We start from the raw sequence: 57671 nt of genomic DNA, 5'->3' as shown, positions 1-57671 counted from the left end.
CCACCTACCCCTATACCCGGGCCCTCTACGCCGCCCTTTTCCGCAATTACGATAACCATTCCCAGTTTCCCGCGTCCCACAGCAAGAGCCACGAGTCCTACCAGCGGCTTATCAGCGGGGAGGTGGACGTGCTCTTCGCCGCCACCGAGCCCTCTGAGGAGCTGAAGGCCCAGGCTAGGGCCGCCGGGGTGGAGCTGGAGCTCATCCCCATCGCCTACGACGCAATGGTCTTCTTTACCAACGAGGAGAACTCCGCCGCCGGCCTGACCCAAAAGCAGATTCAGGATATCTATGTGAACAACGCCTACGCCAACTGGAACCGGGTGGGTGGCCCGGACGCCGCTCTGCTGCCCTACTGCCGCAATACCGACAGCGGCTCTCACGCCCTGATGGAGCGGTACTTCCTGAACGGCGGCAAGCTGTCCCTGAACCCCGCCATCCTCCAGGGCAACGTCTCCCAGGCCATGAGCTCCGCCCTTACCGACGTGGCCGCCGCTCTGGAGACCAACCCGACTGCCTACGCCATCGGGTACAGCGTCTATTACTACTACCTCAACGCCCAGACTATGATGGGGGACGTGACGGACAACCAGCTCAAGCTCCTGGCCGTGGACGGCGTCGCCCCCTCGGACAAGACCATCGCCGACGGCACCTACCCTCTGGCGGGCTATAACTACGTCGTCCTCCGCTCCGACGAGCCCAAGGGCTCTCCCGCCCGGAAGCTGGCGGAGTTCATGCTCTCCGAGCGGGGCCAGGAGTGCGTCCAAAGCGCCGGCTTCGGCCAGTTGAAGCAGTAGAATACGCTCAAAAAAGCCTCGCCGCAGGAACCACTTCCTGCGGCGAGGCTTTTTAATACTTGACAGCACGGAGATTATATAATATATTACATATAAAACGTAAGATATTATATATCGGGAGGGAAGACCATGCAGATGCCCGACATGGAGCCCAGTTATCTCCTTTTTGGCACCGTTTTCGCCCTGGAAAACCGTTTACAGGTGCTTGGGGACCGTTTGCTCGAGGAAATTACCGCAAAACAGTGGTTTGTGCTCGTAGTTTTGGGCCTTTTTGGCGAAAAAGCACCCACTTTGGGCGAATTGGCGGAGGAGGTGGGCAGCTCGTACCAAAATGTGAAGCAAATCGCCCTTAAATTGGAGAAAAAAGGTTATGTGACCCTGGAGAGCGATAAGAGCGACCGCCGGAAATGCCTGGTCCGGCCCACCCGGCAGTGGTTCGAGCTGGGCGAAAAATACAACGCGCCCTCGACGCGGTTCATGGAGCAACTTTTTGCAGGTATTCCCCAGGAGGAGATCCGGCGCGCCGTTTGGGTGCTGCAAGGGCTGCAGCGCAACAGCAAGACCATGGGAAAGGATTGAGAAGCAATGAAAACGTTGGTGGTCTATGCGTCTAAATACGGCGCGACGGAGCGGTACGCCCGCTGGCTGGGCGAGGAGACCGGCGGAAAAGTGCTGGAGCTGAGAGAGGCGCTCCGCGCGGATTTGACCGGGTACGACACCGTGGCGGTGGGCGGAGGGCTCTACGCCGGCGGCTTCGCGGCCGCCGACTTTTTGAAAAAGCGGGCGGCGGAGCTGAAGCAAGTCCGTACGGCGCTTTTTACGGTGGGGCTTTCGGACCCGGAGGACCCGGCGAATGTGTCCCATATCCGCTCGGAGCTTGAGCGCGCATTTCCGGCGGGAGTGCTGTCCGGCATAAGGCAGTTCCATCTGCGGGGCGGTATGGATTACGGAAAGCTGGGCCCCCTCCATCGCGTCATGATGGCCATGTTCAAAAAAATGATGGAGAAAAAGGAGCGGGACGAGGGACCCACCGCCGAGGGCCGGGGCGTTTTGGAAAGCTACGGCAAATGTGTGGACTTTACGGATAGAAGCGCGCTGAAGCCTCTGGCCGCCTATTGCCGCGGAGAATAGGAAAAGGCCCGGAACTCCCCACGGAGAGTTCCGGGCCTTTTCGGCTCAGCAGCGGTCCAGTCCGGCCCGGACCGCCTCGTTGACCGCCTTGGGGTCGGCCCTGCCGTGCAGCTCCCGCATGACCTGTCCCACCAGGAAGCCGAAAGCCTTCTCCTTGCCGGCTTTGTAGTCCAGGATGGATTTGGGATTGGCGCCAAAGGCCTTTTCCACCGCCGTCGCCACGGCGCCCGGGTCGCTGATCTGCTCCAGGCCGTGCTCTTTTACATAGGCGTCCACGTCGCCGTTTTGGTCAAACACCGCGTCGAAGACCTTCACCGCCGTGTTCCGGTTGAGCCTGCCGCCCTGCACCAGGGCGATGAGCCGGGACAGGGTGCCGGGGGTGAGGGCCATGTCCCCGGGCTCCATGCCCCGCTCGGAGAGGGCGCGCAGCACCTCGCCCATGATCCAGTTGGCGCACTGCTTGGGGTCGGTACCCAGCGCCACCGCCGCCTCGAAGAAGTCCGCCAGGGCCTTCTGAGCGGTAATCATCTCGGTGTCGTAGGCGCTCAGGGCGTAGTCCCTCTGATAGCGCTCCGCCTTCTCCCAGGCCATCTCGGGCTGCTCCGCCCTGAGTCGCTCCAGGTACGACTGCGGGAGCTCCAGCGGAGGGATGTCCGGATCGGGGAAATAGCGGTAATCCTGGGCGTTCTCCTTGGAGCGCATGGCGTAGGTTGCGTCCTTGTTCTCGTCCCAGCGACGGGTCTCCTGGACCACCCGCCCGCCCTCCTCAATCAGTTCTATCTGCCGCCTGGCCTCGTACACAATGGCCCGGGAGATGGCCTTGAAGGAGCTGAGGTTTTTCATCTCGGTCCGGGTGCCCAGCCCCACGCTCCCGGCGGGCCGGACGGAGAGGTTTACGTCACAGCGCAGGGAGCCCTCCTGCATTTTGCAGTCGGACACGCCCAGGTATTGAAGGGTGGACCTGAGCTTTTCCAGATATGCAATGACCTCGTTCCCGGTGCGGAAGTCCGGCTCGGTGACGATCTCAATGAGAGGCACGCCGCAGCGGTTATAGTCCGCCCGGGTCTGGTCGCGCCAGGGATCGTGCACCAGCTTGCCCGCGTCCTCCTCCATGTGCAGCTCGTGGATGCGGATGGTCCTGCCGCCCGGAATGGGCACCGCTCCGTTTCGGGCGATGGGCAGATAGAGCTGGGACACCTGGTAGGCCTTGGGGAGGTCCGGGTAGAAGTAGTTCTTCCGGTCAAACCTGCAGTACCGGGTGATCTCGCAGCCCAGGGCAAGCCCTGCCCTGGCGGCGAACTCCACCACCTTCCCGTTGAGGACGGGGAGGGTCCCCGGCATCCCGGTGCACACTGGGCAGCAGTGGGTGTTGGGGTCGCCGCCGAACGCGGTGGTGCAGGCGCAGAAGATCTTGGTTTTGGTGGCCAGCTCCACGTGGGTCTCCAGGCCGATTACGGTCTCCCAAATCATAACGTCACCTCCGGCATGCGCCTGTGGTAATCGGTGTCCAATTGAAAGGCATGGGCCCCGTCCAGCACGGCCTGCTCACCCAGCGCCGGGCCGATGAGCTGCGCCCCGATGGGCAGCCCCTGCGCATCGAACCCGCAGGGCATAGACGCCGCGGGCAGCCCTGCCAGGTTGACGGACACGGTGTAGACGTCGCCAAGGTACATCTTCAGCGGGTCGCTCAGGCTCTCCCCCAGCCGGGGCGCGGTGGCGGGCGTCACGGGGGTGAGGAGCAGGTCGTACTTCTCGAAGGCCTCGTCGAAAGCCCGCTTGATGACCGCCTTTACCTGGAGGGCCTTTTTGTAGTAGGCGTCGTAGTATCCGGCGGAGAGGACGAAGGTCCCCAAAAGGATACGCCGCTTCACCTCGCGCCCGAAGCCGCCGGTCCGGGTAGCGCAGTAGAGGTCGTTCAGGTCCCCATATCCCTCGGCCCGCCAGCCGTACTTTACCCCGTCGAACCGGGAGAGGTTGGAGCTGGCCTCGGCGCAGGCGATGATGTAGTACGCGGGGACCGCGTACCGTACCGCGGGGAGGGCAAAAGTCTCCACCTGGGCGCCCCGCCCTTTCAGCACTTCCGCCGCAGCCAGCACGGCCCTGGAGACCTCCCCGTCCAGCCCGTCCCCGAAGCAGTCCGCCGGGATGCCCACCCGCCTGCCCCGCAGATCCCCGGAGAGGGAGGCGAGGAGCTTTCCGGCGGGGATGTCCAGGCTGGTGCCGTCCCGGGGGTCTCCGCCCATCATCACGTCCAGCACCGCCGCGCAGTCGGCGGCGGACCGGGCGATGGGGCCCAGCTGATCCAGGGAGGAGGCGTAGGCGATAAGGCCGTACCGGCTCACCGCGCCGTAGGTGGGCTTCATACCGGTAACGCCGCAGTGGGCGGCGGGCTGGCGGATACTCCCTCCGGTGTCGGAGGCGATGGCGTACCACACCTGCCCGGCGGCCACCGCCGCCGCCGCTCCGCCGGAGGACCCGCCGGCCGCCCGGCCCGTGTCCCAGGGGTTGCGCACGCTGCCGTACCAGGAGGTCTCGGAGGTGGAGCCCATGGCAAACTCGTCCATGTTCAGCTTGCCCATGCTCACCGCTCCGGCGGCGGAGAGCCGCTCCACGGCGGTTGCATCATAGGGGGGCTGAAAGTCCCCCAGAATTTTGGACGCGCAGGTGGTCTTCACGCCCCTGGTGGAGATATTGTCCTTGTAGGCCATGGGCACGCCCGCAAGGGGAGAGGCGGACAGGTCTGCGGCTGGGAACGCCGGTCCATCCGGCGTGATAAAGGTGTTCAGCGTCCCCTGGGTGGCCGCAATGCGCGCCGAGGCGGCCTCCACGGCCTCCCGCTGCGTCACCTCTCCGGCACACAGCTTCCCGGCAAGCTCCAGGGCGGTCAGCCTGCATAAGCTCATCATCGTCATCTCAATCCACCGCCTTGGGGACCAGGAACGCCTCGCCGTCGGGGACGGGGGCGCCTGAGAGCAGGACCGCCCGGTCCATTGACGGCGCCGCCACGTCCGCGCGCAGGACGTTCCTGACGGGGAAGATGTGGCTCATCGGCGCGATATCGTGGGTATCCAGGCCGCCGAGCATCTCCATATACTCCAAAATGTGCTCCAGCTCCGCCGCCATAGCGGAGCGCTCTTCGTCGGCCAGCTTCAGTCGGGCCAGGGCGGACACATAGTCCACCATTTCCTCGGTAATTTTCATGTTGACAGTTCCTTTCTGTCCCCCCGCAGAGCGGAGGGGGTATCGAGCCGGTGTCCGGCCCGTCGTCTTACGGGTCGAGCCTGTTCAAGTCCCTGGGGAACAGGCAGGCGTATCTCACGTTCTCCAGGGCGCAGAGCTTCATGGTCAGCCGCTCCAGGCCCAGCCCCAGGCCTCCGTGGGGCGGCAGGCCGTATTTGTGGGCCATCAGGCAGCTCTCAAACTCCTCCGGGCGCATCCCCAGCCGCTCCATCTTCTCCACCTGGGCGGCGTAGTCGTGGATGCGCGCCCCGCCGGTGGTGACCTCGAGCCCCTTGTAGAGCAGGTCGAAGGAGAGGGTGTATCTGGGGTCCTCAGGGTCGTCCATGGCGTAAAAGGGGCGCTTTTTGCCGGGGTAGTGGGTGACGAATACAAAGTCGCTGTCCCACGCCTCTTTGGCGTACAGCCCGATGTGGTGCTCCTCCTCCGGCTCCAAATCGTAGGGGTCCCGAATCTGATAGCCGTACCGCTCCGCCGCGCGCCGTTTGGCCTCGTCGAAGCGGACGCAGGGGATTTCCTCCAGCTCCGGCAGTGCAACCCCCAGACGCCCCAGGTCGGCGGCGTATTCGGTGCGGAGCAGGCGGAAGCAGTGCTTCAGAAAGCCGGTCTCCATATCCATAATATCATAAAACGAGTCGATATACCCCATCTCCAAGTCCAGGGACGTGTACTCATTCAGATGGCGGGCGGTGCTGTGCTTCTCCGCGCGGAAGACGGGGGCCGCCTCGAAGACCCGCTCGTAGACCCCCACCATCATCTGCTTGTAGAACTGGGGGGACTGGGCCAAAAAGGCCTTGCGGCCGAAGTAGTCCAGCCGGAAGATGTTGCTGCCCCCCTCGGCCCCCGCGCGGACGATTTTCGGGGTGTGGATTTCGGTAAACCCCTGGCCGTGGAGATAGTCCCGGAAGGCCCGGATAATCCCCTCCTGAACGCGGAAAACCGACCGCGCCCGGAGATTCCGCAGCGTCAAGGGCCGGAGGGCAAGCTCGGTGTCCAGGTTCAGGCCGAGCTTCCACCTGGAGACCGGCACCGGCAGGGGGGCGGCGGGCCGGGAGAGGACCTGCGCCGCCGCCGCGGCGATTTCAAATCCGCCGGGGGCGCGCTCCTCTGCCCGGACCACGCCGGAAACGACCGCCGTACACTCCTCGCTGACGCCCTTCAAGTCCACCTCGGGGGGACAGACGCACTGGACCACGCCGTCGCGCCCACGGAGGGTCAGGAAGGTAATTCCACCCATGTCCCGCAGGGAGTGGACCGCTCCGTGGATGGAGACGGCCTGATTTACACAGGCACCCCCGATAATGTCGCTGATTTCAAGCCTCTTTTTTGCCGCGCCGGTGATTGTTGTCATGACCGTTCACATCCTTTCAGAAAATAAAAAACGCCCCGAAACTGTAATAACAGTCTCGGGGCGTAAGTAACGAATACTCCGCGGTACCACCCGAGTTGCCATGCTCCGCACATGACCTCTCGACCCCTTAACGCGGGGGAGACGGGCGGCCCTACCCCTCCTGCGGAGGCTCGGAACGCCGGCTCAAAAGTGTTGCGCAACCTCTTCTCTCCGGGGCGGGCTCTCAGTCGGTGACCCGCGTTCTCTGTCGGATGCCCAAGGGGCGGTCTTTCTCATTGCCTTTTTGATATTGGACGCATTATACGCCCCTGAGGGCAGTCCTGTCAACCGTCAATTTCAACATGATTCATCTTTTGCAATTTTCGCGGTTTTATGTTATGATATGAAAACCAATCGAGAGGTGAAAGCATGAAAAATTGGGACGAGCTCTATCAGGAATGCATGAACTGCCAAAAATGCGCCCTGGCCGACACCCGGACCCATGTGGTCTTCGGGGACGGGAACCCCAATGCCGAGGTGATGTTCATCGGGGAGGGCCCCGGTGAGAACGAGGACCTGCAGGGCCTGCCCTTTGTGGGCCGGGGCGGCAAGCTGCTGGATGATATGCTGGAGATCATCGACCTGGACCGCACCAAGGTCTACATAGCCAATATGGTCAAGTGCCGCCCGCCCCAGAACCGGGACCCGCAGAACATCGAGCAGGAGGCCTGCATCGGCTATCTGCGCAATCAGGTGGCCCTGATCCGGCCGAAAATCATCGTCTGTCTGGGCCGTATCTCCGCCATGAAGCTGATCCGCGAGGATTTTAAAATTACCAAGGAACACGGGCAGTGGGTGGAGAAGGCGGGCACCCAGATGACCGCCATGTACCACCCTGCGGCCCTCCTGCGCAACCCCGGCTGGCGGCCCGCGGCGTTTGAGGACTTGAAGTCCCTCCAGGCGAAAATCCGGGAAATCTGCACCAGGACCTACCAGACCTGAACCGGCCTTGTCAGCGCCGCGCGCTTTCCCGCACCGGGCAGCCAATAGGAAGAAGGGCTCTGCAAAACATCCGTTTTGCAGAGCCTTTTTATGCAGTTTGTTACCCGGCCTGGACCTTCTTCTTGTTTTGAAACTGCTTGATGACCTTGAGGCGGACAAACTCCTCCCGCTCCTTCTCCTCCAGCGCCTCGGTGATGAAGCGGATGGTGGAGTCGAAGCTGGGGATGACGATGTTCTGGAGGGCGTTGGCCCGCTTCTGGGTCTTCTTGATGGCGGTGGCCAGACGGTAGATGGAGGTCTCCACCTCGGCCAGCTGCCGGGTCAGGTCTTTCACCTTGTGAAACTTGAGATAGCACTCGTCCAGCTCGGAGCTGGTGTAGGCAAAGCCGTATTCCGGCTTCACGTCGCTGGCGCGGTCTGGGATATGGGGCAGCTCCACGCCCATGACGGAGCGGTACTGCAGCTCCACCGAGTCATCCAGCTCCACCGCCTCGGAGATGCGGTCCACCAGGCCCAGCTTGATGTTGGCCACCTGGAGGGAGGCGTAGGCCTCGGTAAAGACGGTGTCGATCTGATCCTGAACGGATTTGGCAGTGTCCATCAGGGACATCATTTCCCGGATCAGAATGTTCCGCTTCCGGTCCATGAGCTCATAGCCCGTCCGGGCCAGGGACCGGGAACGCTTGGTAGCCATCAGATTGCCCTTGGTTGGCAGGACAGCGGCCATGCGGCCACCTCCTTTCAAAAGAATAGAGAAGAGGGAAAACGGAGAGGCAGCCCTCACAGGGCTTTTTTCATTCTTCTCTTTTGCTTTTTTAGCTCAGCTTCCCGTCCCCGCTGACCTCGCCGCTGAGGATGGTCTTATAGGCCCCCTCCACATAGTGGGCGTCGATCATGGCGCTGCTGATGCGGTCCAGCTCGCCCTTGGGCAGGATGGAGAGGAGCTTCCAGCCCAGGTCCAGGGTCTGGTCGATGGTTCGGTTTTGCATCATGTCCTGGTTGACGAAGAGGGCCTCGAAGGCCTTGCCGAACTCCAGGTACTGTTTGTCCACGTCGCTGAGTTCATCCTCGCCGATGACGCTGGCCAGGCTCCGGGCGTCCTGTACCTTGGAGTAGGAGGCGAAGAGCTGATTGGAGAGGTCGGGGTGGTCGTCCCTGGTGAAGCCCTTTCCGATGCCGTCCTTCATCAGACGGGACAGGGAGGGCAGGATGGCGATGGGGGGATAGATACCCTTTTGATCCATGTCCCGGTCCAGCACAATCTGTCCCTCGGTGATATAGCCGGTGAGGTCGGGAATGGGGTGGGTGATGTCGTCGTTGGGCATGGTGAGGACGGGCACCTGGGTCACCGACCCGGCCTTGCCGTGGATCATGCCGGCGCGCTCGTAGAGGGACGCCAGATCGGAGTAGAGGTAGGAGGGGAAGCCCTTCCGGGAGGGAATCTCGCCCTTGGAGGAGGAGAACTCACGCACGGCCTCGCAGTAGGAGGTCATGTCGGTCATGATGACCAGAACATGGTACCCCAGGTCAAAGGCCAGATACTCCGCGGCGGTGAGGGCGCAGCGGGGGGTGAGGATGCGCTCAATGATGGGGTCGGAGGCCAGATTGACGAACATGGTCACCCGCTGGAGGGCGCCCGCCTCCTCGAAGTTGCGGCGGAAGAACTCGGCGGTGTCGTTCTTGACGCCCATGGCGGCAAAGACGATGGCGAACTCGCCGTCCTGGTCGGCCACACGGGCCTGCCGGACGATCTGGGCCGCCAGCTCGTTGTGCTTCATGCCCGAGCCGGAGAAGATGGGCAGCTTCTGCCCCCGGATTAGGGTGGAGGTGCCGTCGATGGCGGAGATGCCCGTGTAGATACAGGAGCGGGGGTACTGCCGGGAGACGGGGTTGATGGCGGAGCCGTTGATGTTCCGCCGCTCCTCGGGGTAGATTTCACCCAGCCCGTCGATGGGGCGGCCCGCGCCGTCGAAGACCCGGCCCAGCATCTCACGGGAGAGGGCGATATCCATGGGCTTGCCGGTGAAGTGGGTGCGGGCGTTCTCAAGGGAGATGCCCTTGGTGCCCTCGAAGACCTGAAGCACCACGCGGTCGCCGTCGATGAGGATGACGCGGCCATAGCGCCGCTCGCCGCTGTCGAGGGTAATCTCAGCCACCTCGTCGAAGGCCACGTCCTCCACGCCCTGGAGGGCGATGAGGGAGCCGGACAGCTCGCTCAGACCGATATATTCCATTCGCATATAAAAAATCACTCCTTGCAGGGCCTCCCCTTGTAAGGGAGGTGCCCAGGTGCGCGCACTGGGGCGGAGGGTTTGATCCCCCGGTCAGCTCCGCAGGCGGCGGAGCCGCCGCCTTGCGGGTACGGCGTACCCCATTCACAAGAGGCACGAACCTCGCGCTTACCGGTTGGCCAGCTCCACCTTGTCCAGGGCCTCGTCCACCACACGCTCGTAGTCGCTGAACTTCTCCAGCTGGTCGTTGGCAATCTCGTACTTCATTTTGGTGAGGGTGTCGAAGATGCCGGTGGCCTTGAGCTGGGAGAGGGGGATGGCCCGGCCGATGAGGTGCTTCGCCCCGTCGTAGAGCCGGAGAATGAGCTGCATCATTTTCAGCTGCTTGCCCATGGGCACGTAGGTGTCGATCTCATGGTAGGCGTTCTGCTGGAGGAAGCCCACGCGGATCAGCTTGGCGGTCTCGATGACCAGCTTCTGGTCCTCGGGCAGGATGTCCGCGCCGATAAGCTTGACGATCTCCATCAGGGAGGCCTCCTCCTGGAGGAGATTGGAGATGCGGATGCGGCAGGGCACAAAGTCCAGACCCACGTTGGCGTCGTACCAGGGCTTCAGATCGGCGGCGTACTCCGAGTAGGAGGTGAGCCAGTTGATGGAGGGGAAGTGCCGTGCGTAGGCCAGGGCGCGGTCCAGGCCCCAGAAGGTGCGCACGTACCGCTTGGTGTTCTGGGTGACCGGTTCGGAGAAGTCGCCGCCCTGGGGGGAGACCGCGCCGATGACGGTGACGCTGCCCTCTTTCCCCTCCAGCGTGCGCACATAGCCCGCGCGCTCGTAGAACTCCGCCAGGCGGGAGGCCAGGTACGCGGGGAAGCCCTCCTCGGCGGGCATCTCCTCCAGTCGGCCGGAGATCTCCCGCAGAGCCTCGGCCCAGCGGGAGGTGGAGTCGGCCATCAGGGCCACATGGTAGCCCATATCCCGGTAGTACTCTGCGATGGTCATGCCGGTGTAGACAGACGCCTCACGGGCGGCCACGGGCATATTGGAGGTGTTGGCGATGAGAATGGTGCGGTTCATCAGCGGCTGGTGGCTCTTGGGGTCGAGAAGCTCGGAGAACTCCTCCAGGGCCTGAGTCATCTCGTTGCCGCGCTCGCCGCAGCCTAAGTAGACGATGATGTCCGCGTCCGACCACTTGGCCAGCTGGTGCTGGGTCATGGTCTTGCCAGCGCCGAAGGGGCCGGGGATGGCCGCCGCGCCGCCCTTGCCGATGGGGAAGAGGGTGTCGATGATGCGCTGGCCGGTGATAAGGGGCCGGTCGATGGGCAGGCGCTCGGCCATGGGCCGGGGGGTGCGGATGCGGCATTCCTGGGAGAGCTTCAGCCCGCTCATGCGGCCGTACTCGTCGGTGACCTCCACCAGGACCTTGTTGACGTTATACGCGCCGTCGGGCATCACCCGGGTGACCTTGCCGGTCACGCCGATGGGAGCCAGACAGCGGTGGGTGATGAGGGTGGTCTCCCGGCAGGTGGCATAGAGGGTGCCGGGCTTCACCTCGTCGCCCACCTTGAGAGCAATCTCGGTGTCCCAGAGCTTCTCCTCGTCCAGCGCGGAGATGTTGATGCCCCGGGTAATAAAGGGTCCGGCCTTCTCCTCAATGACCCGCAGGGGCCGGGCGATGCCGTCGAAGATATTGCTCAGAAGCCCAGGCCCCAGCTTGACGGACATGGGCGCTCCGGTGCTCTCCACCCTCTGGCCGGGGGCCAGGCCGGCGGTGTCCTCGTAGACCTGGACGGTGGTCACGCCGCCGTTGACGCCCACAACCTCGCCGATAAGCCCCTCCTCGCCCACGTGGACCATGTCCATCATGGCGAGGCCGTGGCCGCCCACGACAGTGACGACAGGGCCGTTGACGCCCTTGATAACATATTGACTCATAACTCGTCGCCCTCCTGCCCTTCCTTCTGCACGTTGGCCAGCGAGAGGCCGAAAAGCTCGGCGAAGTGGCCGTTCAGCTCCGCAAGGGCGCTGTCGAAGGTGGAATCCACCCGGCGGCCCAGAGAGGGGGACTCGGCGACCAGCCCGCCCAGGAGGAACGTGCCCTCCCGGAATGTAAAGGTCATGCCGGGCAGCGCGGCGGCCAGGGCGTCCGCCTGGGCCATGTCGGCCCTGCGCAGATACACCCGGATGTCGTCGCCCTCCTTGAGACTCTCGACAGCCGCCAGAAAGAGATCCTTGAGTCGCAGCGGATAGGCGCCGCCGCCGGTGTAGGCGACGATCTTCTGCCGGACCAGCTCGAAGACCTCGTCGGCAATCTGGCCCCGGCGGAGGAAGAGCTCCCGCTTGGCGTCCAGCATCCGGCGGGAGACCTGTCGGCCGGCCTCGCTCTTGACGCGGGCCACCTCGGTGCGGATATAGTGATAGGTCTCGGCCAGAATCTGATCCTCGGCGGCGGAGAAGGCTTCGCTGCGCTTCTCCTTGAGGTCCGCCAGGGTGCGCTCGGTCTCGGCGGTGGCCTCGGCCAGGATGGTGGCCGTGAAGTGGTCTAATTTTTGATTCAGTTCGGACATGAGTGGACCCCCTTGACAAGGTAATAGGGAATAGGTGATAGGGAATAAGCGATGGGGTAACGGAGATGGAGCGGACTTGATGCCGGCCTGTTCCCTATTCCTTGCTGCCTATTCACTAGGGTGTAACTGAAAAGTCTGTGCATCGCGCCTTTCGGCGGGAAAAGTGCGCTGCTGCGCCGTCTTCCCTTGCAATCCATCCAGGATTCCCGCGAAAAAACGGCTTGCATGGCGCCTTTCCCGCTCGAAATCCGCACCACCCCGACTTACTCAGATACACCCTAAATCTTGACGCCGATGGCCTCGCGGATATACCGTGTGATGGAGTCGGGCGCGCGGCCCTTGCTGTGCCGGTCGGGGATCTCCACAACCAGGGGTGTGTGCCCGGTCATCTTGATGGGCTCCAGCAGGTCGGCGCACATAATAGCCAGGTTCTCCGTGACCAGAAGAACGGCGATCTCACGGTCAGCCACCGCCTTGCGGATGGCCTCCCGGACCTCCGGCTCCTCCCGGACCACGACGCCCTCAATGCCCGCCAGCCGCAGGCCCACCTGAGTGTCGGTGCTGTCGGTGATGACAAAGTATTTCATAATCAGAGATAACTCCTTTACCCCCCACGGAATGCGGAGGGGGTATCGCACTGGCATATCCGCCAGTGCGTATCCCGGGGGAACGGGGGTTCCCCCGGAAGGCGCGGCCGTAGTGCCACAATTTCCGCAGAAAATGTCCGCGCCCAGATTAGGTGAACAGCAGCAGCAGGGCGACGATCAGGCCGTACAGGGCGACGCCCTCGGCCAGGCCGACGAAGATCAGGGCCTTACCGAAGGCCTTGTCGTTCTCGCTGATGGCGCCCAGTGCCGCGGAGGCGGAGGAGGCCACGGCGATGCCGCCGCCAATGCCGGAGAGACCCACGGCCAGGGCGGCGCCGATGTACTTCAGGCCGGCGGAGAGGCCGGCTGCGGAGGCGGTGGCGGCCTCAACGGACACGTCGGCCGCCATGGCGCTGCCGCCGAAGCCCAGCACGGTGGCGATGACGAAGAGGGCGCAGAAGGAGGCGATGTTGGTCACCAGGGCGCGCTTGGCCTTTTTGCCGGTGTACTTGCGGAAACCGGCCAGGAACAGGGGAGAGAAGACCACGAGGGTGGCCAGAAACAGAACGAGAAATTTCATACGATTGACCTCCATAAAATCACTTCAGAACTTCATCGTTGGCTCCTTCTGAGGGGAGCTGCACCTACAAGGGTACGCTGTCCGCGTCGGCGGACTGAGAGACGCCGTTCGGGGAAGATGCCTTTTCGCCGGCCGGACACGGGTTCCGGAACCCTGCACGGCCCGGCAATCTATATCAGCCTGCAGTGCGGGCAGAATAGTCGATGACCTTGGGGACAAAGGCGATGCCGCCGTCGTCGTAAAACCGGCCGAACAGCTCGTAAAACTCCAGACGGAGCACCTGAATGCCCACCAGCAGGCCCTCGAAGCCCATCACGAAGATGTTGCCCAGCACCATGACGATGACGCCGCCCACGGTAACGTCTGGGTGGATACCGCCGGCCATATTGGCCAGCATCTCCACCACCAGCATCAATCCAACGTGGGTGATGGCGTAGGCGCCGATACGCATGAAGGAGAGGGTGTTGGTGAGGAAGGAGAGGCAGGTCTCGAAGAGCTCGAAGAAGCCGGTGACCAGCAGGCCGCCGATCTTAATCTCCTTCCACTCCGGGTTCCCCTCCAGCATGAGGGAGAGGGGCTCCTTGAGGAGGATGAGCGCCAGGGGCACGATCAGGACGGGGATGATATAGGCGGGGACGAAGAGGTTCACCCCCAGCAGCAGGGTGCACACGGCGGCGATGATGAGGCCGAGGTAGAACACCATGCCCGCCAGACCGTTGGGGCCGAAGAAAATTTTCTCGTAATTGTGCTGCCGCACGCCGTTGACGACGTTCATCACCATGACGAAGGCCAGCATGAGCACGCCCAGGGCAACCGACATGACCAGCAGCAGCATGACGTTGCTCACGCCGGGCACCAGGGATTCCTCTATGGGCGCCAGGGCCTTGAAGCCGAAGCCCTCCAGCTCAATGCCGAAGACGCTGCCGTAGACGCACCCGAAGACCGCGCCGCTGAGGCCGCAGCAGGTGATAATGTTGCCAAGCCACATCTTCTTCCACTTTGCCAGCACGAAGCCCGCCAGGGCGAGGCAGAGGCCCTGTCCCAGGTCCCCGAACATGATGCCGAAGAAGAGGCAGTAGGTGATGGACATAAAGATGGAGGGGTCGATCTCATTGTAGGCGGGCAGGCCGTACATCTCCAGGAAGGGCTGGAAGGCCCGGCCCAGGAAGGAGTTTTTGAGCTTGGTGGGGGGCTTCACATCGGGCATATCCCCCGCGCTGTCCACCACGCAGGAGAGGTTGGGGAAGCGGTCCAGCTTCTCATGGATGCCCTCCACCGCGTCCCGGGGCACCCAGCCCATGAGGTAAAAGGTCTCCCGGGAGTGGGCGGCAAAGCGCCGCAGGTCGTGGGAGTCGTTCATATACCGCAGGTAGGAGTAGTCGGCCATGAGCTTGTCGTGCTCACTGACCTTGATGGCCTCCAGCTGCCCCGTCACGGCCTGGGCCTCCGCCTCGGCGGCTGCGGCCTGGGCGGTCAGGTCGGACATGGCCTCGTCCGCCGAGCCGTGGGCCTGGGCGTCGATGTGGATGCGCACGAAGTGGAGGGAGTTGAAGAGGGAGTCCACCTTCTCGTGGGAGGATTTGGTGGTGAAGTAGACGCCGTAGACAATCTTCTGCTCAATGCTGGTGGGGAAGAACAGGATGTCATCCTCCTCGTTGAGGGTCTGGAGGAAGCTGTCGTAGGTGTCCCGGGGGAGGTAGCCGTAGCGGAAGCGGGTGTAATCCAGGGCCCACAGCTCCTCCAGATTGGACGTGACGCCCTTCAGATGCTCCAGCTGGGTGACGATGTTCCGGTCGTCGGAGGCGCTCTGCAGCAGCGCCTCCCGCCTGTCCGTCAGTTCGTTCACCCGGCGCTCCAGATCGTCGAAGTAGGCCGTGAGGACCGCCGGGTCCCCGCAGCCGTCGTCGAAGGAGGAGTACTCCAGGGGGATGCCCACCTCGTCCGCCACCTGCTCCGCCCGGCGGAGCAGGGCGGTATAGGGGTTGGTGAGGTCGAAGGGCCGCAGACCGCGCACGCCCTTCATGAATTGCAGGGTGTTTTCGGGGTGGAACTCCTGATTGATAACGCATTCACGCACCACGGAGTCGAACTGCCCTATCGGCCCCGCAATGGTCAGAAGTTTCATTGGGATGACTGCCAACCAGATCATCTCCTCTTTGGTCTTATTTGTATTTTGCCAAAGGCAAATCAGTGATATAACAATTGTCCGGAAAAACACCCCGACCCGCGCCGCAGGCGCGAAACCGGGGGGCCTACTCGCCAATCAGCCGTGCAAAGCTCTCGTCGTAGGGCGCGCCGTACTTCACCGACTCGATGACGTTGACCAGCATCTTGAACTCCATCTCCTTGAGGGTGAGATAGCTCATTGCGGTGTAGAGGGAGGGCTCGCCGGTGACCAGCTGCCGCTTGTTGAAGAGATAGAACTCCCTGCGGTACCAGTCCTCCACGCCGGACGCGCCCTGGGCCTGCGCGGCCGCCGCATAGGGGGTGTCCTGGAGGAGCGCCAGCACGGCGGCGCTGTCGCCGGCGTCGCACAGGGCCTTGACTTTCTCCGGCCGCAGGCGGTAGTTGAAGGGGAAGAGGGCCGAATAGTACTGGCCGTCGCCGGGGAAGTAGGTCTTCAGGCGCAGGATATGGATGACGTTGAGCAGGTCCACCTGCTCGCCGAAGGCGCGCAGCAGCACCTTTTTCGTCTCACCGGCGCAGCTCTTGTGGATCAGCCGGTACATATGGGAAAAATAAGTGGAGCGGAGCAGGGCCTCGGTGGTGGTGTAGTCGGGCAGCTCCCCGGCGGTATTGGACCGGACGTGGAGGAGCGCCTCGTGGTAGATGCTCCCAACCGTGGCGGCCAGGAGGCCGTCGTAGTCGGCGCAGGCGGCGAGGGCCTTGCGGTCCACCTTGCTCTCCAGCTGTTCATACCGGGAGGCGGGGAGGGGCTTGGCGTGGCCGGCGGCCTTGAGCCGCCGCAGGGCGGTCATGATGTCCTCCAGCTCGGCCAGCCGGACGGGGAACGCCACCAGGAGCTTGTCGCCCTTGGGGACGAAGTGGCTGAGTCCTCGGTACTCCTTCCAGAGCTGCTGGCGCAGCGCCTCCTCCAGCTCCACCCGGCCCACGTAGCCGGTGGTGTCCAAGGCGCTGACCGCCGCCGTCCAGCCGGGCTGACCCCGCAGGTACTCCAGCACGCTCTGCTCGCTGGGCATGGCCGCCATGTGCTCGAAATCGGAAAAGCGCAGGCGCTTGCCGTACATGGCGCGCACTTTGGCGCTCAGCGCGCCGTAGCGCATATAGCTGCTCATCACGGCAGCGACCACCTCTTTCATCTAGAATTAAAGGAAGGGAAAAGGCGGCATAGGCGCGGCGGCCCTGGAGACCAGTCCGCCGCTCAGCAGCCCCGGCGTTATTATTTATACTTCCGCCCTCTCCGTCTCCCCGACAATCCGGGAGAAGAGGAGCTCCACCCACTGGTCCTTGTGCTCTGCATAGGCGCGCTCCACCTCGGCCAGAGCCTGATCCCGCTTTTTGTCCCAGCGGGCCATGTCCTCCTCGGCGGCTGCGGCCTCGGTCTTCTCCACCTCGTCGATGCGGTGTTTGGCCCGGGCGAAGTAGTCCTCCCGCAGCTTGCCGACCTCCAGCTTCAGGTCGGCGTCCAGAGAATCCTGTTTCTCCTTGACCTCCCGGGCAATCTCCTGGGCGCTGTGCTCGGCAGCCACAATTTTGTTGACCAGGTCCACGTACTCCATATGGTCTCGCCTCCGCATCAATTAGCTATACATCTATTTTGGGCGTATCCCATCATAGCACTTTAGTATTCGGATTTCCACTGAAAAGTGCACAAAATTTCACAACCGGAAGAATTGTCTCTTTTCCGAATCTATGCAAAATGACCCCCGCCCTCTTTCGTATTGCATTTTTCGGTAGAAACGTCTGGGCGGTCAGGAAAAATTGGAGAAAACAAGTTGCCATTTGGGGCGGAAGTCATTATAATATTGTCCAACGCGCAGCCGTTTTGACACAGCCGCCGCCGTCTCCCATGTTATCATGGTGAATATTATGAAAGTTTAAAGGAGGAGATTTGCATGACCAAGCTGCTCCAATTATTGGAGGAGGACTGCACCCGCACGAGCGAGCAATTGGCCGCCATGGCCAATATGCCGGTGGAGGAGGTGAAGGCCGCCGTCAAGCAATATGAGGCCGAAAAGGTCATCCTGGGCTATCAGGCCATCGTGGACTGGAACACCACCGACCGGGACGCGGTCACCGCCCTCATTGAGGTCAAGGTGACTCCCCAGCGGGAGGAGGGCTTCGACCGCATCGCCGAGCGCATCTACCAGTACGACGAGGTTGAGGCCCTGTATCTCATGTCCGGCGCCTTCGATTTCACCGTCATTATCTCCGGCCGCACCCTGCGGGAAGTGGCCGGCTTCGTCAGCGACCGCCTGGCCCCGCTGGAGGGCGTCACCGGTACCGCCACCCACTTTATCCTCAAAAAATACAAAGAAAAGCACCTGATTTTTGAAAAGCAGGCGCCGGGCGAAAGGGAGTTCATTTTCGTATGAATTACGACAAGATTCTGTCCCAGCGGATTCAGGAGGTCCAGCCCTCGGGCATCCGCCGGTTTTTTGATATCTTGGAGGAGATGAAGGACGCCATCTCCCTGGGCGTGGGCGAGCCCGACTTCGTCACCCCCTGGCACATCCGGGACGCGGGCATCTACTCCCTGGAGAAGGGCCGCACCCGCTATACCTCCAACGCAGGACTGGCCGAGCTGCGCCGTGAGATCGCCTCCTACCTGGAGCGCCGCTTCAGCCTGAGGTATGATTTCGCCAGCCAGATAGTGGTCACCGTGGGCGGCAGCGAGGGCATCGACCTGGCCATCCGCTGCCTGGTGAACCCCGGCGACGAGGTCATCGTGCCCGTGCCGTCCTTCGTGTGCTACGGGCCCCTGGTCTCCATGGCGGGGGGCACCCCCGTTCTGGTGGAGACCCGCGCCGAGGACGAGTTCCGCCTCACGCCGGAGCTGCTCAAAAACGCCATCACCCCCAGAACCAAGGCGGTGGTGCTGCCCTTCCCCAACAACCCCACCGGCGCGGTCATGAGCCATGAGGATCTGGAGGCCGTCGCCCAGGTGCTCCGGGGCACCGACATCATGGTCCTCTCCGACGAGATCTACGCGGAGCTGACCTATGATATGCACCACACCTCCATCGCCAATATCCCCGATATGTATGAGCGCACCGTCCTCATCAACGGCTTCTCCAAGAGCCACGCCATGACGGGCTGGCGCATGGGCTACGTCTGCGGGCCCCAGCCCATCATCCAGCAGATTCTCAAGCTGCACCAGTTCGGCATCATGTCCGCCCCCACCATGAGCCAGTACGCCGCTGTGGAGGCCATGCGCAACGGCGACCGGGACATCGAGAAGATGCGCGACGAGTACGACGGCCGCCGCCGCTACCTGCTGGAGGGCCTGCGCCGCATCGGCCTTCAGTGCTTCGAGCCCAGGGGTGCGTTCTACCTCTTCCCGGACATCCGCTCCACCGGCCTCAGCTCCGACGAGTTCTGCGAGCGCTTCCTGATGGAGGAGAAGGTGGCGGTCATCTCCGGCTCCGCCTTCGGGCCCGGCGGCGAGGGCTTCATCCGCTGCTGCTACGCCACCAGCATGAAGGACATCGCCGAGGCCCTGACCCGGATGGATAATTTCCTGACCAACCTGAAAAAGAAGCAGGACAGAGAAAAGGAATCAAGTAATAGGGAATAGGCAGGTGTCAGTATGAAATACGTTCTCGTCATCGGCGACGGCATGGCCGACAATCCCGTTCCCGAGCTGGGGGGCAAAACGCCGCTGGAATACGCGAAGATTCCCAACCTGGACGCCCTGGCGGGCCGGGGCGAGGTAGGAGCGGTGACCAACTGCCCCAAGGGCCTGCCCCCCGGCAGCGACACCGCCATCCTCTCCATCTTCGGCAATGACCCCTGGAAGTGCTACACCGGACGCTCCCCGCTGGAGGCGGCCGCCACCGGCATCAAGCTGAATGCGGGAGACGTGTCCTATCGGTGCAATATGGTGGCCCTGGAGGACGGCGACAAGCCTTACGCAGAGAAAAAAATCCTCTCCCACTCCGGCGGATCCATAGACGGGCGGGAATCCATCTCCCTCATCGAGGCGCTCTTTTTCCACCCCGCGTTCATGGCCGCGGCCCGGGCGGCGGGCATGAGCGTGAACCCCGCGCCCTCCTTCCGGCATATCGCCGTCCAGACCGGCGCGGACATCACGGGCATCAAGCTCATCCCGCCCCACGACCACCTGGGCGAGGTCATCGGCCCCATCCTGCCCTCCGGCTGTCCCAACGCCGACGTGCTGCGCGGCCTGATGGAGCTCTCCAACCGCATATTGGACCACCACCCCATCAACGAGGAGCGCCGGTCCGAGGGCAAGCTCCCCGCCAACGGCGTGTGGTTCTGGGCGGAGGGAACCGGCGTGGAGCTGGAGTCCTTCCAGAGCAAGTACCACAAGAAGGGCGTGGTCATCTCCGCCGTGCCCCTCTGCCATGGCATCGCCCGGCTCTCCGGGCTGGACGTGGAGCTGGTGGAGGGCGCCACCGGCGAGCTGGATACCAACTACGAGGGCAAGGTGGAGCACGCCGTCCGCGCGCTGGAGCGGGGCGCGGACTTCGCCGCCATCCATGTGGAGGCCCCAGACGAGTGCACCCACAACGGCGACCTGAAGGGCAAGCTCCAGGCCATCGAGTGGCTGGACAGCCGGGTCGTGGGCCCCCTGACCGAGGCGCTGAGCAGCAGGGGCTTCGATTACCGGCTTCTGGTCCTCTCCGACCATAAGACTCTCACCGCCACCCGCGGCCACGACGGAGACCCGGTCCCCTTCCTTTTATATGACAGCAGGGTAGACGCGCAGAGCGGTTTGCCCTATAATGAGAAGAGCGGGGCGTCGGGCCGCTATCTCCCAGACGGCGCCGCAGCGTTGATGCCCATGCTCTTTGAGCAGGATAAAACGTAAGAAGTAAAAGGTAAAAAGCAAACCGGCGCGCGGTAGATGCGCGCCTGAGCCGGCCGCCTCTGTGAGCGGCGGCTGGCCGCGGCTATGCAGAACCGGGCTTTTACTTCTTCCATTTCTCTTTCACTTATCTGGAGGTGTTCCCATGTCCGCCGACTTTACCGCACTGCCCTTCTCGCCCGCCGATATTCTCCTGCCGGTCAACTGCGAATACGCCAAGTGGTCCGTGGTGGCCTGCGACCAGTATACCTCCCAGCCGGAGTACTGGCAGCGGGTGGAGGACTACGTTGGGAGCGCCCCGTCGTCCCTGCGGCTCATCCTGCCCGAGAGCTGTCTGGAGGGCCCCGATGTGGAGACCGACATCATGGACGTGAACAACACCATGACCCGGTATCTCCGCGAGGGCCGCTTTAAGGAACTGCCCCACGCCCTGGTGTACGTGGAGCGGACGCTCTCAGGCGGCAGGGTCCGCCGGGGAATCGTGGGCATGGTGGACCTGGAGCAGTACGACTATGAGCCCGGATCTTCCGCCCCCATCCGCGCCACCGAGGGCACCGTCATGTCCCGCATCCCGCCCCGCGTGGCCGTGCGGAAGAATGCCCCCATCGAGCTGCCCCACGCCATGCTTCTTGCCGACGACCGGGAGCGGACCGTGGTGGAGCCCCTGGCCGCCGCCACGGGGCATATGGACGTCCTGTACGATTTCGACCTCATGGAGGGGGGCGGCCATATCAAGGGCTGGCTCCTGGGGGAGGCCGAGCAGACCGGAGTGGCCGCCGCCCTTCACGCCCTGGCTGAAAGCTCAGCCTTCAACGCCCGGTACGGACTCGACGGCGCGGACGTCATGCTCTTCGCGGTGGGCGACGGCAACCACTCCCTGGCCACCGCCAAGGAGTGCTACGAGCGGCAGAAGCGCCTTACCGCGCCCGAGAAGTGGGACGCCCTCCCAGCCCGATACGCCCTGTGCGAGGTGGTGAACCTCCACGACGAGTCCCTTGAGTTCGAGCCCATCCACCGTGTCCTCTTCGGCGTGGATCCGGAGGCGCTTCTGAAGGAGCTGATGCTGGCCTACCCCGGCGCGCATCTGGGCCCCGGCGAGGGACACCAGATTTCTTTCCTGCACCGGGACGGTACGGGGGTGGTCACGGTGCCAAACCCCAAGGCGCAGCTTCCGGTGGGCACACTCCAGGCCTTCCTGGACGCCTACGTCATCAAGCACAAGTGCCGTATCGACTACATACACGGCGAGGACGTGACCCGGGATCTGGCCTCCCGGCCCGGCAACCTGGGCTTCCTGCTGGGGGCCATGGGCAAGGCGGAGCTGTTCCCCACCGTCCTCCACGACGGCGTGCTCCCCCGCAAGACCTTCTCCATGGGCGAGGCCAGCGACAAGCGGTTCTACCTGGAAGCCAGAAAAATCCGATAAGCGAAAAAGGAAAAATGAAAAGTGAAAAAGCCGACGTGAGCGGGCCTATCATTCCCGGGCGCGGGGCGCCCCGGCAATCCGCCCTTTCACGTCCATGCTTTTTCACTTTTTATTTTTTACGTTTCACTCCGCCCGGAGGTGTATATCGTGCCCACCATCGAAGTGAAAGCCTATGCAAAACTGAATCTCACCCTGGACGTTCTGGGCAGGCGGGAGGACGGGTACCACGAGCTGCGCATGGTGATGCAGTCGGTGGCCCTGTCGGACACCCTGCGGGTGACCACGCATACCGGGGGCGGGCTGGCCGTCTCGACGGACAAGTCCTTTCTGCCCTGCGACGAGCGGAATCTGGCGGCGGCCGCCGCCCTCCGCTTTCAGGAGGCCGCGGGCGTGGACCTGGGGGGCGCCGCCATCGGGATTGAAAAGCGGATTCCCGTCTGTGCGGGTATGGCGGGAGGCAGCAGCGACGCCGCCGCAGTCCTCCGCGCCCTGGACGAGCTGGCGCAGACCAATCTGACCGCCGCCGCCCTGGCGAAGATCGGCGAGGCTGTGGGCTCCGACGTGCCCTACTGCGTCCACGGCGGCACGGCCCTGGCCGAGGGCAGGGGGGAGCTTATCACCCCGCTCCCGCCCCTGCCGTCCTGCCATATCGTGCTGTGCAAGCCCTACTTCTCCAGTTCCACCCCGGAGCTCTTCCGCCAGCTGGACAGCGTGAGGCTCCGCCGCCGTCCCGATACCGCCGGTATCATCTCCGCGCTGGAGGCGGGGGACCTGGAGGGGGTGGCCCGGCGGCTCTACAACGTGTTTGAGGATGTATTTCCCTCCCGCCGCGCCGTCGAGATCACGGGGATTAAAAACACCCTCATCCAGCACGGGGCCCTGGGCGCCTGCATGAGCGGCACCGGCCCCACCGTTTTCGGCCTCTTCCCGGAGGGCGACTGCGCCCGCCGGGCCTACGAGGACCTGGGCCAGACCTACCGCGAGACCTTCCTGACCAAAAGCATCTGAACCGGCATGGGGCGGGGAGCTGCCCCGCCGGTTTTTTTATTTCTGCGTATATTTTCCCGCCGGCCTGTCAACAATGTAGCCATTACATAGTTGAAGGTGAATTTTATGACGCATACCGACAGGAACCGTCCTCAAAACAAGCTGAAGCGCTGGGAGCTGGCACTCCTCCTGGGCGTGGCCCTTGCAGCGCTCCTGGGCGTGTGGCTCGGCGGCCAGCAGACCGCCCTGGCGGACAAGGTCATCCGCCTGCACGTCATCGCCAATTCCGACTCGGAGGCGGATCAGGCCCTGAAGCTCCTGGTCCGGGACCGGATTCTGGCCGAGGCGGGGGACCTCTTCGCCCAGGGCCTGAGCCGGGAGGAGGCCGAGGCCGCCATCATCGCCCGGCTCCCCGAGCTGGCCGCCGCCGGGGCAGACGTGGTGGGGGAGGAGGGGTATGCCTACGGCGTCACCGCCTCCCTGGAGCAGAAGGTCTGGTTTCCCACCAAGACCTACACCGACTTCGCCCTCCCCGCGGGCGACTACACCGCACTGCGGGTGGTCATCGGCGACGGCGCGGGGCAGAACTGGTGGTGCGTGGTGTTCCCGCCCCTCTGCCTGGGCTCCGTCACCGAGACCGTGGCTGAGACCGCCGCCGCCGGGGGCTTTGACGAGGATGAAATCTCCCTGATTACCGGCGAAAACGAGGGCTACGTGGTCAAATTCAAGGCCATGGAGCTGTGGGACCAGTTTCAGGACTGGCTGAAGCAGCTTTGATAAAAAAGCGTCTGAACATCTGTTCGGGCGCTTTTTCGCGCCCATTTTCCCCTTGCGGAGGCAGAAAGGCAGGCGTATACTGATTAAAACACCGTATCTAACTGCAAAAGGAGAAATATATGAGGGAATACAAGCTGTATATCGGCGGTGCGTGGCAGGACAACACGGACGGCGAAGTGATGGACGATTTCAACCCCGCCACCGGGGAGCTGATGGCCCGGGTACATATGGCGGGAGCGGCGGACGCGGAGAAGGCCCTCGCCGCCGCCCATGCGGCCCGTGCCGTCTGGGGGAGCGCCCAGCCCGACGTGCGGGAGCGGCTTCTGCTCCGCGCTGCGGATGTGATGGAGGCGCGGGCGGAGGAACTGACGGAGCTGATGATCGCGGAGAGCGGATCGGCCCGGTACAAGGCCCGGGGCGAGGTCCTGGGCAGCGCCGGAGTCCTGCGGGTGGCGGCGGGCGAGTGCCGCCGGGTTCACGGCGAGGTGCTCCAGCCCACCGCGGCCGGACAGGTGTCCATGGCGGTCCGCGCACCCCTGGGCGTGGTGCTGGGCATTACCCCCTTCAACTACCCGCTGATTCTCGCCGTCAAAAAGCTGGCCTACGCCATCGGCGCGGGGGACCCCTTCATCCTCAAGCCCTCGCCCCTCACCCCGGCCATCGGCCTGGCCATCGCCGAGGTCTTCGAGGCGGCGGGCCTCCCCGCCGGTGTGCTCAATGTGGTCCCCGGACGGAGCGAGGTCATCGGCGATCTGCTGGTGGACGATCCCCGGGTGAAGATGGTCACGTTCACCGGCTCCAGCGCGGTGGGACGCTCCATTGCCGTCCGGGCGGCACGGGATCTGAAGAAGGTGGCCATGGAGCTGGGAGGCAAAAATCCCATGATCGTCTTGGCGGACTACGGGGCAGAAAAGGCCGCCGATATCGCCGCATACGGGGCCTTCTGCCACCAGGGCCAGGTGTGCATGGCCACCTCCCGCATCATCGTGGAGGAGCCGGTTTACGAGACATTCTGCGCCGCGCTGGTCCGCCGGGCCGAGGGCCTCAAGGTGGGGGACCCCCGGGAGGAGGACACCATTATCGGGCCGCTGATTCAGCCCAATAAGTGGGAATTTATCGACGGCCAGATCGCCGACGCGGTGGGAAAGGGGGCCGGGCTCCTCACCGGCGGCAGGCACGAGGGGCCGTGGTACTGGCCCACGGTCCTGTCCGGCGTAACGCCGGAGATGCGGATCTTCCACGAGGAGACCTTCGGCCCCGTGACCTCCGTGGTCCGGGCCCGGGACGCGGAGCACGCCCTGGCGCTCTGCAACGACAATGAGTACGGCCTCTCCGCCGCTCTGCTGACCCACGATCTGGAGAAGGCCTGGTCCCTCTCCCTGCGCATGGAGGCTGGGATGGTCCACGTCAACGACACCACCTTCCTCAGCGGCACCACCGCTCCCTCCGGAGGCGTGAAGTTCAGCGGCTTCGGCCGGGAGGGCGGCAGATACTCCATGGAGGACTTCACCGAGCTCAAGTGGCTGACCATGCAGGTGGAGGACAAGAAAATGCCCTTCTGAGGGGTGCAGAGCAAAATGCGGCGCGCCCTTCGGCCCCTCCCATGGAGGGCCGAACAACGAAAACCGGCGGACAGCCCAGGGCTGTCCGCCGGTTTTCGTTTATTTATCCTATCCCGCCGTAGGCGATGCCGAGAATCACCACAATCGCCGAGATGGGCACGTAGATATATTTGGAGAGGAAGTCGAAGGCTCTGCCGATGGGCTTGTCCCGGCCCAGCATCAGCTCCTTCCTGATGGGGTCCAGACCCAGCACCCAGTAGATGAACACAGCCGCCAGGACCGCGCCGAAGGGGGCGACATAGATGGTGATGAGGTCCATCCAGCTCCCCATGCCCGCCAGGGACTCCAGGAAGACCGACACGCCGAAGACCACCGCGCCCACGATGAGGATAGAGGTCCAGCGGGGAAGGCGCGCGTTCTTCTCCAGGGCTGCGGAGCAGGCCTCCAGCATGTTCATCAAAGAGGTAATGCCCGCGAAGAACACGGACACGAAGAAGAGAATGGCGAAAATCCGCCCGCCGGGCATCTGCTGAAAGACCTGGGGCAGGGTGACGAACATGAGGGAGGGCCCGCGGTCCAGGGAGATGCCAAAGGCGAAGACCGCCGGGATGATGGCGAAGGAGGCCAGCAGGGCGGCCAGGGAATCCAGCAGGGCGGTGATGACCGAGTGGTGGATGATGTCCTCGCTCTTCTTCATGTAGCTGCCGTAAATCAGCATTCCCGCACCGTTGATGGACAGGGAGAAGAAGGCCTGTCCCATGGCGTAGACCCATGTCATGGGCTCCAGAAGCTTGGAGAAGTCGGGCAGAAGGAGGAACTTATACCCCTCCGACGCGCCGGGCAGAAAGGCCACCCGCACGGCGATGATGAGGAAGAGAATGAAGAACGCGGGCATCATGAACTTGCTGATCTTTTCAATTCCGGCTGAGATGCCGAAGACCAGGATGACCACCGTCAGACCGATGGCGATGAGGTGCCAGGGGATGGAGCCAAAGGAAACAGCCAGGCCGTCGAAGAAGCTCTGGGCGTTCCCCGCCAGAATCGAGCCGGAAATTGCCCCCGCCGTGTACCGCAGGCCCCAGCCCACCACCACCGAGTATCCGATGGCAATGCCCAGCACGCCCAGGAGGGGCATGACGCCGATGAGCTTCCCGCCGCGCTTTCCGCGGGACTTGAGGGCGTAGTCGAAGGAGCCCATGGTGCCTGTCCCTGTGAGGCGGCCCAGGGCGAACTCGCCTGAGAGGCCGCAGTAGCTGAACAGGGCCACAAAGATGAAGTAGGGAATGAGGAACGCCCCGCCGCCGCACTGGGTCATGCGGTAGGGGAAGAGCCAGATGTTGCCCATGCCCACGGCGGATCCGACGGCGGCCAGGATAAAGCCGATGGAGCTGTTGAATTTACCGCTGCGGGCCGGGCAGGAGTGGTCTTGCGCCATTGCAGATACCTCCGAAGACGTTGGATTTGAAAAAAGACGGGAACGCCGCTCGCCTATTTAAAGTGTAAAAGTCAGCTTGAGTAGTATACATGGTTTTCGGTGAAAAGGCAAGGAAAAGCGCGGACGACGCAGCTCTGCCAGGCTTGCCCTGCGGAGATTTTTAGAAAACCTGGATGCGAGTTACCTTTGTGCCTCGATAAGGTAGCGGTGGATCGTGCCGTCCACTGAGCCGCGGGTCTCCAGAAGCCGCTGCGCGTACAGCAGACGGTCCAGACATGCGTCCACGGAAAAGCCGGGAAACTCCCAGGGGATGACCCGGGCAAACCAGACCAGCGCGCCCACATCGAAGAAGCTGATGGGGCGGAAGGCCTCCTCACCGCGGAGGATGGTGAAGCCCTGGGCGGCAAAGCATGCGCGCTGTTCAGCGAGATTCATGCCGGGGAAGGGCTTCGCCGTTCCGGGCAGCAGCAGCTCCACCAGTTCACGGTCGTTGTCCTCACCCACCTGCTGGGTCAAAAAGAGCCCGCCGGGCTTCAGTATGCGGTACAGCTCTGAAATACAGTAGCGCCCATGCCGGTTGAGGACGATGTCAAAGGATGCGTCGGCAAAGGGAAGCGGTCCGGCGGCGTCCGTCTCCCGGAAATCAATACCAAGGGGCGTCAGAACCGTCCGGCAAAGGGCAGCATTGGGCGGATACGCCTCAGTCGCGCTGGTCAGGGCATAGGGGTGGCGGAGCTCCAGCAAAAATTCGCCGCCGCCCGTATCCAAGTCAAGCAGCCGGTCGGTCGGCCTCAGGCGGGAGCGGGCGAGCGAGCCATAGTCCCAGGGCAAGTCGGTCTCCTCCGTAAAGCGGCCGGCAAGATGGGAGAAATCCCAGCCATGGATATGGGCGGTTTTTTCCTCGGAGCGCCAGAGGTCCTGTAATTTAAAAGCGTTCATTTTAACTACTCCCTTCAAAATTCGGTCCTTTTGAACGGTGCAGTTAACCGGCAGCAGCTATCGGACGTCATCCCAGTGCAATCTGCCGCTACTGCACCGGGCAATTACCTCGTATCAGTCTCATGGCAGAGCTCACCGCCTCCTATACAGGATGCTCTATTCTACCACGGGGCCGGGCGTGTTTCAATGAGACCAGTGAGACCTGGAGGAGGGGGTGGAACAACGGGCAGATGAGTGGTTGACCTATTCACGGGAATGAGATACAATAAAAAGTACTGCGAATAGAGAAAAGGACATGGTGAACTCATGCTGGAACACGAACTGGAACTGAGATTCTGCAAGGCCCGGCGCGCCGCCATTGAGCTGGACTATCAAAACCTGAACCCGGAGCAGCGCAGGGCCGTCCTGGCCACCGAGGGTCCGCTGCTGCTGCTGGCGGGCGCTGGAAGCGGCAAGACCACGGTGCTGATCCACCGCATCGCCAACCTGATGAAGTACGGCCGCGGCTCCGACGCGGACGACGTGCCCGAGTGGGTCACCGAGGACGATCTCGCCTTTCTTGAGGACTACATAAAAGACCCCGCGCCCGAAAAGAAGGAGCGTCAGGAGCGGCTTTGCAAGCTGGACAGCGCGGTGCCCTGGTCCATCATCGCCATCACCTTCACCAACAAGGCCGCCGGGGAGCTGAAGGAGCGGCTGGAGCGGATGCTGGGTCCTGAGGCGAACGACATCTGGGCCAGCACCTTCCACTCCGCCTGCGTGCGTATCCTCCGGCGGGATATCGACCGCCTGGGGTACAACAAATCCTTCACCATCTACGACAGCGCCGACTCCGAGCGGGTGGTGAAAGACATTATCAAGGACTTTAACCTGGACGACAAGGCGTTTCCCGCCAAGAGCATCCTGGGGTACATTTCCCGGGCAAAGGACGCCATGAAGTCGGGGGCCGACTATGTGCAGGAGTGCGACAAGGCCGGAGACTTCCGCCTGCAGAAAATCGCCAAGGTTTACGCCGAGTACGAGCGTCGTCTCCGGGAGGCCAGTGCCCTGGACTTTGACGATATCATCCTCCTCACCGTGCGCCTTCTCCAGGGCTTCGAGGACGTGCGGGAGTACTACCAGCGCAAGTTCCGCTACGTCCTCATCGACGAGTATCAGGACACCAACAACCTCCAGTACCTCCTGGCCTCCACCCTGGCCGGGCGGTATGAGAACATCTGCGTGGTGGGGGACGACGACCAGTCCATCTACCGGTTCCGGGGCGCCACCATTGAGAATATCCTCTCCTTCGAGCAGCAGTACAAGGGCTCCCGGGTCATCCGCCTGGAGCAGAACTACCGCTCCACCAGGAATATTCTGGAGGCGTCCAACGCCGTTATCAAGAACAACCAGGGCCGCAAGGGCAAGGAGCTGTGGACCCGGCACGACGAGGGCGACAAGGTGAACTGCTACACGGCCATGAACGAGCACGACGAGGCCCAGTTCGTCTCCGCCCAAATTCTCTCCGGCTACTCCGCCGGCCGCAAGTGGAAGGACCACGCCATCCTCTACCGGATGAACGCCCAGTCCAACCAGATCGAAACCGCCTTCAAGCGCAACGGCATCCCCTACCGCATCATCGGGGGCATCCGCTTCTTCGACCGGGCCGAGGTCAAGGATATGCTGGCCTACCTCTGCGTGGTCAACAACCCCGGAGACGACCTGCGCCTGCAGCGCATCATCAACAATCCCCCCCGGGGCATCGGCGCCACCACCATTGAGCGGGCTCAGAACATCGCCGCCCAGGAGGGCCGCTCCCTCTGGGAGGTGGTGCGCCGCGCCCGGGCTTACCCCGAGCTCCAGAAGTCCGCCGCCAAGCTGGCCGCCTTTACCGACATGGTGGAGGAGCTGCGCAGACTCTCCGGAGAGCTGGAGCTCCCGGCCTTCTATGAGGAGCTGGTCCAGCGCACCGGCTATGCCGTCATGCTGGAGCAGAAAAACACCGTGGAGGACCGCACCCGCCTGGAAAACGTACAGGAGCTGCTTACCTCCATCAACGGCTACCTGGAAAACGCCGAGGAGCCCAGCCTCTCCGGCTTCCTGGATGAGATCGCCCTCTATACGGACCTTGACAACCACGACCCCAACGAGGACTGCGTGGTGATGATGACCATGCACTCCGCCAAGGGCCTGGAGTTCCCCGTGGTATTCGTGGTGGGCGTGGAGGAGGGCATCTTCCCCGGCATCCGCGCCATCGGCGAGATGGAGGAGATGGAGGAGGAGCGCCGTCTCTGCTACGTGGCCATGACCCGCGCCAAGGAGAAGCTCTATATGACCTGCGCGGCCCAGCGGATGCTCTTCGGCCGCACCAGCGCCAACCGGCCCTCCCGCTTCGTGGGAGAGATTCCCGAGACGTTTGTGGAGAAGTCGGGCAGGAATTTCCTCTCAGAGAACGACGGCGAGGGCCAGCGGGTCCTGCCCACCGCCGCCGAGCGGCGGAAGGCCGCCGCGATTTTCCAGGGGGACCGGGGCTACTCCGTTGGCAGCAGCACCACCCACGGCTATGCCGCCGGGGCCAAGCCCACCGCCAGCCGCCCCACCGGCGGACCGGGCAAGGTGGGAGGGGCCCTGCCCTCTTTCCAGAAGGGGGACATGGTGACCCACAAGGCCTTCGGCCGCGGCATGGTGACTGCCCTCACCCCCATGGGGGGCGACGCCCTTGTGGAGATCGCCTTCGATAATGTGGGCACCAAGCGGCTGATGCTCAAGTCGGCGGCGGCCCATATGGAGAAGTGCGGAGGATAGGCGCTCGGGAGGCGCGTACCCCGGCGCTCCGGCCATATATCCGAAGCGCAGCATGACACGGATAATGTTTGAGGAGAGAACGCCATGAAAACCATCGGCCTGCTCGGCGGTATGAGCTGGGAGAGCACCGTCACCTACTATCAGATCATCAATACCGTGGTGAGGGAGCGGCTGGGGGGCCTCCACTCGGCCAAGTGCGTCCTCTACAGCGTGGATTTCGACGAGATTGAGGCCTGTCAGTCCAGCGGGGACTGGGCGAGGAGCGCCGAAATTTTGTCGGCCGCCGCCCGGGCGCTGGAGCGGGCGGGCGCCGACTTTATCGTCCTCTGCACCAACACCATGCACAAGGTGGCGCCCGAGATCTCCGCCCGCTGCGGCGTGCCCGTCCTGCACATCGCCGAGGTCACCGCCCGGGCGCTGAAAGCCCGGGGCGTGGAGACCGCGGCCCTGCTGGGCACCCGGTACACCATGGAGCAGGACTTTTATCAAAAAGTGCTGACCGATGCCGGCGTCCGGGTGCTGATTCCCGGAGAGGCGGACCGGGTCCTGGTAAACGACGTGATTTTCCGCGAGCTCTGCCTGGGCGTCGTCTCGCCCGCGTCCAGGGCGAAGTTTCTGCGCATCATTGATTCCCTGGGCGCCGCCGGCGCCCAGGGCGTCATTCTGGGCTGTACCGAGATCGGCCTTCTGGTCGGCCAGGAGAATACCACGGTTCCGCTCTTCGACACCACCCTGCTCCACGCCCGTCAGGCGGCGCTGGACGCCATTTCTCAATAAAAAAGCGGACCGCCCGGCGGGCGGTCCGCAGCTCTGTTATGATAGCGGTTCATCCATCAATTCCCCAAAGTTCATGATGTACCTGTCGCTGACGGCGCGGATCTCCCCCTCGCTTCCGGCGAAAAAATCGTCGTGAACGCCCACGACCCGGATGCCCGCGGCCTTGGCCGCGGCGCAGTTGTCCGGCGCGTCCTCGTACAGGGTGCAGTCGGACGCGGTCACGCCGAGACGCGCGATCACGCTGTCAAAAAACCGGGGGTCCCGCTTCTCCATGCCGATGTCATGGGCGAAGACAATCTCCCTGAAAAGTCCCGTCAGGCCGTGGTGGGCCAGCACCGCCCGGCAGAGGTCGGGCACGCAGGCGGTGACGATGGCAAGGGGTTCCCCCTTCTGAAATTCCTGCTCCAGGTACTCCCTTGCAAAGGGCTTGAGGGGGATCTCGCCGGCGTAGGCCTGGCGGGCCATCTCCAGCCACTCGGCCATAATGTCCTCCGGGCTGTCCGGGAGCTGAAAATACTCCCTGGTGAATTTCGCCGCCGTGGGGAAAATGGCGTGGGCGACCCCGGCGCTGTACTCCGGAGTGTAGGAGAGCCCACGCTTCTCCAGAAAGGCCACGTCGATATCGATCCAGACCCCGTTGGAGTCGATGAGCGTGCCGTCCAAATCAAATAGCTTCAAATCCAAAACCTCCATGGAAAATCTGCGGCTTCCTCCGCGTAGTCGATGCCGATGCGCCTGCCCGTCCGGATGGAAAAGGGCGCGCCGTCTCCGGGGCAGGGGGGAAGCCCCAGGTCGGTGAGGCGCTCCACCACATAGAGCTCCCCGCCGGTCAGATCCAGGCCGTTTTCCTTTCTGGTGAGCGACATCCCCCTGCAGAGCTTTCCCGGCCCGTTGAGAAAGTTCTTCCGCTGGTAGGCGCTCATCTCCGCCATGCCGCACCCGTACCGGTTGCGGGCGATGCGCTCGCCGTGATGCCGGGCCTCCAGCGCCCGGATGAGCACCGCGCAGGGCTCGCCCTCGGGCTCCACCACGAAGTTCAGGCAGTCGTACATGCCGTAGATGAGGTAGATGTACGCCGTGCCCGGCGGGGCGAAGAGGGTCTCGGTCCGCTTGGTGCGCTTGTAGCCATAAGCATGACAGGCCTTATCAATACGCCCGATATACCCCTCGGTCTCCGTGATGCGGCAGACCAGCTTTTCGCCCTCCTGCACCCGCACCAGATATTTTCCCAGCAGATCCCGGGCCACCTCCAGCGTGGGCCGGTCATAAAAATCACGCAGTAATTTCGCCATACGTCCACCTCAACTGTACTGATGTTCTATCTTAACATACTTAAGGAGCCGAAACAACCCATGAGTGAGACCGTTATGCGCCGCATGGCAAAGCCCATGCTCTTCATCGCAGCCTTTATCTGGGGGTCCTCCTTCTTCATCATGAAGGGGGCCGTGGATAGTATCCCCGTTTTTTTCCTGCTCGCCATCCGGTTTACCGGCGGCGCGGCCCTGTTGGCCCTGCTCTGCTGGAAAAAGTGGAAGAACCTCACAGGGGACTACGTCTGGCGGGGCGCCGTGATGGGGGCGCTCCTCTTCCTGGCCTACTCCGTTCAGACCTTCGGACTGGCGGGGACCACCCCCTCCAAAAACGCCTTTCTGACGGCGGTGTACTGCGTCATCGTGCCCTTCCTCTACTGGCTGGTGGCGAAGAAGCGGCCCGATAAGTTCAATATTATGGCCGCCGTCCTCTGCGTGGCGGGGGTGGGCTTCGTCTCCCTCAACGGGGACTTCTCCATTACCTGGGGGGATGCGCTGACCCTCTGCTGCGCGATTTTCTACGCCAGCCACATCGTGGCGGTGGCCAAGGTCTCGCCGGGAAAGGACATCTACCTCCTCACCGTCTTCCAGTTTGCCTTTGCCGCGCTTTTCGCCTGGATTCTGGGCTTTCTCTTCCAAGAGCCGCCCCCGCTGAGCATCTTCAACACGGATATGGTGGTCCAGCTTCTCTACCTCACCGTCATGGCAACCACTGTGGCGCTCCTGTTCCAGAACGTGGGCCAATTCTGGTCCGAGCCCTCCTCCGCGGCGGTGATTCTCTCCCTGGAGTCGGTTTTCGGCGTGCTCTGCTCGGTGATTTTCTACGGCGACCCTGTGTCCCTCCAGCTGGTCGCCGGCTTTGTTCTGATTTTTGTGGCGGTCATCTGCTCGGAGACCAAATTCTCCTTCCTGCGGAAGAAGCCGGTCCCCGAGCCCAGCGAGGGCTGAAGCAGACCGCGCGGAGAGGCGGACTCAGTCCCGCCTCTCGGGCTGAACGCTTCCCGCAGGGTTCGGATAAGTCCGCAGGGAGCGGCCTTTGGGCCGCCCCTGCGGGGAGCGCCTTGAAATTTGTGGTTGACAAATGGAGGCGGCATACGTATAATGCATTACAACAAAGCAATACTTGAAACCGATGACGGAGAGAAGTAGCGGCCATAAGCGGATGCAAAGCGAGCCCCGGAGAGTGTGAGCGGGGTCTGAGGCGGGCGGTGAATGGACTTCGGAGGGCGGCTTGAACGGTCCCAGGACCCAGTAGATGCCGACGGGTTCCCACCCGTTATCCACCGGGCACGTATGATGGTACGTGAAGCGAGTGGGCGCGCAGGCGCCAATTTGGGTGGTATCGCAGAAGCGCAGTGCTTTTGTCCCAGGAATGGGATGAGGGCGCTTTTTTTGTTGCATTGGACCGCTTCCAAGCAAGGCCGCCGGCACCGGCCCCTCCATCCGCCGCCCAAAAATCAAACTAATGGAGGAAAACACCATGAAAAAGCTGAATCTCAAGAAAATCCTGTCCCTCTCCGCCGCAATGGCCCTGACCCTCTCCCTGGCCGCCTGTTCCGCCGCCCCTTCCGGCGGGGACGCCGCCAGCCCCAGCCCCTCCCAGAATGGGGGCGCGCAGGGCCAGGACGGCGGCGCGGGCTATAAAATCGCCGTGGTCCAGCAGCTGGACCACGCCTCCATGGACGAGATCCGCGAGGCTGTCGAGGCCGAGCTGGACGCCAAGGCGGCCGAGCTGGGCGTGAGCGTCACCTACCAGGATTTCAGCGGCCAGAACGACCCCACGCTCCTGAGCCAGATCGGCGCCCAGGTGGTGGCAGACGGCTATGACGCCATCATCCCCATCGGCACCCTGGCCGCCCAGCAGATGGTGGTGGCCGCCGAGAAGACCAAGACCCCCGTCGTTTACGCCGCCGTCAGCGACCCCGAGACCGGCGGCCTCACCGGCATCGACTACGTCACCGGCACCAGCGACGCGCTGAACACCCCCTTCATCCTGGACATGATGCTGGCGCTGAACCCGGACGTGAAGACCGTGGGCCTGCTCTACTCCAACTCTCAGGACAACAGCGTGGTGCCCATCGCCGACGCCAAGGAGTATCTGGACAGCAAGAACATCAGCTACGTGGAGAAGACCGGCAACACCAACGATGAGGTCATCGCCGCCGTCAACTCCATGCTGGACCAGGTGGACGCCGTCTTCACTCCGACCGACAATGTGGTCATGGCCGCCGAGCTGGCCATCGCCCCCATCCTGGCCGGCGCAGGCGTCCCCCACTACACCGGGGCCGACTCCTTCGTACGCAACGGCGCCTTCGCCACCAGCGGCGTGAACTACGGCGACCTGGGCGCCTATACCGCCGACATGACCCTGGACATCCTCCAGACCGGCGCCGTTCCCGAGTACCATGTGATGGACGGCGGCATCATCACCGTCAACACCGAGACCGCCGCCGCCCTGGGCGCGGACTACTCGGTCTTCTCCACCCTGGCTGGGCAGGTTGTTGAGGTGCAGACCACCGAGGAGTAATGAAACGAGGGTGAAAACGGAAAAAGCCGGCCTCAAAGCAGATAAGCGGCTGCGTGCTTTTACCTGCCGTTATTCACGTTAACTCCCGCATCTCCCGCCCCTGACTTTTGTCAGGGGCGGGAGATGCGTCTATGAAAGGAGCATCACCCCTATGCTTTACATCGTCCAGACCGCCCTGGAGGCCGGAGCGCTCTATGCCCCGGTGGCCCTGGCGCTCTTCCTGAGCTACTCCATTCTGGACATTGCCGACCTTACCACCGACGGCTCCTTTACCCTGGGCTGCGCCGTGTCAGCCATGGTCTGTCTGGCGGGGCACCCCATCCTGGCCATCCCCGCGGCCATGGCCGCCGCCGCCGCCGCGGGCTTCATCACCGCGTTCCTCCAGACCAAGCTGGCCGTGCCCTCCATACTGGCGGGCATCGTCACCAATATCGGCCTCTACACCGTCAACCTGATGGTTATGGGCTCCAGCAACCGCTCCATTTTCCGCAGGGAGACCATCTTCTCACTGGCGGAGGGCCTGGGCCTGGGCAGCGCCACCAAGCTGGTGGTCTGCGCCGTGGTGGTGCTGGCCATGTGCGCCGCCCTGGTGTGGTTCCTGGGCACCCGGCTGGGCCTCTCCATCCGGGCCACGGGGGACAATAAGGACATGGTCCGGGCCTCCTCCATCAATCCCAACTTCACCATCACCGTGGGCCTCTGCCTCGCCAACGCCATGACCGGCCTCTCCGGGGCGCTGGTGGTTCAGTCCACCTCCAGCGCCGACGTGAATATGGGCACCGGCATGGTAGTCATCGGTCTGGCCGCCCTGGTCATCGGCGAGACCCTCATCGGCAAGGGCTCCATGGTCCGCCGGGTGCTGGGCGTGCTGGCGGGCAGCATCATCTACCGCATCATCTATGCCGCCGCCCTCCGGGCCAACCTCCCCGCCGAGTACATGAAGCTGGTCTCCGCCATCATTGTGGGCGCGGCCATCGCCGCCCCCGCCATCAAGCGCTGGATCGGCTTTGAGAAGCAAAAGCACGCCGCCCTGGCCGAGAGGAGGGACCACCGTGCTTGACATCGTCAATATCTCCAAGACCTTCAACCCCGGCACCGTCAACGAGAAGAAGGCCCTCAGCGGCGTGAGCCTCCACATGGAGCGGGGGGACTTCGCAACCATCGTGGGCTCCAACGGCGCGGGCAAGTCCACCCTATTCAATGCCATCGCCGGTGGCTTCATCACCGACCAGGGCAGCATCTCCCTGGCCGGGCGGGACATCACCTACGAGGCGGAGTATCGCCGCAGCCGCCAGATGGGGCACCTCTTCCAGGACCCCATGCGGGGCACCGCGCCCCACATGACCATTGAGGAGAACATGGCCCTGGCCTACCTCCGTGCGGGCAAGAGCCAGCGGGCCTATTTCAGCCGGGTCAGCAAGGCGGACAAGGCCGCCTTCCGGGAGCAGCTCGCCCGGCTGGGCATGGGCCTGGAGGACCGGATGCGCCAGAGCGTGGGCCTGCTCTCCGGCGGACAGCGGCAGGCCCTGGCCCTGCTGATGGCCACCATGGTCCCCCCGGATCTCCTCCTCCTGGACGAGCACACCGCCGCCCTGGACCCGGAGACTGCCGACAAGGTGCTCACCCTCACCCGGGAGATTGTGGCGGGCGGAAACATCACCTGCCTCATGGTTACCCACAACATGAAAAACGCCCTGGAGCTGGGCAACCGCACCCTCATGATGGACTCCGGCCGCATCGTTCTGGACGTGGGCGGCGAGGCGCGGAAAAACATGACCGTGGAAGAACTGCTGGTTCAATTTAAGGAAAATGTGGGAAAAGGGCTGGATAACGACCGCATTTTGCTCTCATAACCCCCAAAAGCCCCCCAATATTGGTTCAATGTCATTTACTCAAGGGTTTCAGCGCGCCGTGTTTGAATGACAGATGAACGGGAAAGCACTGAATTGAATGACATTGAATATCAGCTTGGAGGGCTTTTTTATGTGGGTTTCATGGTAGGACTACAAAACTGCGCAGTATTGGACCCAAAGGGGCAGTCGGCGCTGCCAATATGGCGGGGCTGAACGCGGCGGCGGACCTGCATCCGCGTCGCCGCCGTCAGGTCTCCCGGCGATATTTCTCTGGTTCTGAAGAAGTCCGGGGGCAGCCTGGATGACTCAGCATAAAAAGAGGAGGCGTTCCCATGGAGTTGGAGACGCGCAGGCTCTTGCTGCGGCCCTTCCGGGCGGCAGACCTCCGGGACCTGCATGAGTACAGCAGCCAGCCCGGCGTGGGCGAGATGGCCGGGTGGCGGCACCACGGGTCGGTGGACGAATCCCGGCGGGTGCTGGAGAGATATCTGAGAAACCCGGACATCTTCGCCGTCGAGCACCGGGAGAGCGGGAAGGTGATCGGCCATATCGCCGCCCACCCGGACTCGGAAAACGGCAGGGCGGACACCAGGGAGCTGGGGTTTGTGCTGCACCGGGACTACCAGCGCCGGGGCCTGATGGCGGAGGCGGTGGGGAAGCTGCTTGAATACCTCCCCACCCGGGGCGTCAGACATATCTACGCCTGCTGCTTTCAGGAGAACGAGCCGTCCAGACGGCTGATTGAGAAATGCGGCTTTGTGCTGGAGGGGGAGGGGACGTACGACTCCAAATCGCTGGACCGGACCTTTCCGTCCTACGAATATGTCTACGAAGCACGGACGTAAAAAGAAGCCTCTGAACCAAGGTTCAGAGGCTTCTTTCATGAGCTGTGATCATATGTGGAGTACCATGCGGGAACTGTGGTTCGCATCCCGTCATACCAGGACAGCACCTCCCGGGCCTGCCGCAGCATGACCTCCACCTGCTCCTTTCCGAAGGACATGGCCCAGGGTACGGAGGATAGCGTGTTGCTGGCGATGTAGAAGGCCAGCAATGCGAAAAACGACTCCGGCGGCCTGCCGCCGAAATACCCCTCCAACTGTCCCACGGCGAAGGGCGGACAGGTCTGAGCGCACCACACGATGCGGTTGAACTCTTCCCAGGGGTCCCCGAAATCGAAGCGGTCAAAGTCTATAACCACCAGTGCGCCGCGTTCCAGCATCATATTTCCAATGTGATAGTCGCCGTGCTGAAAGCACTGGGGCCGGTTTCGCAGCAGCTCACGGTTGGACTCCAGGTAGGAGATCAGCTTTTCTCCCCCCTCGTATTTCACCGGGCAATCGCGGTACATGCGTATCTTGGCTGTATACTTGCGGCAGAAGCGGGTATACCAATTCTCCTGCCCGGCGGGGGCGGGGATGGAGTGGATATTCTTTAAAATCTTTCCCGACACCGCCCCTAAGGCGTACTGTTCGGCCCTGGGCAGATGCAAAACCGCGTCTTCCGCGTCCACGCCGTCTATCCAGTGATACAGGGAATAGACCCCCTCCCGGCAGACGCCGAACTCCACCGGGCGGCATATGGGAATCCCCAGCGCATCCGCCTGCCTCAGCATGGTAAACAGGGAGTTTATGGACTCATACCGCTCCGGCGCTGAAATGCGGAGCAGATACTTTACCCCGTCCTCTTTCGTGACACAGTATTTCCGGTCCTTAGACCAACCTCTGGTAATCGGGACCCTGGCGGCAAAGTGCAGTTGCGTCATAAGCCGTCCTTACCTCCTGCGTTCAGCCGTATTTCCGCCCGCCGCGTTACATGAGATGCGCCAGGAGGTACTTGTAAAAGACCACCGCGTCGGCCAGGGCCTTGACGTCCAGATTCTCGTTTCTTCCGTGGACGCTGGCGAACTGATCCGGCGTCAGATCGATGGGTGCAAAGCGGAGGACCGAGCGGCACAGGGCGGAGAAGTGCCGGGCGTCGGTACCCGCCGGGAGGAGGAAGGGCGCGCAGGCGCACTGGGGGAAGACGGCCGCTGCGCACTCCTTTACGTATGCCAGTGCGGGACTGCTCAAATCGGCGGGGGCGTGGTACTCGTACTCGCCGCCCCGCTCCACCGTTACGCCGTATCTCCCGGCGGCGGCCTCGAAGGCCGCTAGATCGGCCTTCAAGTCCTCCTCCCGCACACAGCGGAGGAAGGCCTCGGCGCTGCAGGCTTGTGCCTTCGCCGAGCCCTCCACGCTGTTGAACGCGCAGAGGGTGCCCACCATGGCGCCGGCCTGGGGATTCAGCCTGGGCATGAGCTTGAGAAGCAGGGGGGAGAAGCACCAGAGGTTGGCGAAAACGAGCCGCAGCGGGAAGCACATATAGGGGCAGAGCTGGGTAAACATGGCCCGCACCTCGGGGTAGAGCCTGCGCCGGAAGGGAGGCCGGGCAGACATCTCGATCATAAACTTCGCCATTCGCATAACGGGGGTGTCGCTCCTGCCCGCCAGTCCGCCGTGGGACGCGGACTCCTCCGCCCTGCAGCCGAGGGAGCAGCGGCCCTTCTCGTGGACGGCGATCATGGCGCATTTTTGGGAGATACCCGGCATGGGCGGGGCGATGACCGCGCCCCCCTCGTCCAGAATGAAGTCGAAGGTCACGCCCTTTTCCTGAAAATATTTTACGGCCAGGGGGATGCCGTCCCCGGCGATCTCCTCGTTGTGAGAGGAGGCCAGGTAAAAATCACAGGGGGGCGTCCATCCCTCCGCGAGCAGCTCCTCCACGGCCTGGAGCTCGGCGTACAGCGGCCCCTTGGTGTCCACCGCGCCCCGGCCCCAAACCGCCCCGTCCGCCACCTCGCCGGAGAAGGGGGGATGGTCCCACGCCCCGGCGTCGCCTGCCTCGGCCACATCGTGGTGGCTCATGAGCATCACCGCCCGGGCGCCGTCCGCGCCGGGAATGCGGTACACCCAGCAGTCCTCCCCGAATACCCGATACTCCGCGCGGGCGTGGAACCGGGGGAAGAGTGCGCGCACCGTGTCCCGGAGTTTGGCAAATTCCGTGTCGTCATACTCCCCCCTGTGGGAGACGGTGGCGCAGGCGATCATCCGTCCCAGCCCATGGGCGTACCCGTCCCGGATGTTCTCCGGGACGGGGGGCTGTCCGCTTCCCGGCCTGGGGCGGCGAAGCCCCGCCCGCAGAGCGTTGAAGACAAGCGTCAGCAGGAAGAGGGCGGCCAGGGCCAAAACGGTCCATATTGCGATCACGGCTTAATTCCCCTCCTTCCTCCCGGCGCGGTGGGCGCGGATGACGCCCAGCACCTCCCGCTCGTTATAGCGGAGAAACGCGATGATGGCCCCCAGGCAGAATAGTCCGCCCGCCACGGCGGTGAGCTTGAGACCCAGACGGCCGATGTTCTCCCCCGCAGCCGCCCCGATGACCGTGAGGGAGGGGACGATCATAATGGCCAGGGAGGTGCCCAGCTTGGTGATAAAGCTCTTGGCGGCGCTGAAAATGCCCTCCTGGTTCACGCCGGTGGTGATGGTGTCGTACTGGATGACGTCGGCCATCATGGAGTGGGGCAGGATGTTGAGCACCGCGAAGGGGAAGGAGACGAAGACCGCGAAGATGAGGGCCATCACCATGGGGCTGCCGGGGAGCGCGTCGCTGAAGCAGATGGCGAACTCCGCCAGCGTGAAGACGGCGCAGCCCAGCAGGATGGGCAGCCGCTTACCCCTGCGCTTGGCCCAGCGGTTGATCAGGGGGTAGAGCAGGAGGGACCCGGCGATGGAGACGGCCAGAATGGCCACCGAGGCCTCCTCCGGCAGACCCATGAGGCTGGTGACGTAGTACATAATACAGGCCTGGAAGAAGGACATCCCCGTCCCCTCCAGGAGCTGCCCCAGGGTCACGGCCCGGAAGTGCCTGTTGGCAAAGGCGTGCCTGATGGATTCCTTGAGGGAGACGGTGGGCTGGACCGAGCGGACGTAATCCTTCTCCTTTATCGTGAAGACGGGCACCAGCAGCAGGATAATCCCCACCGCCGTGAAGAGGGCGAAGGTGCACCGCCAGGCCCACACCGGGGGCAGCCCGGCCTTCTTGAGGCCGCTGACAATGAGGGGGGTGACGTATCCCACCGCGCTGCCGGTGACGAAGAAGAAGGAGCGCATGGTGTAGGCGTTGACCCGCTGGCCCTCGGCGGGGATCATCTCGGGGAGAAGGGCCTCCTGGGGGACCATGTAAAGGGTGTAGAAGAGGTAGTAGGCCCAGAGGAACACGGCCAGCCAGAGGTTGTTGACCATCCCGGGCGCACTCTGGGGCACACAAAAAATGAGCAGGGCCGAGAGGCCGAAGGGCACCGCAGCCCATTTCATAAAGGGGATGCGGCGGCCGTCGGGGCTGCGGCTCTTGTCGCTGAGGGAGGCCACCAGCGGATCGGTGACGGCGTCGAAGACATGGCCGATGGCCTTCACGAAGCCCACCACCGTCAGGACGCCCAGAATCACCGTGCCCTGGGTGATGAGGGTGGGCAAGCCCGATTCTCTGGAGGGCTGATAGAAATAGATGAGGTAGTTGTTCAGCATGGCGGTAAAGAGGCCCACGGCAAACTGGGGCAGGCAGTAGGCGGCGATGGTCCGGTTGGTCACGGTTTTCAAGGCGTATGTACTCCTTCTGTTTAGCTTTGGTCCGGGTGCGGAGGGAGAGAGCCTGGGTCAATCAAACAAAGTCTCCCAACGGGGGCTTTCAAATGCATCGAAGCACATCCGGATTTGCGCCCTTGTGCATTTCTCTTCGGCGAGAAGGGGGAGATCATCCATGGAGAAGTAACCGGTTTCAGTGGTCTCGATGTTTTTGGTAAAGCGCCCGCCCAAGGTGTCGCAGAGGACGAATACCTTGCACACCCCGTAGGCGTAGGGCGGCGTATTGTGCTTGTTTCTGTCCTGAACGGCAATGAGTTTCACCGGCTTTACCTCCAGGCCGGACTCTTCCCTGACCTCCTTCACCGTGTTGGAGCCGACCGACTCCAGCACGTCCACCCAACCCCCGGGCAGGGACCATGTGCCGTTGTTCTCGTGGACAAGTAAAATTCTTCCCTCCTGAAAGACGGCGGCCCTTGTATCCAGCTTCGGTGTTTGATACCCGCTCTCACTGCAGAAGATTTCCTTGACCTTATCGGTGGGAATACCCGTTTTATAGCTCAGCATTTCCGACGAGATGTTCCTGAGCTGCTTATACCGCTCGGCGTCATACGGGTCCTTCGTATAAGTAAGCCCACATTGCGCAAGACTCTGAATTTCGATGGCCCACCTCAGCCAGGGCTCCTGCAGCAGAATTTCATTGTCCATTTTATCCTCCGGAATCGTCTATTTCTTGTGGTAGCGCAGATGGCAGATGTCGTCGCCGTTTGCAATGGTCTTGGGCAGGTCCAGCTCGCAGCCGTAAGCCTCGCCGATGCCCCGGTCGCCGCACATGGCGATGTCGCAGAGCATACTAATCTCCTCGTCGGAGCAGCCGGCCTTCTGCCAGGCCTTCACCAGGGGGCAGTAGTGGAAGTGGAGCTCCAGCTCGTCGTCGGTGGAATGGATGACCTTCATCTCGAACATCCACTGGGCGGGCTTGGTGAAGAGGGTTTTGCGCAGGCCCTTGAGACTGTCGGTGCCCCCCTCCCTGACCAGGTGCCTCCCCTGGCCCAGGCCGCAGCGCCTGATGGCGGCGGAGCCGAAGTCCCTGGGGTTCAGCCCCCGCTTTCGGCCCTCGTCGCAGAGAAGGTAGAGCCACGCGGCCCGCTGCTCCAGCTGGCCCCGGACGGCGGTGACCAGGGGGAATTGATTCCTGGCCTCGTTTTTGATCTTCGACATATGTTCCCGCTCCTTTCAACATATCGCTTCCATTGTAACAGATTGGGCGGAGGTTGTCACCCGGGCAGAATAGCCGCGCTGCCCGGGCGTCATTGGGCCGTCCTGTGCCCGGCGTTCACCGCATGGAGGGTCTTGCGATAAAAATAGGGTCCATTTTGTCTTTCCCTTGACAATTGGCGTACAAGTGGATATACTAAGTAGCACTATCAAGCGAAAAGCGACGATGGGAAGGAGTACACGCCCCGCAAGGCGCAGAGAGGAGCCGGTTGGTGAAAGGCTTCCCGAGGGGGTGCGTGGAAGGTGGTCCCGGAGCTTCGGTCCCGAATGGGAGTAAGGACCGGCGGCAAGCCCCCGTTATGGGCGTTGAGCGCGGGCAGTCTCTGCCCGAACCCAGGTGGTACCACGGACTTTTGTTCGCCCTGAGCCGAGAGGCTCAGGGCGTTTTTTGTCGGGAGGAGTGCACTGTGGAGCTGTTTCTATTTGAAGGCACCCAGTCGCAGTTTGAGCGCGCTGAGGAGCAATCCGCGCTGATTCCCTACGTGCGGGACTTCAAGGCGGAATGTGTCGGCTATACGGTTTTTTTCTGCTTGAGTCTTACGGGCCTGTTGGTCGGGCTTATGGTGGGTGATATGAGACTGACCGTGGTCACCGCCATTTTGGCGGCAGTATGTGTCTGCTCCATGTGGTATGTATGGAGCGGCCTTTCCGTGAGGAACAGGCTGAAGTGGCTGCGCTACAGCGGCCTGACACCGTCGGAGCAGCGGCACAGGCAGATTCAGACGATGGTCTTTGAAGGAGACCTCTGCCACTTAAAAATAGACGGAACTGAACTCGGTACCTGGGACTGTCGGAAACTGTGCAAGGTGGAGGAGAGCGAGCGGATATTCCTGCTCCACAGCAGGATGGAGATTGGGTTTTCCGCTCCTAAGGGGCAGGCGGGGCTGGTATTGCCAAAGGCCTGCCTCACGGATGGACGGGAGGCGGAATTCAGAGCTTATCTGCTGAATTACTGCAGGAAAAAGAAGATCAGATTTTATAAACTGGAGAGCAGGCGTCTGCAAAGTATGCTGAAACAGGAGTGATACCAATGAACAGAGAACTTTCCAAAACATACGAACCCCAGGAGGTCGAAAGCCGCATCTACGGGATGTGGGAGAGAAACGGCTGCTTTGAGGGCCGCCGGGACCCGGACAAGAAGCCCTTTACCATCGTGATGCCGCCGCCCAACGTCACCGGCCAGCTCCACATGGGCCACGCCATGGACTGCACCATGCAGGACATCCTCATCCGCTTCAAGCGGATGGAGGGCTACGCCGCGCTGTGGGTCCCCGGCACCGACCACGCGGGCATCGCCACCCAGATTAAGGTGGAGGAGGCCCTGCGCACCGAGGAGGGCCTCACCCGCCACGACCTGGGCCGGGACAAGTTCCTGGAGCGGGTCTGGGACTGGAAGGCCAAGTACGGCGGGAGAATCGTGGAGCAGCAGAAGAAGCTGGGCGCGTCCTGCGACTGGTCCCGGGCGCGCTTCACCATGGACGAGGGCCTCTCCGCCGCGGTCCGCCACGTCTTTGTGGAGATGTACAATAAGGGCCTCATCTACAAGGGCAGCCGCATCATCAACTGGTGCCCCCACTGCACCACCGCCCTCTCCGACGCGGAGGTGGAGTATAAGGAGAAGCCCGGCCACTTCTGGCATCTCAAATACCCCATCAAGGGCGAGCCGGGCCGCTATGTCATCGTGGCCACCACCCGGCCCGAGACCATGCTGGGCGACACCGGCGTGGCCGTGAATCCCAATGACGACCGCTACAGGGACCTGGTGGGCAAGACCTGCATACTGCCCCTGATGGACAAGGAGATCCCCATCGTGGCCGACGAGTACGTGGACATGGAGTTCGGCACCGGCTGCGTGAAGATGACCCCCGCCCACGACCCCAACGACTTCGAGGTGGGAGTGCGCCACAACCTGGAATCCATCCGCGTCCTGGACGACAGCGGCAAAATCAACGAGAACGGCGGCAAATATCAGGGCATGGACCGCTATGAGGCCCGCAAGGCCATCGTGGCCGATCTGGATGCCTTGGGCCTCCTGGAAAAAATCACCGAGCATACCCACAACGTGGGCACCTGCTACCGCTGCGGAACCGATGTGGAGCCCCTCATCTCCGCCCAGTGGTTCGTCAAGATGGAGCCCCTGGCGAAGGAAGCGCTCCGGGTGGTCAACGACGGGGAGGTCAAGTTCGTCCCCGACCGCTTCTCCAAGATCTACACAAACTGGATGGAGAACGTCCATGATTGGTGCATCTCCCGCCAGCTCTGGTGGGGCCACCGCATCCCCGCCTGGACCTGCGACGATTGCGGGCGCATGACGGTCTCTGAGACCGATCCCACTGAGTGCGATCACTGCCGCAGCACGCATATCCACCAGGAGGAGGACGTGCTGGACACTTGGTTCTCCTCCGCCCTCTGGCCCTTCTCCACCCTGGGCTGGCCCGATGAGAACGCCGAGGACTACCAGTATTTCTACCCCACCGACGTCCTCGTCACCGCCTACGACATCATCTTCTTCTGGGTGGCCCGGATGATTTTCTCCGGCTGCGAGCACACCAAGAAGCCCCCCTTCCACACTGTCTTCATCCACGGCATCATCCGGGATGAGAAGGGCCGCAAGATGAGTAAATCCCTGGGCAACGGCATCGATCCCCTGGTGATCGCCGAGCAGTACGGCGCGGACGCCCTGCGCTTCAACCTGGTCACCGGCAACTCTCCCGGAAATGACATGCGCTTCCTTCCCGAGAAGTGCGAGGCCATGCGCAATTTCGCCAACAAGATTTGGAACGCCTCCCGCTTTCTGATGATGAACCTGACCATCGACAAGTGCGAGCTTCCTTCTGCCCTGGAGCTGGAGGACAAGTGGATTCTCTCCAAGCTCAACAGCGTGATTCCAGAGATCACCGAGAACATGGACAAGTACGAGCTGGGCGTGGCCGCCCAGAAGGTCTACGACTTTATCTGGGACTCCTACTGCGACTGGTATATTGAGCTGTGTAAGTCACGCCTCCAGGGCGGGGATGAGGCGGCCAAGGTCCAGGCCCAGCAGGTCCTGTGCTACGTCCTCACCGAGATGCTCAAGCTCCTCCACCCCTTCATGCCCTTTATCACCGAGGAGATCTGGCAGGCCCTCCCCCACGAGGGGGAGTACCTCATGCTCCAAAAGTGGCCTGAGTACCGCGCGGAGCTCAGCTTCCCCGAGGAGAAGCGGGCTATGGAGCTGGTTATGGAGGCCATCTCCGCCGTCCGCACAAGGAGGGCGGAGATGAACGTGCCCCCCTCCAAGAAGGCCCGCCTCACCGTGGTTACCGACCAGACGGCCGTCTTCGAGCTTGGGATTCCCTTCCTGAAGCGCCTGGCCTATGCCGACGCGGTGGAGATTGTGACCGAGGCCCCTTCGGATGCGGGCGCCATGGTCTCCGCCGTGACTCACGAGGCCCGGATGTTCATGCCCATGAGCGACCTGGTGGACATGGAGAAGGAGAAGGCCCGTATGGAGAAGGAACTGGGCAAAAACAAGGCCGAGCTGGAAAAGCTGGAGACCAAGCTGCAAAACCCCGGCTTTATCAATAAGGCCCCTGCCAATGTGGTGGCGGCGGAGCAGGAGCGCGCGGAGAAGCTCAAGAGCCTGATTGCGAAGCTGGAGGAACAGCTCAGCGTATTGGCCTGAGTCCGCCGCCACCTCGCGGCGGGTGCCGCGGTCCAAGCGTTTTGGACTCCGAGAGGCCAAAACCTTGATGCCGGGCGGATTTACTCCGCCCGTGCAGATTAGATTAATTGGGGTCCCCGCGAAATGATGATTTCGCGGGGAGGCGGAGCAGGAGCGCGCGGAGAAGCTCAAGAGCCTGATTGCGAAGCTGGAGGAACAGCTGAGCGCCATGTAATCAATGGATAATCAACACGAAGAGAGGCCGCCGGATATCCGGCGGCCTCTCTTCGTGTGCGCCGGGCGCACACGGGACAGCCAATGGCGCACCCGCGTATCCTTTCCTTTTCCCCAAATGGGGCGGACATCGCTCCGCTCCATAAGACTGTTATTATTTGTCACCTCCATGGGGTGGTTTTGTAGCCGCTTGAGCGTTTATCATAAAAAGACGGGGACGCCGGCTGGAACTGGAATACGGATTGAACAAAAGTTCACAAAATATGCTTGCTCTTTTAACAGTATGCGTATATGATAGCACACTGTACGATCGCGTCAAGCGAGAAGTTGAGCCCTTCATACTGCGCTTATTGTCCGGCTTACTGATGAAAACCGGCAAGGATGGGTACAATTGCGCATAGGGTGTATCTGATAAGTCCGAGCGACCCGCCGCTCTGCGATAAAACGGCGTATATGACGCTCCGCTTGAGATTCGAATCACCCCGGTTTTTCAGACAACTCCGGGATTGGAAAAAGCTCTGCCCAGATGGAGGTGGCGGCGATGAAAAAACGAACCGCTTTCCTGTTGATACTGCTTCTGCTGACCCTCTCCGGCTGCCGGGTGCAGCCCGGCGGCGCGGACAATACCGCGGTGCCCTCCGTGTCCTCCCTGCCCACGCCGGTCTCCACCGGGCCGACAGCGGCCCAAACCGCCTCGCCCGGCCCGGTGGAGACCAATTCCGCCGTTTCCCCGTCCCCCACCGGAACGGCGGGCGGGGAAGCACCTCCCGCCGAGCCGTCTCCCACGCCCTCACCATCCGACGCCGGGAGCGATACGGAGCGGTACGAGGCCGCGCTGGCCTGGTGCGAGGCGAACCGGGGCGGATTTTCCAACTATGACCTGTATGCCTTGGACCGCAGCTACTGGTTCGCGGACTATGCCCCCGGTGTGACGGCGGTGGCCTATGAGGGCGGGAACGCCTGGTTTTATGAGGACCCCTCCGGCGCCGTGACCCCCGCCGAGGCGGCGGATATCCTCTTCCAGTACGCCGGGGCCTGCTTCCCCTCCCAGGAGCCGGAGGACTGGGCCGCCCAGAAGGAGCGCATCGCCCGCCGGGCTGCCGCGCAGACGGAGGGGGGCGGCGAGGCCGCGGAGCGGTATCTGGCGGAGGAGCTCTCCGCCGACCCCGGCTATTTTGTGGGCTTGGGGGAGGATATGTGGCTGTGCGGCGTGGCCCCCCAGGACGATCTGAGCGTGGGCTGGTACGTGCTGATGAAGCAGGGAAACGTCTACCGCCTCCAGCACGACCGCGCGTTCACGGCCTACGCCCAGTCCCCCGAGGCCCGGATCCGGATTCAGCTCGACCGCGCGCTGGAGGCGTGGAACTGGTTCGCGGGCATGACCCTTCCCAGCGTGTTTGAGGACGAGATCCACCCGGAGGACAGCCAGTGGACATATTACCGGGTGGAGTACCCCGGCATCTCCACGATGCTGGAGCTGCGCACCTATCTGAAAACCCTCTTCTCCGACGAAATTGTGGATAATCTGCTCGCCGAAGACAGCCTCTACCGGGAGTTTGACGGCGTGCTCTATGTGACTCCGCTGGACGCGGGGTATCCCGCTTTCTACGGTACGGAGCAGGTGCAGCGGCTGAGCGATACCAAGCTAAACTACCATATGGAGGGTTCCCTCGTCTATGGCGATCCCTCCACAGCCCCGGTTCCCGTTGTTCTGGACTTCCCCTACGAGCTTGTGGGGGATAAGTGGGTCTTTACGGAATTTTCGTGGCCGGGTTAGCGCATTCGACAAAAACTGAATCGGAAATGGGCTATAATCGCCGTATACCAGAAAATGGTATACGGCGATTTTTTATCATCCTGCGCGTCCCCGGAAAAGGGCGATGCGCGCGAAAAACGGTGCGGAGCACTGTTTTTCAGTTTCATAGGGGGGACAAGCTATGGCAGTGACCTGTACCGGCGCGGACCGGGAAATGGTTTTGACAATATCCGGTGAGGTGGATCACCACGGCGCGGGGGAGATTATGCGGGAGATGGACCGTCAGGTGGACGCCCAGCTTCCCAGGCGTCTGGCGCTGGATCTCTCCGGCGTCACCTTCATGGACAGCTCCGGCATCGCGGTGATACTGCGGGCCTTCCGCCGCGTGGGAGAGCTGGGCGGCCAGATGACCGTGCGCAACGTGCCGGCCCAGGCGGGCAAGGTGCTTCGGGCCGCTGGCCTGGAGCGCATCGTGAAATTTGAGTCGTAGCGCGGCCGTCCGGGGCGGACGCCGCGCCGCAGTCAGAGCGCAGGGCAGGGGCGCCGCCCCTGCCGCCATATAAGGAGGACTACATATGAAACCCGTCAATGAAGCCGCCATTACCTTTCTCAGCCGCTCGGCCAACGAGGGCTTCGCCCGGACGGCGGCCGCCTGCTTCGCCGCCCAGCTGGACCCCACCCTGGATGAGGTGAACGACGTAAAGACCGCCGTCAGCGAGGCGGTGACCAACGCCATTGTCCACGCCTACCCGGACACCCTGGGCAAGGTGTCCATGAAGCTGCGGATTTTTGCGGACAATGTACTGGAGATCGTCATCCGCGATTGGGGCGTGGGCATTGAGGACGTGGACCGCGCCAGGGAGCCACTCTTCACCACCGGAGACGAGCAGCGCTCCGGCATGGGCTTCACCATTATGGAGAGCTTTATGGACAACCTGCGGGTCCGCTCCGTACCCGGAAAGGGGACCACCGTTACCATGCGCCGGCGCATCTCCCGCCGCCTGAGCGGCGGGGCGGTGTAACCATGCCGGATACCCTGTCCCTGCTGGACGCGGCCCGGCAGGGGGACAACGACGCCTGTGAGCGGATGATGGAGGAGAACGCGGGCCTCATCTGGAGCATTGTGCGCCGGTACTACGGCCGGGGCGTGGACCCCGACGACCTCTATCAGCTCGGCTGCATGGGCTTTCTCAAGGCGGTCCGGGGCTTCGACCCCGCTTTCGGCTGTCAGTTTTCCACCTATGCCGTGCCCAAAATAGCCGGCGAAATCCGCCGCTTCCTCCGGGATGACGGCGCGGTGAAGGTGAGCCGGGGCCTTAAGGAGCGGGCGGGCAGCATCCGCACCGCCCGGGACCGGCTCCAGGCGGAGCTGGGGCGGGAGCCGTCCCTCTCAGAGCTCTCGGAGGAGACCGGTCTGGAGGTGGAGGAGATCGCCGCCGCAGAGGAGGCCAACGCCCCGGTGGCCTCCCTCCAGATGGAGACCGGGGACGGCTTCACCCTTGAGAGCGTCCTGGGCACCGAGGGCATGGAGGATGGCATTGTGGAGCGGGTGGCCCTCCGGGCCGCCATCGACGACCTGCCCGAGCGGGAGCGGAGCGTGGTGCTCCTGCGGTATTTCAAAAACCTGACCCAGGACAGGACCGCCCGTGTTCTGGGAGTCAGCCAGGTCCAGGTCTCCCGCATTGAGAAAAAGGCCATGGAGCACCTGCGGCGAAAGCTGGAGGAGTAGCGCCGCCGCAGGCCGCCCCGGCAGTGTTCTGCGCTCCGCCCCTTCGCCCTGCCGCAGCGCCGCTGTGACCCGTCCGTGTGCGGCGAGCCATCCAATCGTTTCCCAGGCCGCCCTGTGGGCGGCCTTTTTTATTCCCGGGGGAATTCGTCCAGCGCGCCCACAAGTCCCCGCACTCCTTTTCCAGGCGGCGGTACTCCTCGTCGGCGCCGAGGATTTCCCCGCACAGGCAAAAGCAGATAGCTAAAAGCTATTGATGAAAAGGGTATTGCTATCAGCTATAATAGCGGTAAGAGGTGAAACATATGACCGACTATAAGACATTAATCCGGGAAACACGGGTAAAAAAGGGGATTAGCCAGGGGACGCTGGCGAAGCTGGTGGAGGTCTCCCAGCCCTTTATTGCAGAGATCGAAAGCGGACGTAAAAAACCCTCCCTCGATGTGCTGATACGCATCTGCGGGGCGTTGGAAATCCCGATGTTTGGAGGAAAATCAAAGGATGAATGACATACTCTATATCGTCGTCCCGTGCTACAACGAGGAGGAGGTCCTGCCCGAGACCTCCAAGCGCCTGAAGGCCAAGATGGAGAGCCTGGTGGGCGCGGGCAAAATCTCCAGGGACAGCAGAATCATGTTCGTCAACGACGGCTCCAGGGACCGCACCTGGGAGCTGATTGCCCAACTTCACGCCGCCGACCATATCTTTTCCGGCGTGAACCTGACCCGCAACCGGGGCCACCAGAACGCCCTGCTGGCGGGGCTGATGACGGCGAAGGACCTGTGCGACATGGCTATCTCCATGGATGCCGACCTTCAGGACGACGTGGATGCGGTGGACGCCATGGTGGACAAGTTCCATGCCGGGTGCGACATTGTCTACGGCGTGCGCTCCTCCCGTGAGAAGGACACCTTTTTCAAGCGCTTCACCGCAGAGGGCTTTTACCGGGTGATGAACTTTCTGGGTGCGGAGACCGTCTTCAACCACGCGGACTACCGCCTTCTGTCCCGCCGGGCCCTGGAGGGTCTCAGCGAGTTCAGGGAGGTCAATCTCTTCCTCCGGGGCATCGTACCCATGATCGGCTATACCACCACCACCGTGGAGTATGAGCGGGGAGAGCGCTTCGCCGGGGAGAGCAAGTACCCCCTCAAAAAGATGCTCTCCTTCGCCATGGAGGGCATCACGAGCCTCTCCACCAAGCCCATCCGGTATATCACCATGCTGGGCTTCCTGATTTTTATCATCGCCATCGCCATGCTGGTCTACTCCATCGTCCGCTGGGCCATGGGGCATACCATCCTGGGCTGGGCCAGCGTCATGTGCTCGGTCTGGGCCATCGGCGGGCTGATACTCCTCTCCCTGGGGGTCATCGGCGAGTATATCGGCAAGATCTATCTGGAGACCAAGGGCCGCCCCCGCTTCCTTATTGAGGACGTGCTGGACGAAAAATAGTGTAACGTTTCCCGGCTCAGAACCGATACTACCATGTAGGGCGCGCCGCCGCCCGCTCCACCCGGCCCGGCCTTTCAGGCCGGGCCTCCCGCTTTTCTGCGGAAGTTCCGCTGTACAGGCGCATTGCCGCTGCCGCTTCACAACCCGTCATGTGCACCACGCCGCAGGGCAGGGCTCCGCCCCTGCCGCCGTCCCCTCTGTCCGTTCCCGCTGTGTGCCAAATGGGAGGTAATTAATATGTATAAACGGATTTTCCCGCTGCTCCTGACCCTCGCCCTGCTTCTCTGTGCCTCTCCCGCCCTGGCGGCGGAGGGTGATGTGAATATCCTGACCAAAGACGGCCCTGTCTGGGTGGGAACACAGCGGGAGGCGGACACCCTGCGGCTGCTCTGGTCCAGCGACCGGGGAAAATCCTGGTACCTGGCCGACGGTTATGTTTACGACACCGGCCTCACGGATATTCAGGACGTTCAGTACACCGGCCGGGACTACTTTCTCACCGGCTACCAGTGCAAGTTCGCCTATACCTCCGATGACGGAAAGCTCTGGACGCAGATGAAAATCATTAATCAGCCGTGGTTTGAGGAGAACGCCGGCTATATCACCAACGGACTGTGCGGCGGAAGCTATCAGCTCCTCTGGACCGGGACCGAGTACCTGATGCGCCAGAGCATCCAGGGCGATCCCCGGCAGACCCACAATATGAGACCGCCCAACCCCCGCAACAGGCTGGTCACGGTTTTGGACGAGAATTATACGATCCTCAGCTCCGTGGCCTTTGACGGCGAGGTGCAGTCCATCCGCTATGAGAACGGTACGGGCTACGCCGCCGTGGACGGCGTGGAGCACAGCTTTACCCGTGCAGACTGGGAGAACAATTTCGAGGGGCCGGGTATTGTCTATCGGAGGTTCTACAGCGACGGGACTGTCATTCTTCAGCAGGAGGTCAACAGCCGCGGGATGGGACGGGGGCGCTGCTCCTATGACGGAGTCAACTGGACGCAGGTGCCCGACGGCGAGGAGGTGAGCTTCTCGGAGGGAACAACCGGCATGAGGGCCCATCCTTATTTTGCCTCCACCGGGCGGGGCTTCGTCCGGATAGGCGCATACCAGCGTGACAGCCTTGCCACGGTGGACGGCCTCCACTGGTTCAGCGTGGGCGACAGGGACTGGCTGCTGGAGAGCGCGGACTGCTGGACGAGCGTCTCGCTGGAGGGGAGGCGGGAGCTACAATTCGTCTGGACCGGCACGGAATATCTGGTCTGTCAGGATGTGGCGCACTTCGGCCCGGACCTGTACGCCGAGAGCGCTGCCAACACCAAGGTCTTCTTCCTGGATGAGAACTACGACCAGGTGAGGCAGTACGATTTTGGCAGCAAGGTCCTGCGGGTCGGGTGCCACGGCGGGATCTGCTACGCCCAGGTGCAGGCCACGGACCCGGACAGCGGCTTGTCCGCCCCGGCCGTCTTTGCCTCCGAGGACGGGGAGCGTTGGGAGGAGACCGATTTGGAGTCCATCCCGGTCGAGGCCGGCAGCCTCAAAAAACCGCCTCTGGAGGGCGGCGTGTATGCGGGCGGATACGTCCTGCGGCTGGAGGGCGGCAGTCTCCTGGTGAGCGACGACGGCGTTTACTTTACGCCGCTGGACACGATTCCCCCGTATCAGGATATTATTCCGGTGCCCTACGGCCGGATGGAAGCCTACCCTGGCCGGGACGGTATGCAGCTGCGTCTTATGGCCGTAGGCGGCGACGGTTCCAGCGTGTTGAATGAGAAGGAGGTTTCCTATATAAACGCCGATATAGACGCCGCCATTGCGGCGGCGTTCCCGGGGGACAGATGCTATGCCACCCTGGACGGGGCGTATATCTCCTTCGACGACCCGCCCTACGCCAAAAACCAGCGGGTGATGGTCCCTTTGCGCAATATCTCCGAGGCCCTGGGCTTCACGGTGGAGTGGGTGAATGAGGACGGCCGGGACCTTGCCGTATGCACTCGGGACGGCGTGACCGTCCGCGTGGAGATAGGCTCAGCAAGGGCCGAAGTGAACGGCGAGGCCTGCGCCCTGGAGGCCCCCAGCGAGGTGCTCCGCGGCCGCACCTACGTCCCCATCCGCTTCTTCTCCGAGCAATTCGGACTGGATGTGGACTGGGACCAGGACTCCTGTACCGTTTTGCTGAAACAGTAAAACCGACGGAATCAAATGAAAGCCCGCGTCAGAAGACGCGGGCTTTCATTTGATATTTAAATAAAGATAGGCCGCAGGATAAAAATGACCGCGCTGACGGCGGACGCGGTCCCAGGCCGATTGTTTTCACGCTGCAAACCGGATGCTGCGCCTCCTGTGGCTCAGCCCTCCATAACGTCGGCGATGACCCGGGTATCGGTGAACTGCTCGAAATTGACAATTTTACCGTCCTTCAACTTCCACACATGGGCCACACGGCAGCGAAACTCCTTCTGGGTCTTGCGGTTCTTGCCAAAGTACCAGCCGGTCATGAGCACGGTGTCCCCGCACTCCGCAAATTCCTCGGGCTGGCAGGCGAAGGGGTCCCAGGCCCGGCCCATGGGGTCGAAAACCTGCTCCAGCACCTCTCTGGGGCCGATGTAGGTGCCGCCGTAGGGCGCGCCCTCCATCTCGGTCCAGGAGCCGAACTCCGCCAGATCCGCCACCAGGCCGGGCATATCCCCGGCCTTCCCGCGCGCGTAGGATTTCTGCACGATCTCAAGATTTTTTCCCATATTGATGCTCCCTTCCTGTTTCCCCGGTGGACGGGGATGGTCTTTCTATTTATAAATGTGAGGCCCGCCGGGCAAAACAGATAGGAAAAAACGGAAGCGGAGAGAAGTGGCCGCCGAAAAAGTTTACGCCGGCCCGTCGATATGGTATCATAGAGTCATTGAATCAACCGCAGGGAGGGACGGCTGTGGAGTACATCCCCGCAAAGCATCTGGTCCTGCGCAATCAGTCCACCGCGTGGTTCGGGACCGACCACACCATGAATATCTATAAGGGGTGCTGCCACGGCTGCATCTATTGCGACAGCCGCAGCGAATGCTACGGCGTGGAGGAGTTCGACCGGGTGCGGGCCAAGGAGAACGCCCTGGCCATCATCCGGGACGACCTCCAGCGCAAGGTGAAGCCGGGCATCATCGGCACCGGCTCCATGTCCGACCCCTACAACCCCTTTGAAGAGGAGCTGAAGCTGACCCGGCATGCCCTGGAGCTAATCGATGCGTACCAGTTCGGCGTGGCCATCGCCACCAAGAGCGACCTCATCGTACGGGATATCGACTTACTGCAGTTTATCCGGGCCCACTCGCCGGTGATCTGCAAAATCACCGTTACCACCACGGACGACGCCCTGGCCGCGAAAATCGAGCCCCGGGCTCCGTCCCCCACCCGGCGGCTGGCGGCCGTCGGGGCGCTCTCCGACGCGGGCATTTTCGCGGGGGTCCTCCTCATGCCGGTGCTCCCCTTCCTGGAGGACAGCGTGGGCAGCGTCCTCGCAGTGGCGGAGGCGGCGGCGGAGGCGGGGGCAAAATTCGTCTACCCCGCCTTTGGCATGACCATGCGGGGCGGCCAGAGGAGTCACTTTCTGGCCCAGCTGGACCGGCTCTTTCCGGGGGAAAACCTGTCCGCCCGGTATCTCCGGCAGTACGGCGACCGCTACCGCTGTGCCAGTCCCAACGCCCGGCGCCTCTGGGAGCGCTTTTCCGCAAGGTGCGGGGAGCTGGGGCTGCTGTGCGAGATGAAGCACATCGTCTCCGCCTACCAGAAGGGCTACGGCGACAGGCAGCTGACGTTTTTCTGACGGCGGAGACGGCCGGATACTCCCGCCGTGCTGCGTATGCAAATTCATTTTTTTCACTGAAGGAGGAAACCATATGAAATTTTCCGAGATGCAGTATATCCGCCCGGATTTTGAGGCGGTCAGGGCCACGATTACGGCGTATACGGCGCAGCTGAAAGGCGCGGCGGATTTTGCCGCCGCCGACGCGGCGTTCCTGGGAATGCAGGCGGTGGAGAGCGCCCTGCTGACCGCCGACGCCATCTCCTATGTCCGCCACACCATCGACACCAGGGACGAGTTCTACGATGGGGAGGTCCGGCTGCTTGCCGAGCAGACGCCCCTGCTGAAGGAGGCGGAACAGGGCTGGCAGAAGGCGCTGCTCGCCTCCCCCTACCGGGGTGAGTTCGAGGCCAGGTACGGCGCGCTGATGTTCCTGGACCTGGAGATCGCGCTCAAGACCTTCGACCCCGCCATTGTGGCCGAGCTGCAGGAGGAGAACGCCCTGGTCATTGAGTACAACAACCTCATCGCCTCGGCCCAAATTCCCTTTGAGGGCGGTGTGTATACCCTCTCCCAGCTCACCCCCTTCAAGCAGGACCCCGACGATTCACGCCGCCGCGCGGCCTGGGAGGCCGAGGGCCGCTTCTATCAGGAGAAGGGGGAGGAGCTGGACGCCCTCTACGACCGGCTTGTGAAGGTCCGCACCGCCCAGGCGCGGAAGATGGGCTATGAGAACTATATTGAGCTGGGCTACTACCGCATGGGCCGAAACTGCTATACGCAGGGGGATGTGGAGAAGTTCCGCTCGGCGGTGGTGAAGTATCTGGTGCCCGTGGCGGACCGGGTGGTGCGCCTCCAGGCCGGGCGGCTGGGGAAGGAGTACCCTCTGAACTTCGCGGACAACGCCCTCTTCTACCGGGGCGGCAACGCCGCGCCCCGGGGAGACGCCGGGGATATCCTGGAGATGGGCCGGAAGTTCTACCATGAGCTGTCCCCCGAGACGGCGGAGTTTATCGACTTTATGCTGGAAAACGAGTTGATGGACGTGCTCTCCCGTACGGGCAAGTCCGGAGGCGGGTACTGCACCGAGATTCCCGACTACCAAAGTCCCTTTATCTTCGCCAACTTCAACGGCACTCAGGGGGACGTGGAGGTCATCACCCACGAGGCGGGCCACGCCTTCGCGGCTTACACTGCCCGGGATATGGTGCCCCTGGAGAACCGCAGCCCCACCCTGGAGTCCTGCGAGATCCACTCCATGTCCATGGAGTTTTTCGCCTGGCCCTGGGCGGAGGGCTTCTTCGGCCCCGACGCGGACAAATTCCGCTATAAGCACCTCTCCGACGCGCTGACCTTCATCCCCTACGGCACCATGGTGGACCACTTCCAGCACATCGTCTTTGAAAATCCCGACATGACTCCCGCCCGGCGGCACGGAATCTGGAAGGAACTGCTGGGAACTTACATGCCATGGATGAAGCTGGGTGAGATCCCCTTCTACGGCGACGCCCACGGCTGGCAGCGGCAGATGCATATCTACGAGCGGCCCTTCTACTATATCGACTACTGCCTGGCTCAGACGGCGGCGCTGGAGTTCTGGGCCGCCATGCAGGCCGACCGGGATTCAGCCTGGCGGCGCTACCTCGCCCTGGTGCGGCTGGCGGGTACCGAGACCTTCAACGGCCTGATGGCCTCCGCCGGACTGGACACACCCTTCGGCGACAATGCGCTGCGCACCGTGTCCGCCGCCGCGGTGGCCTGGCTGGAGTCGGTGGACCCGGCGAAATTAGTGTAAACAGTTTTGCCATCAAACGGCATGCCAAAAATTTTGCGCTCACAGAAAAATCGGCCGGACGCGTTTTTTCGCGTCCGGCCGTGCCTTTATGGGGCGGGAACTTGTGGCCAAAAGACGGGCCGCGGCTGCGTTAAGGGGTGGAAATGCCGCGTTCCGGGTGGAGTGTCCAAAAACCGGAAACGGTTGAAATACAATGGGTTCACGAAATTAAGCACAAAAATGAACGCTCAGAAACGAATTATATGTATAAATTACACAAGTAATTCTTGACATTACCCTAAGGGGAGGGTTTATGCTATGATTAGAAGGAACAGAGGACGGCAACCGATACCGGGCGGGGCCGGATGCGGGAAGCGCGGCGCCTGTCCGCGGAGGGAGCGGGCCGACTGACTGAACGGAGGAAAAGGCATGAAAGGCTTTGCAGAACATTTTGTGGACGACGGCAAGAACTTTGAGGTAAAGGACGCGGCGCTGGTCATAGTGGATATGCTCAACGACTTCTGCAAGGAGGGCGGGGCGATGGTCCT

The 57671-nt window shown here is 62.7% G+C and carries 52 protein-coding genes and 1 other annotated feature (1 of these 53 running past the window's edge); of the genes, 29 read left to right on the top strand and 23 right to left on the bottom strand.

Annotated features, from left to right (window positions below):
* The 3 genes from H8S62_RS12005 to H8S62_RS11995 all read left to right on the top strand — a co-directional run.
* Positions 1-797, top strand: partial view of a substrate-binding domain-containing protein gene (locus H8S62_RS12005; RefSeq protein ID WP_186919520.1) — the 3' portion only. 991 nt of this gene lie to the left of the window's left edge; 797 of the gene's 1788 nt are visible here — the last part of the coding sequence; its start codon lies off the left edge, out of view; its stop codon occupies positions 795-797.
* Positions 798-926: 129 nt separating this feature from the next.
* A complete protein-coding gene (locus H8S62_RS12000) occupies positions 927-1376 on the top strand; it encodes a MarR family winged helix-turn-helix transcriptional regulator (RefSeq protein WP_186919519.1) in 450 nt (149 codons plus the stop codon).
* A 6-nt stretch (positions 1377-1382) separates the two neighbouring features.
* Entirely contained in the window at positions 1383-1928 is a 546-nt protein-coding gene (locus tag H8S62_RS11995) for a flavodoxin domain-containing protein (RefSeq protein WP_186919517.1), read from the top strand.
* Positions 1929-1973: 45 nt separating this feature from the next.
* Here H8S62_RS11995 and gatB read toward each other — a convergent pair whose 3' ends face one another.
* From gatB to aspS, 4 genes are all read right to left on the bottom strand, one after another.
* Complete coding sequence (gene gatB / locus H8S62_RS11990; protein ID WP_186919515.1) at positions 1974-3398, bottom strand: Asp-tRNA(Asn)/Glu-tRNA(Gln) amidotransferase subunit GatB; 1425 nt, start codon at positions 3396-3398, stop codon at positions 1974-1976.
* Positions 3395-4831, bottom strand: coding sequence for an Asp-tRNA(Asn)/Glu-tRNA(Gln) amidotransferase subunit GatA (gene gatA / locus H8S62_RS11985; RefSeq protein ID WP_186919627.1), 1437 nt, complete (start codon positions 4829-4831; stop codon positions 3395-3397). Before gatA ends, gatB begins: the two co-directional genes overlap by 4 nt.
* 10 nt (positions 4832-4841) lie before the next feature.
* Positions 4842-5129 (bottom strand): Asp-tRNA(Asn)/Glu-tRNA(Gln) amidotransferase subunit GatC, encoded by a 288-nt coding sequence (gene gatC, locus H8S62_RS11980; RefSeq protein ID WP_155148716.1) that lies wholly within the window; start codon positions 5127-5129, stop codon positions 4842-4844.
* A gap of 67 nt (positions 5130-5196) precedes the next feature.
* Positions 5197-6516, bottom strand: coding sequence for an aspartate--tRNA(Asn) ligase (gene aspS, locus H8S62_RS11975; RefSeq protein ID WP_155148718.1), 1320 nt, complete (start codon positions 6514-6516; stop codon positions 5197-5199).
* A 408-nt stretch (positions 6517-6924) separates the two neighbouring features.
* Here aspS and H8S62_RS11970 point away from each other — a divergent pair, with 408 nt between their 5' ends.
* The gene (locus H8S62_RS11970; protein WP_155148720.1) at positions 6925-7497 is read left to right on the top strand and encodes a uracil-DNA glycosylase; all 573 of its coding nucleotides are present in this window, start codon (positions 6925-6927) and stop codon (positions 7495-7497) included.
* 100 nt (positions 7498-7597) lie between these two features.
* Here the strand turns inward: H8S62_RS11970 and H8S62_RS11965 are convergent, their stop codons facing one another.
* The 9 genes from H8S62_RS11965 to H8S62_RS11925 all read right to left on the bottom strand — a co-directional run bounded on the left by H8S62_RS11965 (position 7598) and on the right by H8S62_RS11925 (position 17199).
* Positions 7598-8224: a V-type ATP synthase subunit D gene (locus tag H8S62_RS11965; RefSeq protein ID WP_155148722.1), complete on the bottom strand. Its 627-nt coding sequence runs from the start codon at positions 8222-8224 to the stop codon at positions 7598-7600.
* An 88-nt stretch (positions 8225-8312) separates the two neighbouring features.
* Positions 8313-9737, bottom strand: a complete 1425-nt coding sequence (locus tag H8S62_RS11960) for a V-type ATP synthase subunit B (protein ID WP_155148723.1) — start codon at positions 9735-9737, stop codon at positions 8313-8315.
* Between the two features lie 159 nt (positions 9738-9896).
* On the bottom strand, positions 9897-11660 hold the full coding sequence (locus tag H8S62_RS11955) for a V-type ATP synthase subunit A (RefSeq protein ID WP_186919513.1): 1764 nt from the start codon (positions 11658-11660) through the stop codon (positions 9897-9899).
* Positions 11657-12292, bottom strand: coding sequence for a V-type ATP synthase subunit E (locus tag H8S62_RS11950; RefSeq protein WP_155148727.1), 636 nt, complete (start codon positions 12290-12292; stop codon positions 11657-11659). The genes H8S62_RS11955 and H8S62_RS11950 overlap by 4 nt, the downstream gene beginning before the upstream one ends.
* Positions 12293-12570: 278 nt before the next feature.
* Entirely contained in the window at positions 12571-12879 is a 309-nt protein-coding gene (locus H8S62_RS11945; protein WP_155148729.1) for a V-type ATP synthase subunit F, read from the bottom strand.
* A 148-nt stretch (positions 12880-13027) separates the two neighbouring features.
* Positions 13028-13459 (bottom strand): ATP synthase subunit C, encoded by a 432-nt coding sequence (locus H8S62_RS11940; protein WP_155148741.1) that lies wholly within the window; start codon positions 13457-13459, stop codon positions 13028-13030.
* A gap of 175 nt (positions 13460-13634) precedes the next feature.
* The gene (locus H8S62_RS11935; RefSeq protein WP_173023469.1) at positions 13635-15608 is read right to left on the bottom strand and encodes a V-type ATP synthase subunit I; all 1974 of its coding nucleotides are present in this window, start codon (positions 15606-15608) and stop codon (positions 13635-13637) included.
* A gap of 103 nt (positions 15609-15711) precedes the next feature.
* Positions 15712-16755: a V-type ATPase subunit gene (locus H8S62_RS11930; protein ID WP_243255657.1), complete on the bottom strand. Its 1044-nt coding sequence runs from the start codon at positions 16753-16755 to the stop codon at positions 15712-15714.
* A gap of 108 nt (positions 16756-16863) precedes the next feature.
* Positions 16864-17199: a hypothetical protein gene (locus H8S62_RS11925; protein WP_155148747.1), complete on the bottom strand. Its 336-nt coding sequence runs from the start codon at positions 17197-17199 to the stop codon at positions 16864-16866.
* A 336-nt stretch (positions 17200-17535) separates the two neighbouring features.
* Between H8S62_RS11925 and H8S62_RS11920 the strand changes: the two genes are divergently transcribed.
* From H8S62_RS11920 to H8S62_RS11890, 7 genes are all read left to right on the top strand, one after another.
* Positions 17536-18015 (top strand): Lrp/AsnC family transcriptional regulator, encoded by a 480-nt coding sequence (locus H8S62_RS11920; RefSeq protein ID WP_155148749.1) that lies wholly within the window; start codon positions 17536-17538, stop codon positions 18013-18015.
* Positions 18012-19217: an aminotransferase class I/II-fold pyridoxal phosphate-dependent enzyme gene (locus H8S62_RS11915; protein WP_155148751.1), complete on the top strand. Its 1206-nt coding sequence runs from the start codon at positions 18012-18014 to the stop codon at positions 19215-19217. Before H8S62_RS11920 ends, H8S62_RS11915 begins: the two co-directional genes overlap by 4 nt.
* A gap of 12 nt (positions 19218-19229) precedes the next feature.
* Positions 19230-20474 carry a 2,3-bisphosphoglycerate-independent phosphoglycerate mutase gene (gene apgM, locus H8S62_RS11910; RefSeq protein ID WP_155148753.1) on the top strand — a complete coding sequence of 415 codons (1245 nt, stop codon included), beginning with the start codon at positions 19230-19232 and terminating at the stop codon, positions 20472-20474.
* A gap of 142 nt (positions 20475-20616) precedes the next feature.
* Complete coding sequence (locus H8S62_RS11905; RefSeq protein WP_155148755.1) at positions 20617-21897, top strand: DUF1015 domain-containing protein; 1281 nt, start codon at positions 20617-20619, stop codon at positions 21895-21897.
* A 147-nt stretch (positions 21898-22044) separates the two neighbouring features.
* Positions 22045-22905: a 4-(cytidine 5'-diphospho)-2-C-methyl-D-erythritol kinase gene (gene ispE, locus H8S62_RS11900; protein ID WP_173023843.1), complete on the top strand. Its 861-nt coding sequence runs from the start codon at positions 22045-22047 to the stop codon at positions 22903-22905.
* A 105-nt stretch (positions 22906-23010) separates the two neighbouring features.
* A complete protein-coding gene (locus H8S62_RS11895; protein WP_186919510.1) occupies positions 23011-23661 on the top strand; it encodes a stage II sporulation protein R in 651 nt (216 codons plus the stop codon).
* A gap of 119 nt (positions 23662-23780) precedes the next feature.
* Positions 23781-25223, top strand: coding sequence for an aldehyde dehydrogenase family protein (locus H8S62_RS11890; RefSeq protein WP_155148758.1), 1443 nt, complete (start codon positions 23781-23783; stop codon positions 25221-25223).
* A 103-nt stretch (positions 25224-25326) separates the two neighbouring features.
* Here H8S62_RS11890 and H8S62_RS11885 read toward each other — a convergent pair whose 3' ends face one another.
* Positions 25327-26658: a sodium-dependent transporter gene (locus H8S62_RS11885; protein ID WP_186919508.1), complete on the bottom strand. Its 1332-nt coding sequence runs from the start codon at positions 26656-26658 to the stop codon at positions 25327-25329.
* A 180-nt stretch (positions 26659-26838) separates the two neighbouring features.
* A complete protein-coding gene (locus H8S62_RS11880; RefSeq protein WP_186919507.1) occupies positions 26839-27597 on the bottom strand; it encodes a class I SAM-dependent methyltransferase in 759 nt (252 codons plus the stop codon).
* Positions 27598-27903: 306 nt separating this feature from the next.
* Between H8S62_RS11880 and H8S62_RS11875 the strand changes: the two genes are divergently transcribed.
* Together H8S62_RS11875 and H8S62_RS11870 are read left to right on the top strand one after the other, a co-directional pair.
* The gene (locus H8S62_RS11875) at positions 27904-30381 is read left to right on the top strand and encodes an ATP-dependent helicase (RefSeq protein WP_155148761.1); all 2478 of its coding nucleotides are present in this window, start codon (positions 27904-27906) and stop codon (positions 30379-30381) included.
* A gap of 84 nt (positions 30382-30465) precedes the next feature.
* Positions 30466-31158: an aspartate/glutamate racemase family protein gene (locus H8S62_RS11870; protein ID WP_155148762.1), complete on the top strand. Its 693-nt coding sequence runs from the start codon at positions 30466-30468 to the stop codon at positions 31156-31158.
* A 36-nt stretch (positions 31159-31194) separates the two neighbouring features.
* Here the strand turns inward: H8S62_RS11870 and H8S62_RS11865 are convergent, their stop codons facing one another.
* Complete coding sequence (locus tag H8S62_RS11865) at positions 31195-31836, bottom strand: HAD family hydrolase (RefSeq protein ID WP_155148763.1); 642 nt, start codon at positions 31834-31836, stop codon at positions 31195-31197.
* Positions 31833-32450 carry a DNA-3-methyladenine glycosylase gene (locus tag H8S62_RS11860; RefSeq protein ID WP_155148765.1) on the bottom strand — a complete coding sequence of 206 codons (618 nt, stop codon included), beginning with the start codon at positions 32448-32450 and terminating at the stop codon, positions 31833-31835. The genes H8S62_RS11865 and H8S62_RS11860 overlap by 4 nt, the downstream gene beginning before the upstream one ends.
* A gap of 60 nt (positions 32451-32510) precedes the next feature.
* Between H8S62_RS11860 and H8S62_RS11855 the strand changes: the two genes are divergently transcribed.
* The 5 genes from H8S62_RS11855 (at position 32511) to H8S62_RS11835 (ending at position 37693) form a co-directional block, all read left to right on the top strand.
* A complete protein-coding gene (locus H8S62_RS11855) occupies positions 32511-33416 on the top strand; it encodes a DMT family transporter (protein ID WP_243255631.1) in 906 nt (301 codons plus the stop codon).
* Positions 33417-33948: 532 nt separating this feature from the next.
* Positions 33949-34995, top strand: a complete 1047-nt coding sequence (locus H8S62_RS11850) for an ABC transporter substrate-binding protein (protein WP_186919505.1) — start codon at positions 33949-33951, stop codon at positions 34993-34995.
* Positions 34996-35146: 151 nt separating this feature from the next.
* On the top strand, positions 35147-36055 hold the full coding sequence (locus H8S62_RS11845; protein ID WP_155148769.1) for an ABC transporter permease: 909 nt from the start codon (positions 35147-35149) through the stop codon (positions 36053-36055).
* The gene (locus H8S62_RS11840; protein ID WP_173023844.1) at positions 36048-36848 is read left to right on the top strand and encodes an ATP-binding cassette domain-containing protein; all 801 of its coding nucleotides are present in this window, start codon (positions 36048-36050) and stop codon (positions 36846-36848) included. The genes H8S62_RS11845 and H8S62_RS11840 overlap by 8 nt, the downstream gene beginning before the upstream one ends.
* 332 nt (positions 36849-37180) lie before the next feature.
* Entirely contained in the window at positions 37181-37693 is a 513-nt protein-coding gene (locus tag H8S62_RS11835; protein WP_155148771.1) for a GNAT family N-acetyltransferase, read from the top strand.
* 35 nt (positions 37694-37728) lie between these two features.
* Here H8S62_RS11835 and H8S62_RS11830 read toward each other — a convergent pair whose 3' ends face one another.
* The 5 genes from H8S62_RS11830 to H8S62_RS11810 form a co-directional block, all read right to left on the bottom strand.
* On the bottom strand, positions 37729-38613 hold the full coding sequence (locus H8S62_RS11830) for a phosphotransferase family protein (RefSeq protein ID WP_155148773.1): 885 nt from the start codon (positions 38611-38613) through the stop codon (positions 37729-37731).
* Positions 38614-38659: 46 nt separating this feature from the next.
* On the bottom strand, positions 38660-40096 hold the full coding sequence (locus H8S62_RS11825) for a M20/M25/M40 family metallo-hydrolase (protein WP_186919503.1): 1437 nt from the start codon (positions 40094-40096) through the stop codon (positions 38660-38662).
* A 3-nt stretch (positions 40097-40099) separates the two neighbouring features.
* The gene (locus H8S62_RS11820) at positions 40100-41476 is read right to left on the bottom strand and encodes an MFS transporter (protein WP_341481059.1); all 1377 of its coding nucleotides are present in this window, start codon (positions 41474-41476) and stop codon (positions 40100-40102) included.
* 66 nt (positions 41477-41542) lie between these two features.
* Entirely contained in the window at positions 41543-42175 is a 633-nt protein-coding gene (locus tag H8S62_RS11815; protein ID WP_186919499.1) for an NUDIX hydrolase N-terminal domain-containing protein, read from the bottom strand.
* 18 nt (positions 42176-42193) lie between these two features.
* Positions 42194-42688 carry an L-2-amino-thiazoline-4-carboxylic acid hydrolase gene (locus H8S62_RS11810; protein ID WP_155148778.1) on the bottom strand — a complete coding sequence of 165 codons (495 nt, stop codon included), beginning with the start codon at positions 42686-42688 and terminating at the stop codon, positions 42194-42196.
* 211 nt (positions 42689-42899) lie between these two features.
* Positions 42900-43113, top strand: a binding site (T-box leader).
* A 39-nt stretch (positions 43114-43152) separates the two neighbouring features.
* On the opposite strand from H8S62_RS11810, the gene H8S62_RS11805 reads away from it, so the two are divergent.
* From H8S62_RS11805 to H8S62_RS11765, 9 genes are all read left to right on the top strand, one after another.
* Positions 43153-43770, top strand: coding sequence for a hypothetical protein (locus H8S62_RS11805; RefSeq protein WP_186919498.1), 618 nt, complete (start codon positions 43153-43155; stop codon positions 43768-43770).
* A gap of 5 nt (positions 43771-43775) precedes the next feature.
* Complete coding sequence (locus H8S62_RS11800; RefSeq protein WP_186919496.1) at positions 43776-46409, top strand: valine--tRNA ligase; 2634 nt, start codon at positions 43776-43778, stop codon at positions 46407-46409.
* A 754-nt stretch (positions 46410-47163) separates the two neighbouring features.
* Positions 47164-48399, top strand: coding sequence for a hypothetical protein (locus H8S62_RS11795; RefSeq protein ID WP_186919494.1), 1236 nt, complete (start codon positions 47164-47166; stop codon positions 48397-48399).
* Positions 48400-48559: 160 nt separating this feature from the next.
* On the top strand, positions 48560-48868 hold the full coding sequence (locus H8S62_RS11790) for an STAS domain-containing protein (protein ID WP_155148783.1): 309 nt from the start codon (positions 48560-48562) through the stop codon (positions 48866-48868).
* Between the two features lie 85 nt (positions 48869-48953).
* A complete protein-coding gene (spoIIAB, locus tag H8S62_RS11785; RefSeq protein WP_155148784.1) occupies positions 48954-49400 on the top strand; it encodes an anti-sigma F factor in 447 nt (148 codons plus the stop codon).
* 2 nt (positions 49401-49402) lie between these two features.
* Entirely contained in the window at positions 49403-50107 is a 705-nt protein-coding gene (locus H8S62_RS11780) for a sigma-70 family RNA polymerase sigma factor (RefSeq protein WP_155148787.1), read from the top strand.
* Between the two features lie 302 nt (positions 50108-50409).
* Positions 50410-50613, top strand: a complete 204-nt coding sequence (locus H8S62_RS11775) for a helix-turn-helix domain-containing protein (RefSeq protein ID WP_155148789.1) — start codon at positions 50410-50412, stop codon at positions 50611-50613.
* Positions 50606-51556: a glycosyltransferase family 2 protein gene (locus tag H8S62_RS11770; RefSeq protein WP_186919492.1), complete on the top strand. Its 951-nt coding sequence runs from the start codon at positions 50606-50608 to the stop codon at positions 51554-51556. Before H8S62_RS11775 ends, H8S62_RS11770 begins: the two co-directional genes overlap by 8 nt.
* A gap of 237 nt (positions 51557-51793) precedes the next feature.
* A complete protein-coding gene (locus H8S62_RS11765) occupies positions 51794-53743 on the top strand; it encodes a copper amine oxidase N-terminal domain-containing protein (protein WP_186919491.1) in 1950 nt (649 codons plus the stop codon).
* Positions 53744-53904: 161 nt separating this feature from the next.
* Here the strand turns inward: H8S62_RS11765 and H8S62_RS11760 are convergent, their stop codons facing one another.
* On the bottom strand, positions 53905-54297 hold the full coding sequence (locus H8S62_RS11760; protein ID WP_186919489.1) for a nuclear transport factor 2 family protein: 393 nt from the start codon (positions 54295-54297) through the stop codon (positions 53905-53907).
* Between the two features lie 185 nt (positions 54298-54482).
* On the opposite strand from H8S62_RS11760, the gene H8S62_RS11755 reads away from it, so the two are divergent.
* Entirely contained in the window at positions 54483-55370 is an 888-nt protein-coding gene (locus H8S62_RS11755; RefSeq protein WP_186919488.1) for a radical SAM protein, read from the top strand.
* A 73-nt stretch (positions 55371-55443) separates the two neighbouring features.
* Positions 55444-57144 (top strand): M3 family oligoendopeptidase, encoded by a 1701-nt coding sequence (locus H8S62_RS11750; protein WP_186919486.1) that lies wholly within the window; start codon positions 55444-55446, stop codon positions 57142-57144.
* Positions 57145-57671: the final 527 nt, after the last annotated feature.

This window comes from Lawsonibacter faecis (assembly GCF_014287675.1).
GTDB lineage: Bacteria > Bacillota > Clostridia > Oscillospirales > Oscillospiraceae > Pseudoflavonifractor > Pseudoflavonifractor faecis.
The sequence above is the reverse complement of the archived record's forward strand: the minus strand, read 5'-3'. Positions and strand labels throughout refer to the sequence as shown.

Bases quoted from the DNA above. Each gene is read 5' to 3' on its own strand.
- H8S62_RS12000 (WP_186919519.1), top strand. From the start codon at position 927: ATGCAGATGCCCGACATGGAGCCCAGTTATCTCCTTTTTGGCACCGTT.
- H8S62_RS11995 (WP_186919517.1), top strand. From the start codon at position 1,383: ATGAAAACGTTGGTGGTCTATGCGTCTAAATACGGCGCGACGGAGCGG.
- gatB (WP_186919515.1), bottom strand. From the start codon at position 3,398: ATGATTTGGGAGACCGTAATCGGCCTGGAGACCCACGTGGAGCTGGCC.
- gatA (WP_186919627.1), bottom strand. From the start codon at position 4,831: ATGAGCTTATGCAGGCTGACCGCCCTGGAGCTTGCCGGGAAGCTGTGT.
- gatC (WP_155148716.1), bottom strand. From the start codon at position 5,129: ATGAAAATTACCGAGGAAATGGTGGACTATGTGTCCGCCCTGGCCCGA.
- aspS (WP_155148718.1), bottom strand. From the start codon at position 6,516: ATGACAACAATCACCGGCGCGGCAAAAAAGAGGCTTGAAATCAGCGAC.
- H8S62_RS11970 (WP_155148720.1), top strand. From the start codon at position 6,925: ATGAAAAATTGGGACGAGCTCTATCAGGAATGCATGAACTGCCAAAAA.
- H8S62_RS11965 (WP_155148722.1), bottom strand. From the start codon at position 8,224: ATGGCCGCTGTCCTGCCAACCAAGGGCAATCTGATGGCTACCAAGCGT.
- H8S62_RS11960 (WP_155148723.1), bottom strand. From the start codon at position 9,737: ATGCGAATGGAATATATCGGTCTGAGCGAGCTGTCCGGCTCCCTCATC.
- H8S62_RS11955 (WP_186919513.1), bottom strand. From the start codon at position 11,660: ATGAGTCAATATGTTATCAAGGGCGTCAACGGCCCTGTCGTCACTGTC.
- H8S62_RS11950 (WP_155148727.1), bottom strand. From the start codon at position 12,292: ATGTCCGAACTGAATCAAAAATTAGACCACTTCACGGCCACCATCCTG.
- H8S62_RS11945 (WP_155148729.1), bottom strand. From the start codon at position 12,879: ATGAAATACTTTGTCATCACCGACAGCACCGACACTCAGGTGGGCCTG.
- H8S62_RS11940 (WP_155148741.1), bottom strand. From the start codon at position 13,459: ATGAAATTTCTCGTTCTGTTTCTGGCCACCCTCGTGGTCTTCTCTCCC.
- H8S62_RS11935 (WP_173023469.1), bottom strand. From the start codon at position 15,608: ATGATCTGGTTGGCAGTCATCCCAATGAAACTTCTGACCATTGCGGGG.
- H8S62_RS11930 (WP_243255657.1), bottom strand. From the start codon at position 16,755: ATGAGCAGCTATATGCGCTACGGCGCGCTGAGCGCCAAAGTGCGCGCC.
- H8S62_RS11925 (WP_155148747.1), bottom strand. From the start codon at position 17,199: ATGGAGTACGTGGACCTGGTCAACAAAATTGTGGCTGCCGAGCACAGC.
- H8S62_RS11920 (WP_155148749.1), top strand. From the start codon at position 17,536: ATGACCAAGCTGCTCCAATTATTGGAGGAGGACTGCACCCGCACGAGC.
- H8S62_RS11915 (WP_155148751.1), top strand. From the start codon at position 18,012: ATGAATTACGACAAGATTCTGTCCCAGCGGATTCAGGAGGTCCAGCCC.
- apgM (WP_155148753.1), top strand. From the start codon at position 19,230: ATGAAATACGTTCTCGTCATCGGCGACGGCATGGCCGACAATCCCGTT.
- H8S62_RS11905 (WP_155148755.1), top strand. From the start codon at position 20,617: ATGTCCGCCGACTTTACCGCACTGCCCTTCTCGCCCGCCGATATTCTC.
- H8S62_RS11895 (WP_186919510.1), top strand. From the start codon at position 23,011: ATGACGCATACCGACAGGAACCGTCCTCAAAACAAGCTGAAGCGCTGG.
- H8S62_RS11890 (WP_155148758.1), top strand. From the start codon at position 23,781: ATGAGGGAATACAAGCTGTATATCGGCGGTGCGTGGCAGGACAACACG.
- H8S62_RS11885 (WP_186919508.1), bottom strand. From the start codon at position 26,658: ATGGCGCAAGACCACTCCTGCCCGGCCCGCAGCGGTAAATTCAACAGC.
- H8S62_RS11880 (WP_186919507.1), bottom strand. From the start codon at position 27,597: ATGAACGCTTTTAAATTACAGGACCTCTGGCGCTCCGAGGAAAAAACC.
- H8S62_RS11875 (WP_155148761.1), top strand. From the start codon at position 27,904: ATGCTGGAACACGAACTGGAACTGAGATTCTGCAAGGCCCGGCGCGCC.
- H8S62_RS11870 (WP_155148762.1), top strand. From the start codon at position 30,466: ATGAAAACCATCGGCCTGCTCGGCGGTATGAGCTGGGAGAGCACCGTC.
- H8S62_RS11860 (WP_155148765.1), bottom strand. From the start codon at position 32,450: ATGGCGAAATTACTGCGTGATTTTTATGACCGGCCCACGCTGGAGGTG.
- H8S62_RS11855 (WP_243255631.1), top strand. From the start codon at position 32,511: ATGAGTGAGACCGTTATGCGCCGCATGGCAAAGCCCATGCTCTTCATC.
- H8S62_RS11850 (WP_186919505.1), top strand. From the start codon at position 33,949: ATGAAAAAGCTGAATCTCAAGAAAATCCTGTCCCTCTCCGCCGCAATG.
- H8S62_RS11845 (WP_155148769.1), top strand. From the start codon at position 35,147: ATGCTTTACATCGTCCAGACCGCCCTGGAGGCCGGAGCGCTCTATGCC.
- H8S62_RS11835 (WP_155148771.1), top strand. From the start codon at position 37,181: ATGGAGTTGGAGACGCGCAGGCTCTTGCTGCGGCCCTTCCGGGCGGCA.
- H8S62_RS11830 (WP_155148773.1), bottom strand. From the start codon at position 38,613: ATGACGCAACTGCACTTTGCCGCCAGGGTCCCGATTACCAGAGGTTGG.
- H8S62_RS11815 (WP_186919499.1), bottom strand. From the start codon at position 42,175: ATGGACAATGAAATTCTGCTGCAGGAGCCCTGGCTGAGGTGGGCCATC.
- H8S62_RS11810 (WP_155148778.1), bottom strand. From the start codon at position 42,688: ATGTCGAAGATCAAAAACGAGGCCAGGAATCAATTCCCCCTGGTCACC.
- H8S62_RS11800 (WP_186919496.1), top strand. From the start codon at position 43,776: ATGAACAGAGAACTTTCCAAAACATACGAACCCCAGGAGGTCGAAAGC.
- H8S62_RS11795 (WP_186919494.1), top strand. From the start codon at position 47,164: ATGAAAAAACGAACCGCTTTCCTGTTGATACTGCTTCTGCTGACCCTC.
- H8S62_RS11790 (WP_155148783.1), top strand. From the start codon at position 48,560: ATGGCAGTGACCTGTACCGGCGCGGACCGGGAAATGGTTTTGACAATA.
- spoIIAB (WP_155148784.1), top strand. From the start codon at position 48,954: ATGAAACCCGTCAATGAAGCCGCCATTACCTTTCTCAGCCGCTCGGCC.
- H8S62_RS11780 (WP_155148787.1), top strand. From the start codon at position 49,403: ATGCCGGATACCCTGTCCCTGCTGGACGCGGCCCGGCAGGGGGACAAC.
- H8S62_RS11775 (WP_155148789.1), top strand. From the start codon at position 50,410: ATGACCGACTATAAGACATTAATCCGGGAAACACGGGTAAAAAAGGGG.
- H8S62_RS11770 (WP_186919492.1), top strand. From the start codon at position 50,606: ATGAATGACATACTCTATATCGTCGTCCCGTGCTACAACGAGGAGGAG.
- H8S62_RS11765 (WP_186919491.1), top strand. From the start codon at position 51,794: ATGTATAAACGGATTTTCCCGCTGCTCCTGACCCTCGCCCTGCTTCTC.
- H8S62_RS11760 (WP_186919489.1), bottom strand. From the start codon at position 54,297: ATGGGAAAAAATCTTGAGATCGTGCAGAAATCCTACGCGCGCGGGAAG.
- H8S62_RS11750 (WP_186919486.1), top strand. From the start codon at position 55,444: ATGAAATTTTCCGAGATGCAGTATATCCGCCCGGATTTTGAGGCGGTC.